General features: G+C 52.0%; 41 protein-coding genes and 7 pseudogenes. 21 read left to right on the top strand and 27 right to left on the bottom strand.

All coding sequences use genetic code 11. The features are described from left to right. Positions 1 to 99, top strand: a 99-nt coding sequence (locus D7S44_RS22180) for an IS1 family transposase (RefSeq protein WP_000641146.1), incomplete at its 5' end; no start/stop codon positions are given. Between the two features lie 27 nt (positions 100 to 126). Here D7S44_RS22180 and D7S44_RS22175 read toward each other — a convergent pair. From D7S44_RS22175 to D7S44_RS22150, 6 genes are all read right to left on the bottom strand, one after another. After that, the gene (locus D7S44_RS22175; RefSeq protein ID WP_120458379.1) at positions 127 to 495 is read right to left on the bottom strand and encodes a hypothetical protein; all 369 of its coding nucleotides are present in this window, start codon (positions 493 to 495) and stop codon (positions 127 to 129) included. Continuing rightward, a complete protein-coding gene (locus D7S44_RS23600) occupies positions 492 to 641 on the bottom strand; it encodes a hypothetical protein (protein WP_158591302.1) in 150 nt (49 codons plus the stop codon). Before D7S44_RS23600 ends, D7S44_RS22175 begins: the two co-directional genes overlap by 4 nt. Positions 642 to 719: 78 nt before the next feature. Further along, a complete protein-coding gene (locus D7S44_RS22170) occupies positions 720 to 1,097 on the bottom strand; it encodes a DUF5983 family protein (protein WP_120458378.1) in 378 nt (125 codons plus the stop codon). A gap of 466 nt (positions 1,098 to 1,563) precedes the next feature. Next, complete coding sequence (locus D7S44_RS22165; RefSeq protein ID WP_120458377.1) at positions 1,564 to 2,331, bottom strand: reverse transcriptase domain-containing protein; 768 nt, start codon at positions 2,329 to 2,331, stop codon at positions 1,564 to 1,566. A gap of 1,079 nt (positions 2,332 to 3,410) precedes the next feature. Next, complete coding sequence (locus D7S44_RS22155) at positions 3,411 to 3,953, bottom strand: conjugation system SOS inhibitor PsiB family protein (protein ID WP_120458375.1); 543 nt, start codon at positions 3,951 to 3,953, stop codon at positions 3,411 to 3,413. A 149-nt stretch (positions 3,954 to 4,102) separates the two neighbouring features. Further along, complete coding sequence (locus D7S44_RS22150) at positions 4,103 to 4,651, bottom strand: single-stranded DNA-binding protein (RefSeq protein WP_120458374.1); 549 nt, start codon at positions 4,649 to 4,651, stop codon at positions 4,103 to 4,105. Between the two features lie 1,040 nt (positions 4,652 to 5,691). Here D7S44_RS22150 and umuD point away from each other — a divergent pair. The 7 genes and pseudogenes from umuD to arsC all read left to right on the top strand — a co-directional run bounded on the left by umuD (position 5,692) and on the right by arsC (position 11,914). Next, positions 5,692 to 6,132: a translesion error-prone DNA polymerase V autoproteolytic subunit gene (gene umuD / locus D7S44_RS22145; RefSeq protein ID WP_009093276.1), complete on the top strand. Its 441-nt coding sequence runs from the start codon at positions 5,692 to 5,694 to the stop codon at positions 6,130 to 6,132. A gap of 1 nt (position 6,133) precedes the next feature. After that, positions 6,134 to 6,358: pseudogene (locus D7S44_RS22140) on the top strand (Y-family DNA polymerase); the annotation flags it as partial. A 73-nt stretch (positions 6,359 to 6,431) separates the two neighbouring features. Beyond that, positions 6,432 to 7,415, top strand: coding sequence for a tyrosine-type recombinase/integrase (locus D7S44_RS22135; RefSeq protein ID WP_120458372.1), 984 nt, complete (start codon positions 6,432 to 6,434; stop codon positions 7,413 to 7,415). Position 7,416: 1 nt separating this feature from the next. After that, positions 7,417 to 9,538, top strand: a pseudogene (locus D7S44_RS22130) (tyrosine-type recombinase/integrase). A 193-nt stretch (positions 9,539 to 9,731) separates the two neighbouring features. After that, on the top strand, positions 9,732 to 10,085 hold the full coding sequence (locus D7S44_RS22125) for a metalloregulator ArsR/SmtB family transcription factor (RefSeq protein ID WP_120458371.1): 354 nt from the start codon (positions 9,732 to 9,734) through the stop codon (positions 10,083 to 10,085). Between the two features lie 68 nt (positions 10,086 to 10,153). Next, positions 10,154 to 11,437 carry an arsenic transporter gene (locus tag D7S44_RS22120; protein WP_120458370.1) on the top strand — a complete coding sequence of 428 codons (1,284 nt, stop codon included), beginning with the start codon at positions 10,154 to 10,156 and terminating at the stop codon, positions 11,435 to 11,437. A 48-nt stretch (positions 11,438 to 11,485) separates the two neighbouring features. After that, a complete protein-coding gene (gene arsC / locus D7S44_RS22115; protein WP_120458369.1) occupies positions 11,486 to 11,914 on the top strand; it encodes an arsenate reductase (glutaredoxin) in 429 nt (142 codons plus the stop codon). 53 nt (positions 11,915 to 11,967) lie between these two features. On the opposite strand, the gene D7S44_RS22110 is transcribed toward arsC, so the two are convergent. Both D7S44_RS22110 and D7S44_RS22105 read right to left on the bottom strand, forming a co-directional pair. After that, the gene (locus D7S44_RS22110) at positions 11,968 to 12,657 is read right to left on the bottom strand and encodes a VIT1/CCC1 transporter family protein (RefSeq protein ID WP_120458368.1); all 690 of its coding nucleotides are present in this window, start codon (positions 12,655 to 12,657) and stop codon (positions 11,968 to 11,970) included. 121 nt (positions 12,658 to 12,778) lie between these two features. Continuing rightward, positions 12,779 to 13,336, bottom strand: a complete 558-nt coding sequence (locus D7S44_RS22105) for a cytochrome b/b6 domain-containing protein (RefSeq protein ID WP_120458367.1) — start codon at positions 13,334 to 13,336, stop codon at positions 12,779 to 12,781. 313 nt (positions 13,337 to 13,649) lie between these two features. Between D7S44_RS22105 and umuC the strand changes: the two are divergent. Next, positions 13,650 to 14,665 (top strand): annotated as a pseudogene (gene umuC, locus D7S44_RS22100) (translesion error-prone DNA polymerase V subunit UmuC); the annotation flags it as partial. A gap of 757 nt (positions 14,666 to 15,422) precedes the next feature. On the opposite strand, the gene D7S44_RS22095 reads toward umuC, so the two are convergent. Together D7S44_RS22095 and sopA are read right to left on the bottom strand one after the other, a co-directional pair. Then, entirely contained in the window at positions 15,423 to 16,379 is a 957-nt protein-coding gene (locus tag D7S44_RS22095; RefSeq protein ID WP_120458366.1) for a ParB/RepB/Spo0J family plasmid partition protein, read from the bottom strand. Further along, positions 16,379 to 17,545: a plasmid-partitioning protein SopA gene (gene sopA / locus D7S44_RS22090; RefSeq protein ID WP_120458365.1), complete on the bottom strand. Its 1,167-nt coding sequence runs from the start codon at positions 17,543 to 17,545 to the stop codon at positions 16,379 to 16,381. The genes D7S44_RS22095 and sopA overlap by 1 nt, the downstream gene beginning before the upstream one ends. Positions 17,546 to 19,078: 1,533 nt before the next feature. Here sopA and D7S44_RS22080 point away from each other — a divergent pair. The 3 genes from D7S44_RS22080 to D7S44_RS22070 all read left to right on the top strand — a co-directional run bounded on the left by D7S44_RS22080 (position 19,079) and on the right by D7S44_RS22070 (position 22,338). Further along, positions 19,079 to 19,945, top strand: coding sequence for a RepB family plasmid replication initiator protein (locus tag D7S44_RS22080; protein WP_120458364.1), 867 nt, complete (start codon positions 19,079 to 19,081; stop codon positions 19,943 to 19,945). A gap of 485 nt (positions 19,946 to 20,430) precedes the next feature. Beyond that, the gene (locus D7S44_RS22075) at positions 20,431 to 20,772 is read left to right on the top strand and encodes a hypothetical protein (protein ID WP_120458363.1); all 342 of its coding nucleotides are present in this window, start codon (positions 20,431 to 20,433) and stop codon (positions 20,770 to 20,772) included. A gap of 600 nt (positions 20,773 to 21,372) precedes the next feature. Next, a complete protein-coding gene (locus tag D7S44_RS22070) occupies positions 21,373 to 22,338 on the top strand; it encodes an Rpn family recombination-promoting nuclease/putative transposase (RefSeq protein WP_120458362.1) in 966 nt (321 codons plus the stop codon). A gap of 635 nt (positions 22,339 to 22,973) precedes the next feature. On the opposite strand, the gene D7S44_RS22065 is transcribed toward D7S44_RS22070, so the two are convergent. The 10 genes from D7S44_RS22065 to D7S44_RS22020 form a co-directional block, all read right to left on the bottom strand. Beyond that, positions 22,974 to 24,142, bottom strand: a protein-coding gene (locus D7S44_RS22065; RefSeq protein ID WP_120458361.1) for an IS3 family transposase whose coding sequence is annotated in 2 segments (ribosomal slippage) — positions 22,974 to 23,893 and positions 23,893 to 24,142 — 1,170 coding nt in all. Because the reading frame shifts where the segments join, the coding sequence is not laid out codon by codon here. Positions 24,143 to 24,365: 223 nt separating this feature from the next. Beyond that, the gene (locus D7S44_RS22060) at positions 24,366 to 26,003 is read right to left on the bottom strand and encodes a GTPase (RefSeq protein ID WP_120458360.1); all 1,638 of its coding nucleotides are present in this window, start codon (positions 26,001 to 26,003) and stop codon (positions 24,366 to 24,368) included. Beyond that, positions 25,990 to 27,828: a dynamin family protein gene (locus D7S44_RS22055; RefSeq protein ID WP_120458359.1), complete on the bottom strand. Its 1,839-nt coding sequence runs from the start codon at positions 27,826 to 27,828 to the stop codon at positions 25,990 to 25,992. The genes D7S44_RS22060 and D7S44_RS22055 overlap by 14 nt, the downstream gene beginning before the upstream one ends. After that, positions 27,825 to 28,283 carry a hypothetical protein gene (locus D7S44_RS22050; RefSeq protein WP_120458358.1) on the bottom strand — a complete coding sequence of 153 codons (459 nt, stop codon included), beginning with the start codon at positions 28,281 to 28,283 and terminating at the stop codon, positions 27,825 to 27,827. The genes D7S44_RS22055 and D7S44_RS22050 overlap by 4 nt, the downstream gene beginning before the upstream one ends. A gap of 10 nt (positions 28,284 to 28,293) precedes the next feature. Then, entirely contained in the window at positions 28,294 to 29,130 is an 837-nt protein-coding gene (locus D7S44_RS22045) for a GTPase (protein WP_240629526.1), read from the bottom strand. An 81-nt stretch (positions 29,131 to 29,211) separates the two neighbouring features. After that, positions 29,212 to 31,767, bottom strand: coding sequence for a helicase-related protein (locus D7S44_RS22040; protein ID WP_120458356.1), 2,556 nt, complete (start codon positions 31,765 to 31,767; stop codon positions 29,212 to 29,214). Continuing rightward, on the bottom strand, positions 31,760 to 33,733 hold the full coding sequence (locus D7S44_RS22035; protein ID WP_240629525.1) for a phospholipase D-like domain-containing protein: 1,974 nt from the start codon (positions 33,731 to 33,733) through the stop codon (positions 31,760 to 31,762). Before D7S44_RS22035 ends, D7S44_RS22040 begins: the two co-directional genes overlap by 8 nt. After that, positions 33,726 to 34,973 (bottom strand): hypothetical protein, encoded by a 1,248-nt coding sequence (locus D7S44_RS22030; RefSeq protein ID WP_218834661.1) that lies wholly within the window; start codon positions 34,971 to 34,973, stop codon positions 33,726 to 33,728. Before D7S44_RS22030 ends, D7S44_RS22035 begins: the two co-directional genes overlap by 8 nt. Beyond that, complete coding sequence (locus tag D7S44_RS22025; protein ID WP_120458355.1) at positions 34,970 to 35,944, bottom strand: helix-turn-helix transcriptional regulator; 975 nt, start codon at positions 35,942 to 35,944, stop codon at positions 34,970 to 34,972. Before D7S44_RS22025 ends, D7S44_RS22030 begins: the two co-directional genes overlap by 4 nt. A gap of 33 nt (positions 35,945 to 35,977) precedes the next feature. Continuing rightward, a complete protein-coding gene (locus tag D7S44_RS22020) occupies positions 35,978 to 38,056 on the bottom strand; it encodes an AAA family ATPase (RefSeq protein ID WP_120458354.1) in 2,079 nt (692 codons plus the stop codon). Positions 38,057 to 38,713: 657 nt separating this feature from the next. Here D7S44_RS22020 and D7S44_RS22015 point away from each other — a divergent pair. The 6 genes and pseudogenes from D7S44_RS22015 to D7S44_RS23595 all read left to right on the top strand — a co-directional run bounded on the left by D7S44_RS22015 (position 38,714) and on the right by D7S44_RS23595 (position 44,824). Next, complete coding sequence (locus tag D7S44_RS22015) at positions 38,714 to 38,992, top strand: type II toxin-antitoxin system RelE/ParE family toxin (RefSeq protein WP_120458353.1); 279 nt, start codon at positions 38,714 to 38,716, stop codon at positions 38,990 to 38,992. Further along, positions 38,992 to 39,297, top strand: coding sequence for a HigA family addiction module antitoxin (locus D7S44_RS22010; protein ID WP_120458352.1), 306 nt, complete (start codon positions 38,992 to 38,994; stop codon positions 39,295 to 39,297). The genes D7S44_RS22015 and D7S44_RS22010 overlap by 1 nt, the downstream gene beginning before the upstream one ends. Positions 39,298 to 39,609: 312 nt before the next feature. Next, positions 39,610 to 41,310 (top strand): ATP-dependent nuclease, encoded by a 1,701-nt coding sequence (locus tag D7S44_RS22005; protein ID WP_120458351.1) that lies wholly within the window; start codon positions 39,610 to 39,612, stop codon positions 41,308 to 41,310. Between the two features lies 1 nt (position 41,311). Continuing rightward, positions 41,312 to 42,940, top strand: coding sequence for a UvrD-helicase domain-containing protein (locus D7S44_RS22000; RefSeq protein WP_120458350.1), 1,629 nt, complete (start codon positions 41,312 to 41,314; stop codon positions 42,938 to 42,940). A 561-nt stretch (positions 42,941 to 43,501) separates the two neighbouring features. Then, positions 43,502 to 44,512: pseudogene (locus tag D7S44_RS21995) on the top strand (tyrosine-type recombinase/integrase). 147 nt (positions 44,513 to 44,659) lie between these two features. Next, entirely contained in the window at positions 44,660 to 44,824 is a 165-nt protein-coding gene (locus D7S44_RS23595; RefSeq protein ID WP_158591300.1) for a hypothetical protein, read from the top strand. 156 nt (positions 44,825 to 44,980) lie between these two features. Here D7S44_RS23595 and D7S44_RS21990 read toward each other — a convergent pair whose 3' ends face one another. The 3 genes and pseudogenes from D7S44_RS21990 to D7S44_RS21980 all read right to left on the bottom strand — a co-directional run bounded on the left by D7S44_RS21990 (position 44,981) and on the right by D7S44_RS21980 (position 47,417). Further along, a complete protein-coding gene (locus D7S44_RS21990; protein ID WP_120458349.1) occupies positions 44,981 to 45,235 on the bottom strand; it encodes a hypothetical protein in 255 nt (84 codons plus the stop codon). A gap of 129 nt (positions 45,236 to 45,364) precedes the next feature. Next, a pseudogene (locus D7S44_RS21985) lies at positions 45,365 to 46,512 on the bottom strand (IS3 family transposase). Positions 46,513 to 46,676: 164 nt separating this feature from the next. Continuing rightward, positions 46,677 to 47,417: an SDR family oxidoreductase gene (locus D7S44_RS21980; RefSeq protein ID WP_120458348.1), complete on the bottom strand. Its 741-nt coding sequence runs from the start codon at positions 47,415 to 47,417 to the stop codon at positions 46,677 to 46,679. Positions 47,418 to 47,553: 136 nt separating this feature from the next. On the opposite strand from D7S44_RS21980, the gene D7S44_RS21975 reads away from it, so the two are divergent. Further along, entirely contained in the window at positions 47,554 to 48,453 is a 900-nt protein-coding gene (locus tag D7S44_RS21975; RefSeq protein ID WP_120458347.1) for a LysR family transcriptional regulator, read from the top strand. Between the two features lie 22 nt (positions 48,454 to 48,475). Here the strand turns inward: D7S44_RS21975 and D7S44_RS21970 are convergent, their stop codons facing one another. Both D7S44_RS21970 and D7S44_RS21965 read right to left on the bottom strand, forming a co-directional pair. Then, a complete protein-coding gene (locus tag D7S44_RS21970; protein WP_120458346.1) occupies positions 48,476 to 49,495 on the bottom strand; it encodes a zinc-dependent alcohol dehydrogenase family protein in 1,020 nt (339 codons plus the stop codon). Beyond that, on the bottom strand, positions 49,485 to 50,480 hold the full coding sequence (locus D7S44_RS21965) for a zinc-dependent alcohol dehydrogenase family protein (protein ID WP_120458345.1): 996 nt from the start codon (positions 50,478 to 50,480) through the stop codon (positions 49,485 to 49,487). The genes D7S44_RS21970 and D7S44_RS21965 overlap by 11 nt, the downstream gene beginning before the upstream one ends. A gap of 298 nt (positions 50,481 to 50,778) precedes the next feature. Here D7S44_RS21965 and D7S44_RS21960 point away from each other — a divergent pair. Further along, positions 50,779 to 50,946: pseudogene (locus D7S44_RS21960) on the top strand (family 1 glycosylhydrolase); the annotation flags it as partial. A 78-nt stretch (positions 50,947 to 51,024) separates the two neighbouring features. Here D7S44_RS21960 and D7S44_RS21955 read toward each other — a convergent pair. Next, on the bottom strand, positions 51,025 to 52,011 hold the full coding sequence (locus D7S44_RS21955) for a GlxA family transcriptional regulator (RefSeq protein WP_120458344.1): 987 nt from the start codon (positions 52,009 to 52,011) through the stop codon (positions 51,025 to 51,027). Positions 52,012 to 52,136: 125 nt separating this feature from the next. Here D7S44_RS21955 and D7S44_RS21950 point away from each other — a divergent pair, with 125 nt between their 5' ends. After that, complete coding sequence (locus tag D7S44_RS21950) at positions 52,137 to 52,442, top strand: putative quinol monooxygenase (RefSeq protein ID WP_023328886.1); 306 nt, start codon at positions 52,137 to 52,139, stop codon at positions 52,440 to 52,442. Between the two features lie 151 nt (positions 52,443 to 52,593). Here D7S44_RS21950 and D7S44_RS21945 read toward each other — a convergent pair. Further along, positions 52,594 to 53,667: pseudogene (locus D7S44_RS21945) on the bottom strand (IS5 family transposase). Positions 53,668 to 53,752 lie beyond the last annotated feature (85 nt).

Genomic DNA, 53,752 nt, shown 5'->3' with positions numbered 1-53,752 from the left:
CTGGCAAGGCTGGGACGGAAGTCGCTGTCGTTCTCAAAATCGGTGGAGCTGCATGATAAAGTCATCGGGCATTATCTGAACATAAAACACTATCAATAATTTGGAGTCATTACCCCTGATTTTTTCTTACTGGCGTAAATTCAGTAATCGTACTATAAGTCCTCGCGGATCAGCCGGACTCACGGGTGTAAACAATGGTGCGGGATTCATGCGGGCGCGTATCGCCAGCTGATCGACAACGTCATTCCATGCCCACTCTTCGTCTTCAGGCTCTGATACCACATAGCAGCGCAGCGTATGGCCAGAGGCCGCTGCAATTCTGCGCGCGAGGTTCAGCAACCGGGGTGCTCCTTCGCCCGGGTAAGCATCAGTGATGAACTGCCCGTTAATGTAAAATGCCTCGGCGCCCGTGTTCAGCGTTATGTGACAGCACGGGCCCAGCACACGCACAATCTCATCCTGCGATACCGGAAATGCATTACTCATCCCTTTCATGCCTGACCTCCCTGTAATTTTCTGACCGTGGCCATAAAGCATGGCCAGTCACTGAAACGCATCGCCGACATGCTGGCAGGTCTGCCCTCGCGGTAAGCCTGCGCAAAACGCTGCGCCTGCACTTCTGTTTTCTTACTGTAACGCATCAGTTAACTCCTTCGCTTCTGCTTTAACCGGCGCGTTTGCTGCCGCGCCGGTGATTCTGACGGCATGACTGCCGTGTTTTACCAGTCGTAAGTTACAAAACCTGGCTGGATGTCTGCATCGCGGTCGAAATGGAACATGCGCGTGCCGGAAAGCCGTAAGACCGTCTCCAGCAGGTAACAGAGGCTTTCTGAAATACCCTGATTACGCAGCCACCGGAGCCTGTCCCCCTCGGTGTCGAGACAGACAAGGTGCCCATAGCCGGTATCGTGTATCCACATCCACGCCCCGTCCCCTTTCTCTGAACGACGTGAGAGCCAGTAAATCCGATCGCTGTCTTCCAGGGTCATGTGCGCGGTGCTCAATATCAGGCATTTTTCGATGCTGGTGGCTGCCTGCCCTGCCCCCCATCTTTCCGAGGGTTCCTGAGCGGCGGTGTTGACGTTCTGTGTGTTCATTCCGGTTCTCCTTTAGTTTGTTAACTCATCTCTCGTCGGGACCTTTCGCGGCAAAGGGCGTGCGCGCGACGGCGATCGGACAAAGCAGGGCCGGCGAAGCCGTACACTTCAGCCTTGCTTTTTCCGGACGACGGTGCGAAACCCGGCCCTCCGCGAGAGAGCCGGTGAGAGATGACCAACGGTAAGACAGGGAATGAACACACCCGGCGCGCCGTTAAGGCGTGACGACATGAAAGCGTCGGCGGACGTATGCCGGCGCGGTGAAGGCGCGGCCGCAGGCCCGCTGCAGCAGTTATCTGTTAAAGCCATCAGACCCTAGCCGGGAGGCCCGGAACGCCACGCGGTCCGGCGGAGCTTACCGGCTCTGCCGGTTAGCGCAGTGGGGGTGACGACCCGGCAGCGCCGGGGAGCCGGAGGGGGGCATACTTCTCATTTTATGGCTTTACGACTTCACTGAATAAAGGTGTCACTTGAATAACCGGGCTTGTTCTTTGTTAACACTACCAACGTATGAAGCTATACCTTTTTTTTCAGGCGGGTGCGAACTGGATATATAGGTTTGCAAAAAATCAACAATCCTTTTAGCTGATATACGCAGTGAGTTTTGGCTAAGCTCTAAATTAAATACATTCACAATTGTTGATGGAAGCTGAGTTTTAGACCGGTTTACCGTATAACCTGACTTAACCAACGCTTCATTGACAGCTTTAAAAGTATCTTCCAGCCTTCCTAAATCATTACCTGACAGAAGGATGTCATCCATATAGATACTTACAGATATATCACCTGATTTACTGATGTTTTTAATAAGATCCCCACAAAAGGATTGATGGAAGCAAAAACTTGCCAGAATTGGTGACTGTGGATAGCCATATGGAATCACATGCTTTAATCCATTGCCGTTTTGGTTTTTCACGGTTGATAACTTAGCGATTTTTCTCGCTTTGTCATAGGGGATGAAATTCCCTAGCGCTCTTGTTATGCGACTTTGGCTGGTGGCGCCAAAAAAATCCTGTATATCGATCAATGCAAAGTATTTTTTTTGAACATGATGATTTGCAGCCGCAACATGACCACCTTCTCTCAGGTGAAACATATAGAGGGGGGATTTCCATTTTGACCTGATATAAGCGTGTATTAGCTTTCCTTGCTTTAACGTAGCCTCATTGGGTATATAAACCCAGCGGCCCGGCTTTATCTCAAATTTATGAAGCCATTCATTTTCTGTATTCATAAAAAAACAAGTAGTTAGGGACTATGTTGAAGAGGCTCAACACCTTCTCAACGAAAGTCCACGACTCGTTGATAAAGGCCAGGACTGCTGTAGCAATCCCGAGCACTTCAACTAAGCCGATTTTATGTTGTTTAGACATAGATCGTTCTCTCTATACAATCCTGACGATTCTTAGCGCAAGCGCATAGCCCAAACTAATAACGCTACGCCCCCTTAAGAGGCGATAAGAAACCTTTGGCAACCCCAAGTAGCGAGAAGCAGCGTATAGCCGCCCGCCGCGACGAACGGTAGCCGTCGGTATGTCGAATAACGACGAGTACAGAGAGGCCGGATAACCGGCTAACGTCAGGAGTGTACAGGTTACACCTTGAGTAAAAGATAAGGAACTGTTTAGCGTTTGCGATCTACATAAGCAACACGCCCTCACTATACATCCCCTATCACCCGTCAACATTAGGATGTAATCCACTGAATCATAAATAGTCCGATTCTTTTGTACATCCTCAAAAAAAAGACGATGCCGTGAAGCATCGTCAAAACGGATTTGCCATCAATGTGTATCCCTGGTGAAGGATTTGAACACTATCGGCGCCAGAGCCTCAAACATTAACAGGTCTGACCGGTCGAGATATTCTGTCTTCATGCAGGCGCAGACAGTTGACTGACAGATGCTCTTTATTCTCAATTAGTCCGGGCGCGCTGGCGCCACACCCACGTCATATCCAGCAGATCGTTCACCCGTACGCCACGACGCCGCCAGTGCGAGTACCATTGCCGGTATGTGCGAACTGACTGGCTGGCCAGCGCCGTTTCGGCCTCACAGATAAGTCTTTCCTGCACTTCAGCCTGGTGCATCAATGCCAGTGAAGTTCGTCGTTCTGACGCTACAGAAGCGGGCCGCCCGATATTCTCAGGCAGGCTCAGCAACGTGATTACAGGGGGGCATGCGTTATCCTTTTTAGCTGCCATACTCGCCTGGGCTACAGACTGCGCAGGGCGTGAAAATACATTTAGCAGCCTGCAGACCCTGTGCCGCTGAGGATAAAGGGGAGGCGCCGCAGGTACTATCATGACGGTATTCATACGTGCGCTCCTTTTCTTCCCAGTACCGCCACGATTTCCGCTGGCGTAATGCCCGCTGAGACCATCTCTTCAATGCGCGTCAGCAGCCGGCCGATGCTTTCCGGCTCAAACTGTTCGGTGTTCAGAACGTACAGCCCTGTGTGATCGGGATTTATCCAGATAAGCCCGTGCCAGAACGGCGACTCGCTGCCCGGGCTCAGGATGTCGAGCGTGACGAGCGGATTTTTGCGGTGCGTCAGACGGAGATGAACCGGGAACACCCCGCCCCACTCTCCCCGGCATTCGCAGTCGGTAAGCCAGGCATTGCTGAGCTGCAGGGCGTTCAGTACAGTCCCGCACAGCCGCCGGCGAAACTCCTCACCGCGCGCGCTGTAGGCCTCAAAGTCGCCCGGCGTGAATGCCTTAAGACGTTGCAGTGTCACGCTCTCATCGCGTGTCAGTTCGCTACCGCAGCAGCTGCGGTAGCCGCCGCGCTGGCGGCCGTAATACGCGGAGGTCTTGCCGTTACGAATTTTTTCTTTAGACTGAGTCGCTGACATATCGAGTTCCTCATAATTTGATTGTCATGCCCTGCGCGGAGTGACAGCTCCGCCAGGGCAACCATCCCGGCCGTTCCGGCCGTATTTCTGCTTCGTTTACCTGCTGTTTTCACCTGATTCGCTGCCTCGCGTGAGCAAAGCCGCGTCATTCAGAACGGGATGTCGTCGTCAAAATCTGCCGGCGGATAATTACCCTGCGGCGGTGCCTGGGGTTCCGGTTGCGGCTGAGCCGCGCTGCGACCGCCCTTACCGCCTTTGCCGCCGTTACCTTTTGCTGCAGGCGGCTGCTGAGGCTGAGCGTTTTGCTGCCCGCTGAACTGCTGTCCGGTTTGCCCGCCAGCGCCATTGCCCCGTCCGCCCAGCATCTGCATGGTGCCGCCAACGTTCACCACGACTTCCGTGGTGTATTTGTCCTGCCCGTCCGAGCCCTGCCATTTACGCGTGCGCAGCTGGCCCTCGATGTAGACCTGCGAGCCCTTGCGCAGGTATTCCCCCGCCACCTCTGCGAGCTTTCCGAACAGCACCACGCGGTGCCACTCCGTGATCTCTTTGCTCTCGCCGGTCTGCTTGTCGCGCCAGCTTTCAGACGTGGCCAGCGTGATGTTTGCGACCGCGCCGCCGTTCGGCATGTAGCGCACCTCCGGGTCCTGTCCCAGATTGCCGACCAGGATGACCTTGTTGACGCCTCGTGAAGCCATGTTCGTTTTCCTCATGCAGTAGGTTTTTAACCACGTCACCCGTTGAGTTTCGGGAGCCGCGGTGTTGACGTTTTGTGGAAATCGGCTGGTTTTTTACTCCGGTATTCACTTCACCCGTTTGAGATCCTTCGCCGCGAGGGCGTAAACCAGCGCGGGTGACGGCAGGCGTCCAGGGCGACGGGGACATTTATTTCTGGTCTAACGCAGTGGCCGGAAATAAATTTTCACGGCGTTCACTTCACCCTGGACGACCACGGCGCCTGTGCTTGTCTCAGCCCCGGCGAAAGGACTTAAACCGGTGAAGCCCGGCGGAAAAGCACAGCACGATGCAGCGGCAACGGCGGCTGAGCGGCAGCGAAACGGCGTTGCGCCTCAGAGCGACGGCGGATTCAGGCCGTCGCGGTTCGCGCCAGCCTGTGGGCTGGCTGCAGCCCCTGCCCTGCCGTGTATGTGTCTGGTCCGGGTTTTATGCGGTACTGCCGGCAGCAGTTCAGCCGGCAGCCTCCCGGCGCACGCGCGTCGGGCAAATACAGATGAGAATGAGAAAGGCGGGTTGAAAGGGTTTCAAGACATACTCCTTATGCGACAGCTCCCTGAAAATGAACATTAATCATACACAACAGGCTTCGCTTAAAAACCCTGCAATGGTCTTTTCAGATGACCGCCAGCACGCTTTGCCTTCAGCCCTCAGACCCCAGCCGGCAGGCCCGGAACGCGTCGCGCGGTCCGGTGAAGCTTACCGGCTCTGCCGGTTAGCTGAATGGGGCTGACGACCCGATCAGGGGAGCCGAAGGGGGCCCTTATCCACATCTTCCCTGCACATCCCGCGCGTAAAGCTGTGGATAAACATCTGCAGCCCTTTCCCGATGGTGCATGCAAACAAACGGTTAATTTATGAGCTGTCGTTTCGCTGTAAATCTTTATAAATCAATGGCTGTATTTTCTTCCCGACGGTGAGGATCAAGCGACTTCTTGCGCGTATCAGGAAGCCAGCTAATAATACTGTAAATACATACAGCGCTTTAACAGGGATTTTAGCTATGTTTAACGCCTTTGAGTTGATGCACCCGGCGGACAATCCGCCGCCCAGCTTCAGGCCTCTTTTCCTGGAACGTGTTCCCTGCGGGTTTCCCTCACCCTGTCAGGACTACGCGGAGCAGGAGCTCGATCTCAACGAATATCTTATAGCCCACCGGGCAAGCACCTTTTTCCTGCGCGCGCAGGGCAACAGCATGCAGGACGTCGGCCTGTATGACGGCGACCTGCTTATTGTCGATCGCTCCCTGACGCCGGAGCACAACGACGTGGTTATCGCCGAGCTTTACGGCGAATTCACGGTAAAGCGCCTTTTGCTTACGCCGAAGGGGCCCGTTCTGCAGCCCATGAATCCCGCCTATCCCGTCATTATTCCGGACCCGGACACGCTTGAGATCTTCGGCGTAGTGGTGCATTTCGTGCATACCCCCCGCAAAAGGAACTGACATGTTTGGCCTGATTGATGTGAACAGCTTTTATGCCAGCGCGGAGAAGGTATTTCGGCCCGACCTGAAAAATGCACCGGTGGCCATCCTGTCGAACAACGACGGCTGCGTTATCGCGCGCAGTAAGGAAGCCAAAAAGTACGTGAAAATGGGCGATCCGTGGTTCAAGATAAAGAATCAGCACTTCCCGGAAAAAATACACGTATTTTCAAGCAACTATGCGCTGTAGTAAGTTAAGTGGAATGCAACATTGAGTGAGTAAACTTTGAGCAGCAAAACTGCTGTCAGGGGTAAACACAATGCTGATTTCACCGAATGAACACAGCCTGTTGCTGGCTGAGCGCTGGCTGAAACTGTTATCCGATCTGGGCCGGGCGCAGGCTACGCTCACCGCCTACCGCAATGCCCTTCGCCATTATTTTGCGTTCTGCAGCCAGAACAGCATTGAACCTGAAAAAGCCCGGTTTGAAGATCTGGCCGCCTACATCAGCCCGCAGTTACCCGGTATGCCCTCTCCCGTGGCCAGCGCCACGCTCCAGCTGCGCCTGTCGGCGATCCGCCTCTGGTATGACTTTCTGATGTATCAGGATCTCTGTCTGGTGAATCCGCTGCCCCGCTCCGGCACGCCTGGCATGCTGAGTTCCGGCAGAGGGCTGGTTCCCCGCGTCGTAAAGCTGCCACGGATCCCTGACGATGCGCAGTGGCAGGCTTTTCTTTTTCATGCTGCCTCATCCCCGCTTCGTGACCGCCTGATGCTGGCATTAACCTATTACGGTGCGCTGCGGCGATCTGAAATTACCTCCTTGCGTGTCGACGACCTCGACTTTGCGCACCGGCTTATCCGTATCCGGGCAGAAACCACCAAGAGCCGGCGTGAACGCATCGTCTGCTACAGCCCGGCCGTGGCGCCCGTGCTGGCGGCCCATCTTATGCAGATGAAGCGGGAAGGGATCGCCAGAGGTGCCCTGTTCCGTTCTGAGTCCGATCGTAACCATGGCGCGCCGCTTTCCTTCTGGACCTGGAGCAAAACGGTACGGAACTGGGCGCTGGTTTCTGGGCTGCCGGACATTTCAACACATACCTTCCGGCACCTTCGCCTCACGCATCTGGCCCGCGCAGGCTGGAAGCTGCACGAGTTGGCGACCTATGCGGGACACCGCGATCCAGGTACTACCCAGATTTACATCCACCTGTCGGGCCGGGATCTCGCCGCCAGGATGGCGGGCGCGATAGAAACGGCAGATATCAGAATGGCGAACCTCATTTTCAGCCAGGAGAGTTAACATGAGCACAAGCACACCGACCGGAATCAGCTGGCGTGCCTTCAGCATTGATGAATACCGGCTTGAGCCGTCACTGACTCCCGATGAACGGACGGCGCTGGCCAGCTCTCACAGCCGGTCCGGCATGTTACGTATGAATCCCGTACCTGATTTTATCAGGCCGCTGAAAGATATTGCCGCCGCAAGCGGATGCAGCAGCAAAATCGTCGGCCTGGTGATAGCGAGACTGCTGCGCGAAATGCAGTTATCCGGCGTTCCCTGCTGGTGCTGGCCACGGGAAAGCTGGCAGACGCTCTGCCGGGAAGTCAGGGAGGGTCGTCCCTTGATGGCCGCTTTTGCCTGGCACCTGGGAGGTCTGCATGACACGCTCAGCCTCCCTGATATCCGGAAACCCGCCCTCTATGCCTGCGCCATCTTCGGTCAGGCTTTTTATTATCAGGAGCTGCACCGGCTGACCGATACGCTGACGTCACTGGGTTATGCCGCGGGAAGCCAGAAACAGCACACATCCGGCGTACTGGCAATCCTAATGATAATGAACAGGGATCCCCGGCTTGAGACGTTTACGACCGAACTGCTCTGGCAGGCACAGAACAGCATCGATAACGCTACATCCCGTTACGTCGGCCGGGTCTCACACGGGCTTGCCGCGCTGGGCATCATCAGCGCCCCGGTGAGGATGCGAAACTACACGAAGTGGTATGAAAAGCCGGTCGAAGGAATCGATCCCGCCTGGGTGTATTGGTGCCGACGCTGGCGGGAAACGTCAGTGCTGCGACCGCGTACCCGGGAAAGCCAGTACAGCTTTATTCTGCGCTGCGGCCTCTGGCTGGCAAGGGAGCATCCGCAGGTGCGGGAACCGGCAGACTGGACGATGGAAATCTGCGCCAGCTTTATTGCGGCGGTGGGCCGGATGAACGTGGATGAGCTTCAGCTGGGCACGGAAAGAGGCACCCGCAAATCGATGCGATCCGGCGAACCCATGATGCCCCACTCCCGCGCGGGTGTGATCTACTCGCTTCGCCGTTTCATGATCGACTATGAAAACTGGGGCTGGGGCCGGCTTCGCTTCAGCCCTGCCCGTCATCTTTCCACACCGGACACGCCCCTGTTCCGTCGCGGCGTCAATCCACGGGTTATCGACGATCCGGTCTGGCTGAAGCTCATCTGGGCCAGCCTGAATCTGCGCCAGGAAGACCTGCTCACTGAAATCCATTATCCGCTGGCCATGCTGCAGGCGATGGCCGTTATCTGGACCCATGCGGGGCTGCGGAAGAACGAGTTGCTCCGCCTGACAACTGGCTGCATAGCGTCGCAGGCAGATGAAATAGTAAAAGATGACGGGAGCGTCATTCCTGCCGGGACCCTGTGCTACCTGCATATCCCCGCCGGGAAGACTTCAAAAGCCTATGTTAAACCCGTGGCGGCCGTGGTGAAAAAATATGTCGACATCTGGCTGGCCGAGCGCCCGACAGAACAGGCCATGCTGTCTGATGAGCGGACCGGTGAGAAAGTCCGGCTTCTGTTTCAATACCGGGGGAAGCCCGCGGGCAGCGCAATTATGAACCGCACGCTGATACCGATGCTGTGTGCAAGAGCCGGCGTCCCCACAGAAGACAGCGGTGGCACAATTACCAGTCACCGCGGGCGGGCCTCCGCAGTGACCGCGCTGGCGAGCGTACCGCAGGGGATGTCGCTGTATGAACTGATGCAGTGGACCGGGCACTCAACGCCACAGTCAACCATGCATTATCTCCGCATCCGCCCGACTCAGCTGGCAGCCTCATTTGTCAAAGCAGACAGGGTCGCACATATGATAAGCGTACTGATTGACCACGATCCGGAAGCCGCCAGCCTGACCGGCCCCGCGACCTACTATGATTTGGGCGATTCCTACTGCACAAATCCGTTCTGAAGTAGCTGTCAGCACCGGATGGCCTGCATCGGCTGTGATTTTAACCTGCTCAAAGACAGCGCGCGGGCTGATACTGGAAAGTAAAGCCTCAGTAAAACGCTACCTTGAAGAAGTCCCTCTCACCGTCGATGAAAAAGCGATTGTAGAGAATGATGCCGAAAAAATAGATCAGGCCCTTAAAAGACTGGCCGTTAAGCCTGGAGGGTGATCCGGGCTGCAACAGGCCAGACGCGGTGATGGCTGACTTGCCTGTGCCTGAATCGGAGCGGAGCGGAGCGGAGCAGGCCAGATTTCCAATTCAGTAAAAATAGCTCCAGAGTGAGTCACATGCCTTTTATCGAATATGTTTTTAGACTATGCTCTTTCAACTAACCCTGGAGCATCCTGGATCAGGAATCAACATGTTATCTCTGACGCCACTACAACTGTTCAAAAACCTTTCGGATGAAACCCGCCTGACGCTGGTGCTGTTGCTGAAAGAGAAGGGAGAGCTTTGCGTGTGTGAACTCACCGGCGCACTGAAACTTCCACAGCCAAAAATTTCCCGTCACCTCGCAATGTTGCGTTCCAGTGGATTACTCAGCGATCGACGCGACGGCAAGTGGATCCACTATCGGCTCTCCCCACACATGCCTGCCTGGGCGGCCTCAGTCATTGAACAGGCATGGCTGAGTCAGCGTGACGAAATCCAAGACCTGGCGGGTCATTCACGGCTCGATCATGCAACCACTAACGGCAGGGCTGTCTGCCTGTAAAAAATTTTAGCCATACATATTCGTTTATCCGAATATATCTGGCGTTAGCTAATTAAAAAGGAGGCAGCATGCTGCTGGCAGGCGCAATTTTTATACTCACCCTGTTGTTCGTCATCTGGCAGCCGCGCGGGCTCAGCATCGGATGGAGCGCGGTGGCCGGAGCCGCGCTGGCGTTGATGACGGGCGTGGTACATATGGGGGATATTCCCGTGGTCTGGCAGATAGTCTGGAACGCCACGGCCACGTTCATTGCGGTGATCATTATCAGCCTGCTGCTGGATGAGTCAGGATTTTTTGAGTGGGCAGCACTGCACGTAGCGCGCTGGGGTGGCGGCAGAGGAAAGCTGCTGTTCACGTATATCGTGCTGCTAGGCGCGGCGGTGGCAGCGCTGTTTGCGAATGATGGTGCGGCGCTGATACTGACGCCGATAGTGATTGCCATGCTACTGGCGCTCGGATTCAGCCGGGGTGCGACGCTGGCGTTCGTTATGGCGGCGGGTTTTATCGCAGATACGTCCAGCCTGCCGCTTATCATGTCCAACCTGGTCAATATTGTTTCGGCGGACTTTTTCCATCTGGGATTCAGTGATTACGCGTCTGTTATGGTACCGGTCAACGTTGCTTCAGTGCTGGCGACGCTCATTATGCTGCACCTGTTCTTCCGTAAGGAAATCCCGGCAAAGTATGACGAGGCGAAGCTCAAAGCGCCACGTGACGCCATCCGCGATATCAGCACGTTTCGTACCGGATGGGTGGTGCTTATTTTGCTGCTGGCTGGCTTCTTTGCGCTGGAACCGCTCGGTGTGCCGGTGAGCCTGGTCGCGGCTGTTGGCGCACTGATCCTCTGGCTGGTCGCGCGGCGCGGCCACGTGATTGATACCCGCAAGGTGCTGCGCAATGCGCCCTGGCAGATAGTGGTGTTTTCACTGGGCATGTACCTGGTGGTCTATGGGCTGCGTAATGCAGGTCTGACGGAGTATCTGACCACGCTGCTCAACGATTTCTCCGCTTCGGGCGTCTGGGGGGCGGCGATGGGAACCGGGTATCTCACGGCCCTCCTCTCATCCGTCATGAACAACATGCCCACGGTGCTGATTGGCGCGCTTTCCATTGATGCCAGTTCGGCACAGGGTATCGTGCGTGAGGCCATGATCTACGCCAACATTATCGGCTGCGATCTTGGGCCAAAAATCACGCCAATTGGCAGCCTGGCAACGCTGCTGTGGCTGCACGTGCTGTCACAGAAAAACATCCGTATCAGCTGGGGTTACTACTTCCGGGGCGGCATCGTTATGACGCTGCCGGTGCTGACCGTTACGCTTGCCGCGCTCGCGCTGCGGCTGTCGATCTGACGATAATCCGGGGCGGCGCATACGGCCCCCCTTACACGAGGTTTTAACATGTTTGACATTACCATTTATCACAATCCCGCCTGCGGCACTTCGCGTAATACGCTGGCGCTGATCCGCAACAGCGGTGCAGAACCCGTCGTGATCCATTACCTGGAAACCCCGCCGACGCGTGAAACGCTCGAGGCGCTGATTGAAGCGATGGGTACCGGCGTACGGGCGCTACTGCGTAAAAATACTGACCCGTATGAACAGCTGGGCCTCGCCAGCGACAGTTTCTCTGATGAACAGCTGCTGGATGCCATGCTGGCTCACCCGATCCTGATTAATCGCCCGATAGTGGTCACGCCGCTGGGAACGAAGCTTTGCCGCCCTTCAGAGGTAGTCCTGGACATCCTGCCAGACCCGCAACAGAGCCCGTTCACAAAAGAGGATGGTGAAGTGATAATCGATACGTTGGGCGGTCGTGTGATTAAATGACATACACTGTCGTCTTCCATGACAACGTTTAGTTTCAGCTGAAGCTGCCATCCTCATGTAAAATGGCTGAACAGACTCCCCGTTAAACCAGATGCAGCCATCGCCAGGCTGCTCCAGAAACTCACACGGATCACACTGCGAAAAACAGGTGCCCCACCCGCTTTCGCAGACAGGGCTCCCAGTAATACAAGAGAAAGCATTGCTGTAATGACAATACGCATAATGCTTACTGGACCAGAAATAAGTATGACGGAACTCAGTGGCAGAAGCGCGCCGGCCATAAAACTTCCCGCAGAAAACAGTGCCGCCATTAAAGGTCTGGCGGTGCTGAATTCAGTTATTCCAAGTTCATCGCGGGCATGAGCATTGAGCGCATCGTGTTTCATCAATGCCACCGCTACCTGCCGGGCAAGAGCCGGATTGAGACCCCTGTGAACATAAATGGCCGTGAGTTCGTGCATTTCACCCGTGAAGTTTTGATCCAGTTCCCTCTGCTCCTCAGCAAGCGCAGCCCTTTCGGTATCGGCCTGGGACGAAACTGAAACATACTCACCTGTAGCCATTGACATCGCACCGGCCACAACACCTGCAATACCAGCCAGTAAAACACTATTGTGGCTGCCACCGCCCGCGACGACGCCAGTCAGAATGCTGGAAGTCGATACAATACCGTCGTTAGCCCCCATAACAGCAGCACGGAGAACACTGGAACGGGAAATCTTATGAGATTCATCATGGCCCATAACTGGCTCTTCATAAAGGGTTACACTGACAGGAATTCAGCACTTTATCTTTATTTCTCAGTATCGTTAATCATCTGATATGTAATGATAAAAAGTCAGATTAACAACTAGAAAACTTGAATTAATCCTCCCAACTGAGAAGCATATGTAGCAGTCCCATGGCTCCATGTGCGTAAAAATAAATTTCAATAAACGTTGTCAGAAATTTGTGCCAGTGGAGATAGTATCTGGCCGTCTCGGCGGGCAACCCCAGTAGACTATTGGTCATGAACCACATGCCGCCAGAGACAGCAACCAGAAGCAGAGAGATAACACCAAGGCCCTGAATTGTCGCAGCGATCCCCCCTTTGGCGGCTTCGGGCAGTTTCAACCGGGCCAGCTGTAACAGATCGATTTTAATACCGCTTAAATCTAAAGTAACCCAGGCAAAGTACCATCTGAAACCACGTTGCGTCAGCATCCATACCAGCAAAGTTACACCGAGAACAATCAACAAAAAACCAGAAATGATATGGAACCAGGTGACCAGTGAGACAAAGCTGTGCTCACTCACCGCCTCACGTTCAGTCAGGTTGGAATTGACAATCTGGGACAGAATCAGCAGGGCTACAGTAATGTGAAGAGCTCGAAAAAAGGGCGCATAGTCATGCGGGAGTAATGCCAAAATTTTGTTTTTCATGATTTCACCATGAGCAAAGGAATTAAGGCTATTTTTTTCCTTCAAGATTAAAACAACCTTAGCTCATTCATAATTTCATATAAAACATGATGATAATGAGTTCCATTATTATTTAATGCGCCGTTTAAGAAATTATCCGTTGATGATCAATATTAAATATCTGGTTCGACACTTCTGCATTTTATCGTACAAGCGCCCTTGTCTTTCCCCTTCCAACCCTCTGTACGTTCACTACACCAGATAAGCATGTTAATGCTGCATGAGAACGTCATATCACACACAGTCATACAGCTAAGTTACGCTAGAATTTCCATTCCACATAAACCATTCTATGAGCACGCGCGTAATGTCCTGCATTGAGGAGATGGTGCCGCGTCTGGAGGTGTATTCGGTTGACGAAGGATTCTGTGACTGCTCAGGTATGCTGATGGCTATGCCGTATGAGGACTTTGGCCGCATGATTCGGGCGCACGTCAGGACCTGCACAGGGCTGACGGTCGGCGTCGGGCTTGGCCCGACGAAGACCCTGGCGAAGTCGGCACAGTGGGCCGGTAAGGAATGGCCTCAGTTCGGCGGGGTGCTGGCGCTCACGCCGGGAAACCCGAGGCGGACAGAAACCCTGCTGTCGCGCCAGCCTGTGGGGGAACTCTGGGGCGTGGGCTCCCGGCTTGAAAAACGCCTGCAGCTGCTCGGCGTAACAACGGCACTTGACCTGGCACGCACCTCCCCTTCTCTCATTCGTAAGAATTTTGGCGTTGTGCTGGAGCGTACTGTGCGCGAGCTTAACGGCGAAAGCTGCATCCCGATGGAGGACGCACCACCGCCAAAGCAGCAGATAGTCGTGAGCCGCAGCTTCGGCGAACGTATCACAGAATACGACGCTATGCGACAATCCGTCTGCGCGTATGCCGAACGCGTGGCGGAAAAGCTTCGCGAAGATCGCCAGTTCTGCTACCACATCTCCGTTTTTATCCGCACCTCCCCTTTCGACACAGGGCAGCCTGGCTACAGAAACATGGCGTTCGTAAAATTACGCGTGGGCACGCAGGACACGCGCAACATCATTGAGGCGGCGATGAAATCCTTGGATGCGATCTGGTGCCCAGGTTTCGCTATGCAAAAGCAGGCATTATGCTGAGCGAGCTGCATCCGAACGGCGTGGCGCAGCTCAACCTGTTTAACGATTTAGTACCGCGCGCCGGCAGTGAAGCTCTGATAAATTAGATGAACCGGTCCGGTCGCTACAGTATCGGCTTTGCAGGCAAAGGCATTGATCCTGACTGGCAGATGAAGCGGGAGATGCTAAGTAAAGCATGGACGACGAACTAGAAAGAAATTCCGGTAGCAAAGGTCTATTAGCGCAGCATGAAAATGATTTTGTTCTTATAGACAGAATTGTATATCAAGAATGTGTTCTCTTTAGTTCGGCTTTAATAGTGAATTTAACGCTGTTTATTTAACAGCGTTTGAAGCGCATTGTAGTCCTTTTCCTCTACAACTTTCAGGCTACCCCGGCTCAGCTGATGGCTTAGCCTGATGTACACATTGCGATATACAAACAGCTGGGACCACGGTCCCAATGAGCAGTTTGATGAACTCTCGTAAGCTGCAATCATCTCAGCGAAAAGCTCATCGCAAACCAGATGATAATGAGATTAGACAATGTGATTTTCTGTTGGGACTGCGGTCCCAACATATACCTAAGCTATCTGCATTAATCTGAAAGCAGGGTCCCCACGTAAAACTTCTAGCTCAGATTTCGTATAAATCAGTGAGGGTTCAATTGCTAGTATGAAGCTCTAATCTCAGGAAAAAACTTAATCGATTATTATAAACTGGGACCGCGGACCCAGCTTGCCGAATGAGCCGCAGGCTTGGTCATAGCTAATAATCTATGCAGGCCTGGGACCATGGTCACAACCAGCAGTTTGATGAGCCCTTGTAAGCTGGAGCTATCCCAGAGAAGAGCTCACCGCATACTAGATAATGATGAAATTAGACAATTTGGTTTTCCGTTGGGACCATGGTCCCAACAGACAATTCAGATAGCTGCGTTCAACTGGGACCATGGTCCCAGTGCAAAACATTAAGGATGTCGTTTTGAAAGAAGCTCTTCGAGTTGACTAATAAGAGACTGAGGGATTTTGGTTCTGTCCAGGCTGAACAGCACTTTATTCCCCTTATACTGTACCGTCGCGCCCGGGCCAAAATCTTTCTTCGTTGCCCGTTCACGAGTTGGAGCCTCAAATTTGGTTAATGCCGTATTCAGTTTCTGAATGATGACGTCTGGCTCATACAACAAGCCTTTTTTACGGTCTTCCGCAAGGGACTGAGCTTTTTCAGCTAGTAATGCTTCCTTTCCGTTAAATGCCTTGAAAAGCTGTTCGCCCGCTCTGGCCGAGAGTTCACCCGGATGTGAAAAGAGAGATATAACATTATGAGGTAGCTTTGATGTATTAACGCATCGAGTGATGATCTTCCGGGAAATACCCTCAGCGTCGGCCAATGCAGAGATGTTGTTCGCAAACTCATTTTCCAGCCTTAGCGCGTATCGTCTGCCACGTTCGTAAGCGCTGGTCGGTCGGTAATCATTGCCGAGCTTACATAGCGCATCCATCTGCTCATCATCAAGATCGCCCACTAAAACTCGATAATCTGAAGATGTCAGGATAGCCGTCATACGACGGCGGCTGCCATCGGCCACTTCAATACCGTCTTTAAGCTGGCGACCAAAAGCAGGTGTCTGCTGGCCGTTCAGAAGAAAAGAAGGGATCAAATCATCCAGTGAATTTTCCGTCAGGAATTCCTGGACGCGTTCATTGCCTGACCAGACACTTGTGGTTTTTTCTACGCGTTCCGCAGACACGGTTTCAAGTGTGAATTTAACGTCCCGGCCGCACACGGGTAAGACGATGGTATTCCCTTTTGCCATGGCTCCCACGCGTGAAATCAGAGAGTCCACCATCGGCGCGGCAGGCGCAGTAGAAGGAGCAATAGCAGGGGAGGAAGGAGACGATTTTGGAATGATCGGAGCACGTTTCATTAGCGGATCTCCCAGCGGGGCTTAATCAGGCGGTCGAAAATTTCGCTACAAACGGGTTCCCAGATAGACAACGCATTACGCCATGCACCGGTCGAAGAACGCTGATCAATAGCTTGTTCGAATACGGTTCGCATCCTTATCTGGCCTTTCCCCACTTCATCTGTTTCGCGGACAACATTTTTAAGAACCATACCGCCCCATGCGTCGCGGATCTGTTCTTCCATCCATGGAGATTGCGAACCGTTATTATTGCTGTATTTAGTAAGCAGGATCCTTACATCGGGTTCAAATCCCTGAAGATCGACGTTCTTCAACAGGTCACGGAGCATATCAAAGAACTGAAGGGCAGAGGTGTAGTCAAACAGCTCCGCCGGCGTTGGCACAATCAGCACGTCTGCCGCACACACAACATTGATAGTGCCGATACCCAGATTCGGCGCACTGTCGATGACAACCACGTCGTAGTCCTGCGCCACAGATTCAATAGCGAGTCTAAGCATCATATGTGGCTCGGTTGGCAGTTTGCCCTCGTCGTAGCGTCCCATGAGTTCGGTTTCAATACGATGTAAAGCCAGACAGGAAGGAATGATATCGAGGCCAGGCCAGCAAGTCTTTCTAATGGCATAAAATGCGTCATCTCGCTCGCCGAGGTAGAAGGGTAGCAGCGTATCATCGGCGTGAATATGCAGGTCAGGTACCCATCCGTGATACATGGAAGCAGTTCCCTGTGGATCGTTCCCTTCGACCAGTAGCACCCGCAAGCCTTTAAGCGCGAGATCTTGCGCCAGATGTACTGAGACGGAGGTTTTGTATACGCCCCCTTTGTGAGCGGCAATGCCAATCACGGGAGGGATACTTTCATCGGGCCTACGCAGGCGGGTCCCGAAAACATCCCTCATGTGATTAATCTGTTCAATGGTATAGCCCACTCGTTGCTCTACCCGACCACGCATCTCCAGATCGGGATAGGGCAGTCGTCCTGCTTTTTCCGCATCCCGGATTGCCTGAGGAGAGACGCCGATAAGATCGGCCGCTTCGCCAACACGCCATCTGCGAGTAATTTTCCGTGCCTCGGGGCTATCGTCATTAAACTGTGCCACGGCAATAGCTCGGGTCATTTCATGTCCAGCGGCGATACACTGATCAAGCGTATTCATCAGTCCCACAAACCTTCTCCTTTATCAACTTTGCATGGAAACATTAAATCTTGATATTTAGCGCAAAGCAACACCAAATTTGCAAATGGCGCTTATTATTGCAAAGTTTAAAATGAAACCTACTTGCCGTGTGGAGTGAACCACATCCTTAAAAAGCACAGTGTCACTGCTGGCTATCACGTTGAATGACCGCTTGGTCTTTGAAGCATGGTGCCGGTATTAGGGGTGAACTGCATCTGCCGTCAGCGATCATGGTCAGTACGAATACTTTTTATACACCTCGGTGACTCGTTATTTTCGTGGCCCGGCAGCGACTGAAGCGTAGTGGGGTGCGGATGATAGTAAAACATGCACATAGCCGAGCTATAGCGGAAGGTGTGCAGTGGAATTTCGATGCTGAACCTGTCGTCGTCATCCACCCGTGCCAGTCAGGTGAGCATCGCGTAATTGCCTGCGGTCGAGAAGGGTAGGGCACGGCGTTTGCTAGTGTTTTTGTCCATCTCAACTCTTGCCTGGTGAGCGTAAACATTCGTCTTATCTCGTTAATGCAGGGCAGGTTTTGACTGAGTTGACAATGACGTAGCCGTATTGTTTGACACTATATTAAGGGATTTCTTGCGTAGATTGGGTCGAAACACAGTTTCGCATGACGCCTAGAAGTTACCGGCGTCAGCGAGTGCAAACATATTTCATCTTCGGCTCAGTTCTGCTCATTACAGCTTATACACACTACAGTTTATCTGGGGAGGCGATTCAGTTATTGAGTGGAAGAGTGAAACCCAGCGTAACTATGTCGGTCAGCACCATAGGCTACTGCGACCCAGAGGGACATATCCTGACTTCTGGAGTAGGGATCTGTTTACTTACCCCGAAGCTTCTGAAGTGCCGGAACGGGATTAATCAGCAATCTTTGCAGCACCTTGTTAATCTTAGTCACGACATATGCCTGTGTTGAGGTGTAAGCGCGATCAATAGCCCCGACGAAATACTGCATAATGCTGTTTTCGGGACACTTACTATGCCGTATACAAGAAAGGTAGAGTAAGGCGAAAGCCTGACCAGATCGTTCTGGCCAAGCGGCTATTTGTAAAATTCTGCGCCGAGCTTTGAAATGCCTTTTACTGATCTGGCGGTAAACAATGTTGAAATGATGACGTGGTTCTTTGATAACGGTTCAGGGATCCGCAAGTATTTTGTGGATCCCTGAACCGTTGAACAAGCCGCAGGCGCGTTAGCTACTGCAAGGAGCCTTGGGCTGGCTGTATTTGCAGTTATCCACAAATCCACAAGCCCGATCCAATATATTATCCACATAGATCCTTATAGTACCAGAAAGATCCCCGCAGCTTGCAGGCCGCGCCACGTCTGGGCTAAGGCCTGATCCAGATGTGCGCTGGCGGGAAGATAATGTGCGCTGGTGGGAAAATGATGTGTGCTGGCGGGGTGGTAATGTGTGCTGAAGGGATGTATTGTGTGTGCTGACGGGATCAGGATCCATTTAATCCACATTTCAGATCGATGGCTCAAAAGTGAGATAAACTCATGACGGATAAGTCATTTATCGCTGATGCGCTTTACAGCGATATGATCACTAAAGAAAAACAACTCACCGTTAATTCTAATAATACCGTTCAGCCAGTTGCGCTAATGCGACTCGGCGTATTTGTTCCGAAGCCTACAAAGTCTCAGGGCGAGAATAATATTGTCGATGCGTCAGAGCTGTTTTCTCAGCTGGAGATAGCGAAAGCCGAAGGGTATGACAATATCAACATCTCCGGGCCGCGGCTTGATATGGACTGCGACTTCAAAGTCTGGATTGGCGTCATCTATGCATTCAGCAAATATGGGTTAAATTCCAATAAAATAGAGCTCAAATTTACAGAGTTCGCTAAAGGCTGCGGCTTTGCTTCCAAACGTATTGATGCCCGCCTGCGCAGCTCTATCCATGAGTCTCTGGGCAAACTGCGCAACAAGTCTGTTTCGTTTAAGCGCGGTGCTGATGTCCGCGGCAGCTATCAGACGGGCCTGCTTAAAACCGGCTATTTTGATGCTGATAAAGATATTGTCCAGCTTGAAGCTGATGAAAAGCTGTGGGAGCTTTTTCAGCTGGACTATCGTGTGCTGCTGCAGCAGCATGCGATTAAAGCCCTACCCAAGAAGGAAGCCGCTCAGGCTATATATACCTTCATCGAAAGCCTGCCTGCCAATCCCGTTCCTGTTGGATTTTCACGCCTGCGCGAGCGTCTTTCCCTGACCAGTTCAGTAAGCGAACAAAACCGCACTATCAAAAAAGCGCTGGAGCAGCTGCAGAAAATTGGTTATCTGGAATTTTCTCTGGTAAGAAAAGAGCGCGAGAACTATCTGATTATTCACAAGAGAAACCCCAAGCTTAAGCCTCCGGGTTTATAAAAATGTGTGCTGGCAGGATGTCAGATGCAGGCAACATGTGCGCTGACAGGCTACAGGCCAAATCTGCTGCAAAAGCCACCGCCATAATTGCTGGTCTGGCTCTTCAAGTTCTCGTGGAATGTGCGCTGTGAGGGAATCACTCTCTTTTTGCCCACCAGTACACATGCTAATGCCGTTATTCCCCGCCAGCACCCACCGAAGGTGTCTGAACTTCAGCCTTATCCTGCCAGCACATATATATATGCTGCTCCGAATTCTCTGTGTTCCCGACAGCACACATGCAGATGTTGTTCTGAGTTCTCTTTTCCCCGTCAGCACACATCAGCCAGTCTTTGCCAGTGACCCAACCGGCAGTATACAGACGCAGGCTGGATTCATCTGTTGTTCCCGTCAGCACACATGTTTTATACCGTAGGCCTTTAAGGCGCATTGTTTCTGTAGCAGGGAAAGCGACTTGTAACGCCTCGTTCCAGGATCAGGCTGAAGTGATCAGGGTCGCCCAAGAGAAGATCAACAAACTTCCCAATGAAAAGAACAAAGTGCTGATTGAACAATTCAAAACTAACCGCCGGCGCGTTACCACGTTGAAGCAAAGCGTCATTGCCAGGTACGTTTTCATAAGAGAAGCAATCTCCCTTAATCTCCGACTGAACGAGATGAAACCGATTACTGCAGGTGTGGTTCATGTGTCTCTGCCGGATCCGTCAGAATTGGAAGCGAAAGTTACTGTCTATATGGGGGCGCTGCAGACGCAGTTGACGCAAACAGCTGGGGACAATCTCCAGATCAGCGGTGAATTCGGAAACAAGGTATTGAGCAGAGAATAACGGACGTGCTCGCAAAATCCCTGGCTATCAGCGGGAAATGCAGCAGGCGCAGCTTACGGGGAGCTAAATTCAGCACCGCATTAAGTGGTATGCCAGTGACGTCCGCCAGCGGGGAAGCCTATCGAAGGCTTATGTCCGTTAGCTTCTGAAGCAGAAAACGCCGATTGGTATCTGATTTGCCGCACATGCTGAAAAACCGCATCTCACGCCTGATCAATAAGAGCTATAAAGGAAGTTGTGATCAGGATCCGCATTTACAGACAGCCTCACCTCGACACCACGGTTTTTATAACGGAACATTTGAGCGGCTCGGCCACCGATGATTTCGTAACGCAGGCGAGCTGTCCGGCATAAAAAAGCTCACTCAAGTTCTTGATGTTAAAGATACGCCGCGCATTTCCAGTTCCATATAAGGTCCTTTGCGGCTGGTTTTTAGATAATACAATTCACGTTTCCAGGACTAACGCAGCCAGATGAACATTCGGTCTGTCCTTTTTCGGATCCGTATTAAGGATGGAGGTATTCCAGCAATACGTTTGTCTCGTACAACTCTTTGACTGTCGTGATAGTATGTTCGTGTCATTTAGAGAGTAAGCACGGATGAAGAAGAAAAATAGCACCCCGACCCCTCATGATGCCACCTTCCGGCAGTTTCTCATGCAGCCTGAGATTGCCCGGGACTTTATGGAACTTCATCTTCCGGCAGAGCTACGCGCGCTGTGCGACCTCACAACCCTTAAGCTGGAGTCCGGATCCTTTGTCGAGGACGACCTCCGCCAGTACTTCAGCGACGTCCTTTACAGCCTGAAGACCACCGCCGGGGCCGGCTACGTTCACGTGCTGATTGAGCACCAGTCGTCTTCGGACCGGCATATGGCCTTTCGCCTGCTGCGTTACGCCGTGGCGGCTATGCAGCGCCATCTTGAGGCCGGTCACAAAAAGTTGCCGCTGGTGATACCCGTGCTGTTCTATACCGGAAAACGCAGCCCTTACCCGTATTCTACGCGCTGGCTGGATGAATTCGACGACCCGGCAGTGGCAGAGAAACTCTACGGCGGCGCCTTTCCTCTGACAGACATCACCGTTATCCCAGACGATGACATCATGAATCATCGCAGCATGGCAGCGCTGACCTTACTGCAGAAGCACATACACCAGCGCGATATGGCCACGCTGACCGACCGGCTGGCCACCCTATTGATGGCAGACTATCTTTCTTCACCACAGGTGACGGCACTGATACACTATTTATTACAGGCGGGAGAGTCGGCCGACTCCGAAGCCTTTGTTCGCGAACTGGCACAGCGTGTGCCGCAACACGGAGACGCACTCATGACTATCGCACAGCAGCTTGAACAGAAGGGCATTGAGAAAGGACGTATGGAAGGTCGCATGGAAGGACGCCAGGAGGGGATCCAGCTTGGAGAGCAGCGAGGAATTGAAAAGGGCGAGCGTGAAGCGACCCTGAAAATTGCGCGTACCATGCTGCAGAATGGCCTTGACCAGAATATTGTCATGCAGATGACCGGCCTGACGGAAGATGAACTGGCGCAAATTCACCACTGAGTTGCCCGACCATTTTCTCGGGCGCTCTTCCAGATGTCCAGATACGCCTTCTGATGCACCCGGTTCCTTTTCGGGGGCGGGGTGTCCGCAGTGAAGCCTGCAAATACAGTTCTTCGGGATGCGTCCTCAGCATTTTGACCGAATAATTCGTCAGCACATCTCTGTGTAAGAAAACTGCAATTTTTCCCGCCAGCACACATCTATCATCGGTGTCAGTATGCTTCCGTCCGGCACCTGTGTTTATACCTAACTGAAGAAAAGGTTCGTAGTTTATGGAGCAAAATTCTTTCTGTGCCTTATCCGGAAAGTTGCCGGAAACAGGCGAGGGCACGCTCTTTAACCAAACACCACCAGCTATACTCATAATTTGATCAAGAGGCATTTGATTCGTTCAGGCGGGGTGGCATGATGAGAACCGCAGCGAGATGCTCCTCATTTTTTGTGCACTGTCGAAAGCATTTTCATTGAGCGACAGGGATCCAGACTTGCCAGAGGTTCAGCCAGCAGAGAGTGACCCGACCTGGGTTTCCGGCTGCTTGATTCAGGGAAGAAACAATGCCCGTCGTAACGCACCTGACGCTCAAAAATTTCAGAAAGTTTTCTTCGCTGTCTCTTTCTTTCCAGACTTGTAGTGGTCAACTAAAACTGGCCGCCGCTTTAGAGTTTTTCCAGTATCGGTTTTCCGATTCGTTTGGGGGTAACCCACCGTTATAGTCATGCGGTCTTAGCGAGCTGTAATATCCGACGATATAGTCTGTGATCGCATGAGCAGCTTCGCTAAAGTTTATATAACCTGTCAGTGGCACCCACTCGTTTTTCAGACTTCTGAAGAAGCGTTCCATCGGGCTGTTGTCCCAACAGTCTCCACGTCGGCTCATACTCTGTTTGATTCGGTTCCGCCACAGTAACGGCCGGAACTGCCTGCTTGTATAATGACTGCCCTGATCGCTGTGGAACATTACTCCGACAGGCTTGCCGCGCGCTTCCCACGCCATTTCCAGCGCTTTGATGGTTAGTTTGCTGTCCGGTGAAAATGACATTGCCCAGCCAACAGGTTTCCTGGCGAACAGATCGAGAACAACGGCGAGGTAAGCCCAGCGCCTGCCTGTCCAGATATACGTTACATCGCCGCACCACACCTGATTAGGCTCTGTCACTGCGAACTGTCGCTCAAGGTGATTTGGGATAGCGATGTGTTCATGGCCACCACGTTTATACCGGTGGGTGGGTTGCTGACAACTCACCAGTCCTGGTTCTTTCATGAGCCTGCCGGCAAGCCAGCGTCCCATTCTGAAGCCTCTCAGGGTTGCCATAATCGCGATACTTCTCGCGCCAGCAGAGCCATGGCTAATGTTATGTAGCTCCAGAACCTGACTACGTAATACAGCCCGCTTGCCGTCTGGCTTTTCGGGGCTTTTCACCCAGTATTTGTAGCTGCTGCGATGAACCCCGAACACGTGGCAGAGTGTGACCACAGGATACTGCGCTCTGAGTTTCCCGATTAACGAGCACTGTTCAGGGAGTCTGACATCAAGAGCGCGGTAGCCTTTTTTAATATGTCGTTTTCCATTTCAATACGTTGTAGCTTTTTCTTCAGCTCGCGTATTTCAATCTGTTCCGGGGTTATCGGGGAGGCTTTAGATATTTTGCCCTGTCGTTCATCCCGCAACTGCTTTACCCATCGCGTCATGGTAGAAAGCCCCACATCCATAGCACTGGCCGCAGCTGCAACGGTATAGTTCTGATCAAGGACCAGTTGAGCGGATTCGCGTTTAAATTCTGCGCTGAAATTTCTTTTTTTCATTGGGACACCTGTAATGTTCTGAGGTGAGCATATCACCTCTGTTCAGGTGGCCAGTTTTTGTTGACCACTACAGGTATTTTGAGGAGTAATCTTTCACTCTGCCCGGCAGACTTTTGCCGGGCGTGAATTATCGGGTAACGTACAGAAACGTCTCCTCTTCTTCATTATCGATAAACTCGCATTAATGTCTGGCAGCTAACCCGCTAACCCGTCATATTCCCACTCACCCCACCCTGAAATCCCTCAACGCACGTTTTGCTGTTTCTAATTCCTCTATACGTTTTGCGGTGAGATCGCTCTGCTGCTGATGCTCGTTTTTACGCTGTTTCAGAAACGCGTCTACCGGTTCAAAAATCTCATTCACCACCTCGCGAATCACCCCCTGCCATGCGTGTTTCAGCCCCTCCATCAGCGTGGCGGCGGTGTCTTCTGCGGCTTCACGACGGCGACGTCTTGCCTGCTTTAATTTTTCATTTTCATTCACGGCCTGATAAATATTCCAGGCTCCCACGCCCAGAGCAATGGCGGGGCCTGCTAAGCGTCCTGCCGTGGCGGCCCAGCGTTCGATGGTTTTCTTACCAATTCCTTTAAACAGGTTTGGCAACAGATCTTTGGCAATCACTAACCCTTTTTTGGCACCGGCCTCGGCAAGGGCATTCACGTCCAGTTTGTCGCTGTGGCCCATCACCTGCTTCATGCCCTGTTTCCAGGCAGATTCCTCTTCTTCACTCTGGAACGCCTTTACGTCCGGACTCTCTGCCTGAGCCTGCCGCATCTCGGCGACCTGTAAGGTTTCGCCAATGTCCTCCAGCTTGCGCTGCGTTTTGGGCAGTTCACTTTCCAGTAACGCCTGCTGTTGCTGGAAAATCTTATCTGAGACCACTTCCAGTTCGCGGCTGAGGTCCGCTTCAAAGACGTGCTTAGAGCGGCAGTTTTCCAGCAGGTCATCAATGGTGCCTGCCAGGACGTGCTGATGCTTCTGAATGTTTTTCTCTAACTGATCATGGAGTTGCAGGCTCAGGCGCTCGCGCTCACTCTCCACGCGCAGTTTGGCGTCCTGCAGGGCCTCGCTTTCCGGGCTGGCATCGATTTTGGCGAGCGAGAGCAGGGCGGTATCAATGGCCTGACGCAGGTCGCTGTAACAGGTATCGAGCACGCTGTATTGATCGGTTTCCTGCAAGAACTGCGACAGTTGCTCTTCCAGCAACGCGATCCCGCTGGAATTGATCAGTCCTCTCTTCTGCTCAAGCCTTCCCTTGAGCGCTGAACGGGCATTCACCAGATGGATACTGACTTTGCTGAGGATATCGCCGATCTGCGCCTCGTCGGCGGCATCTTGGAGGCGCTGTCTGAGTTGATCGACGATATGAAGATATTCAGGGGATTCGGGTTTAAGGCCGGTTTTATTGTTAACGATCAGCATGACGCGACGCTCTTTTTCGACCAGCGAAATCAGCGCCTGCCAGGTCGATTGCTCCTCGACCGCGCCGCCGGTGGCGACGACGAATAACACCACATCAGATTCACGCAAATGCGCTTCCGTCACCTGCTGATGTTCCTGCGGAGCGTCGATGCCCGGCGTGTCATACAGCGTATAGCCGCGCCACTGATAGCCCGTCACCTGATCGGTCATGGGCCTGTCCGCCATTTCTGCATCAGCCCGGCCCATCAGTGCGTTAAGCAAGGTGCTTTTCCCGGCGTTATAGACGCCGTACACCATAATCACCGGCTGCAATTGCTCGCTTTTCGTCATCAGGCGTTTGCCCAGCAAGGCGGCTTCACCCGCTGGTAAGGCCACGTCGAGCGTCTCCTGGCAGTGGTGATAAACATCAAAAACGTGTTGATAATCAGGCAGGTTCATTGTTAAGCAACTCCTCTTTCAGGGCCAGATGCTGGCTAAGTAATTCCTGTTGTAAGGCAGTCAGGGCGGTATGGATCTCTGTCACCCAGACTTTGATATCGCCATAGAAGGCGTTCTCCAGCATGATCGTGACCGCGCCCAGTTCGCGTTCAGCCCGATGGCTTAACACTTTGCGGGTTTTTAACGCCACCTCCACGCGGTTATCGCCGACTTCGATATCTTCATATTCGGTTGAATTGAAATTTTCCCCAATTTTGCCGCCGCCGTAGCCGCCCATCATGCCGCCGAGCAGGCCGCCGACGGTGGCACCAATGGCGGTTCCTATACCCGGAATGATGCTTCCCGCGACTGCGCCGATCGCCGTGCCTACCGCCGCGCCACCGGCTTTCCCGACGTTTTCCCCCAGTCGTGAGTGAAAGGCGATGCGCTCTGTGCGCTTTTCAAAACCGGGTATCGCCTCGTCAATGACATCCAGTTGGTTGAGGTTAAGTGTCAACTGATCAAAGCCCTGCTGAACCTGAGTAAGCAGCGCCGCTTTGCTGGTCGCAATCTCCTCTTCCCACACGCTGGCGCAGTGCGACAGGTACTGGCGGTTATCCATCGCGTAGCGATCGATCAGACGTTCGATTTTCGGTTGAAGCCGCTGCTCCAGCTCAAGACAGAGGCGTTCACACTCCTGATGCAGTTTGTGCGCGGCGTCGTCCAGCCCGGCGGCCACGTCATTCAACAGCGTGATGATGTCATCGCCACTGTTGATCAGATAATCGCAAACATTTTTGTGGTTAATCAGCGGTGTGCGCTGTTTGATTTTGATACCGTCGGACTGCGCGATCCGCGCAACGGTTTCGGCAAACGTCTTTAAGCCGCTCTCCTGCCAGCGTGCGTTGCGCTCTGTGTCTGCGCCTTGTCGCGCATACTCGACCGAGATGGATTGCACCGTAACGCCCGCTTGATGGCTGTCCACCAGCGCAGAAAGCGACTCGCTGACATAGTTTTCCTGATCGGCGCGATCGGCATCTGACTTCATGATCAGTTGAGAAACGGGATTACCTTCGTCATCTTCATCTTCGTCGATAATGTCGCTGGCCGGGATCAGCACCATCATCGGCTTGTTCTTCTCAACCACTTCGCGCATTACCTCCAGATCGCTTTTGCGACCGGGGCTGCTGGAACTGGTCAGATAGATGATAAGGTCGGCGGCATCGCTGTACTCCTGCGCCAGTCGGCCATTTTCAGCGGTTACGGAGTGAATACCGGGCGAATCAATCCAGGTCAGCCCAGGCAGGGTGAACCCCTGAATAGCGCTGGTGGTCTCTGAGACGCCAACGGAAAAATGTTGCTGTTGCGCCATTTTCTCTGCCGACATCTTCTCCGTTGTGCCGCTATCCACTTCACAAAAGAAGGCGGGTTTCGGTTCAGCCTGGCTTTTCAGCGCCGCATCTGGGCAGGGGTGGCCCCAAGCAATGTAATTCCCGAACGAGGATTTACCGGCTTTGACTTTGCCGTAAACGTAGACCATTAGTGCATCATCGAACTTCTGGCGAAAACGGTTTTTCCGCTGATAGCTGAGTATCTCCCCGACCTGGAGGCGCAGCATCTCTCGCAGCCGTGCGGTGTGGTCTTCAACAAATCGCAAAAAAGGATGGTCACGCCGGAGTGCGCTGGTGGCCCAGGGATCACGCTGTTGTGTGTCGGTGAGTGCTGCCAGCAATGGACTAATGCGCGCTTCGTACTGTGTAATCCTGTTGCCCGTGGAGCTAAATCCCTCTGCCACCTGCGAAAACACGGCGAGCAGTTCATTACGGTTGGCTGGAGAGGTGATCATTGATCCTCCTCCTCAGAAATACGCTGACTGAGCGCGAGCAGCTCCGCGATCTCACCCTGCAACTGGTGAATACGCGTCTGCACCTCACTGGCGTTGCCGACATATTCCAGGTCCGGTAACAGCGCCCGCAGTTTTGCAAAGCTGTTATTTACCGTCGCCGGAGTGCTTAACGCAGTTTCGAGATTAACCGCCGTGAGTGTGTGCCAGTTATTGGGCTGGGTGCGTTTCAGAAACGCAGCATGATCGGCCAGCAGTCTCTCCAGGCCTTTGCGGGCATCCTGAACCAGTGCCGCCCGGTTCAATTCCCGGTTACGCATTTGCTCTTTTTCCAGCGCGTCGCGCGCCGCCGTCTCACGGCTGTTGCTGCTATCAGATGAAGAAGATGAACTGCTGCTGTCTGAGGAGGCGACGGCTGTAATCACTGCGCCTACAACAGGAATAAGTAACCACCACATCGTTTTTTCCTTAAATGTCAGATTTTTTCTCATCAGGGATACGTTGACGCAGGGCGTTGAGCAGTTGCTTCGCTGCCTTGCGAAACGCTCTGTCCTCATCTTTATGTTGCTGAAGCAGCGCGTTCATCTGCTCTTCGCGCCGGGCAAGCGCCTCAGTGATGGCACCCTTGAGCATGATGTCGAGATGTACTTTTTCCAGCGCCCGCCCGGAAACGAGCGAAGCGTTGGCCTCACTGACGCGGGTAGTGATGGCTGCCAGCAGCTGCGGAATGCCGCTGCGCTGAACCAGCCCAGGCTTATTCGTCAGCGTGCCTTTAATAAAACGCGGGCTTGAGGTGACAAACAGCGGCAACGGCTTAGCAAAACGCGTGGAGAGAATCCGGGTAATGGAATCAATGCTCTCTTGCTGGTGGGCTTCTACGCTATCGGCGTGGGTAAGCACCACGATCAATCGTTGCGGCAGATCGGGGATATGGCGCATCAGCGTATCAAGAAAATCGAGTTCCACCTGCTCAAGCGTGCCGGTGCGCAGGGTGTGGGCAAAAAGAACCGAATCCGCTCGCAAAATGCCGCGCCAGGCGGTGTGATCATCACTGTCACTGGCATCAATGCCTGGCGTATCGAGCCAGTCAATGTTGTCCATCGTTATCGACTGCACGTCTGCCGTGGTGCGACTCGCGCCGGTGGCGAAATACTCCCGTTCCAGGTGTCCGGTCAGCATATTCAGTAATGCGCTTTTCCCAGCATTCATCAGGCCGCAAATGGCCACCTGATGGGGTGCTGTGGCCTGCCTGATACTTTCCCAACGCAGGTAATGCTCAGCGAATGCAGGATCTTCTCTCTGCATCAGCGTCAGTCCGTCAATATTCCCCATCGTGATTCCTTATGGTTGACTCAACCTTTTATCTGTAAGTAACAAGCGTGCAAACTACCCTTTTGACTGCGCTCTCTTTAACGGAGAGAAGTTCGGCGCACTGTCCAGCACCGACTGAATAAGTTCTCTGTGCAGAGCATGATCCTGTAGCGCGCTGGCGGAGAAGGGGTTGCCATGCAACTGCGCTCGCAGGTCGTCCCAGCGCTGACTCAGCACCTGCCAGTTTTGTTCGTCATAGGTGCCTTTGAAAATTACCGGGCAGAAATCGATTGTGGGCAGCTGATCGCCGCGCTGACCGGCCGCCAGTGCCTCATCCAGTTTTTTCTGCCACAGGCTGTTGAGCCGGTCGACGCGGCCAATCTGTTGTTCCGCGACGCCGGGATTCCATTCAGGATGCATCATCACCACCGTGCGGCAGGCTAAGTGGAGGTTCAGCCCCTCTCTGGCGACCAGGGATTGCGCCACCAGAACCGAAGGGTGGCAGTGTGGCCGGTTGAAGGCAAAATTGAGCAACTGGCGGGTAGGCGGCGCAGTATTGCCATCCATCAGACGGGCAAAATGGCTTTCGCGCGGGCCGTACTCCTGATCGAGCCGCTCCAGCACGGCTTGCCAGCGCAGTTCTGTGCTCTGCGCCTCTTCGATCGCTTCTGTCTGGCCGTCGGCATGATCGCGGTCGCGGGCCGCATTGATCAGGTCGGTAAACACACCAGCCAGATGCAGAGGGGAGTGGCGTTCAGCGTCCGTGTTAGTCAACAGGTACAGCGCATGGGCCACACTCACCAAATCCCGATGCGGCGAACCGCTCTCGCTGCGTTGCGCGAACAGCGTGAACAGGGCGTTGACCTGATCATTTTCACAGGATTCAAGTCCCTGTTGCAGCAGAGGCAGCAGACGATGTCGAAACGCCTCACGATCGCGACTGAGCAAACGGTACTGGCGTTTCAGCTGGCGGGTGAGGGCGGCCTGGTCGGCATCCCGGTTATACAGCTGGCGACTGGCGCATTGAATGGCGGGCCACTCATCCTCACGAATATACTCCTGCGGCCAGGGCTCTTTCTTGTCCAGCGCTTTTAACAGAGCGCGGGCATTGATGAGTTTGACCAGCGCTCGCATCGGCTGGGTAAAGCGGCCAAACACCAGCACTTTTTCTCCGCTGTCACAGACGGCTTCCACGGCATTGACGGTGGCCAGAATGGCGGGATGATTAAACAGCGCAAATTCGTCATCGGCTTTCATCACCGCGTTGAGCTTACGCTGCCACCAGCGGGCGCGCTGCTGACGTTTGTCAGCCGGGGCGGTGTCGTCAGCCACGGCGATGATTTCACTCAGCTGCGCATCGGGGGTTTCATCGTGCTGATTATTCATTACCGTGGCGATACCGTGCCCGTTGCCAAAGGTCAGGCGCAGCCGTTTTGCTGCGCTGTCTTCGTGCATCCGGCTGACAAAAGAGAGTGCTTCTGCGGCGCAAACCGCCTGTTTCCACGCCATCGACAAGGCAAAGGTATCCACAACGATCGCTTTCTCTCGTCGATAGGGACGGGTGGTGTGCTGATAATATTTCTGTACAGACTCATCTTCCCGCTTGTCACGGCGCAGCAGATACGGCGAGAGCGCCTGCTGGAAAGCCGCGGAAGCGGCGCGATAACGTTGCTGCACGCGCGGGTCGGTATAATTCTGACGCAGATCGTCAACGGCAGACTGATAGTGTTCGATGGCTTCGATCGCCGGCGGAGCATGGACGTTGATACGTTGCAGCATCTGCTTCCACTGATCTCTGTGCAACTCAACCGGCGTGGCGCTCACCGCCAGTCGGCGGGCATGACGGGCGGGCTGGATGACATTCTCCAGTACGCGATTCAGGCTGCTGCTCGCACCACGGCTTTTGTGCGCTTCGTCCACAATGATGAGATCAAACGTTCCCAGCCCCAGCCCGACGCTGGTTTCCAGCTGGCGGCGCTCATTGCTCTCTACGGTATAGTGTTCATCGCGCCGCGCTCGTTTCATCACCACCTCTGCCGCCAGCGCGTCAAGGGTTTTTCGCGCCGGATGAGCCTTCGGTAGATTGTGCGTGAACGCATAGATCTCTTGTGCCGCCCGCTTGAGCCAGGGCTCAGACAGGGTTCTTTCGTGCCGCTGGTGTAACCATTGCTGACAGAGCTCGGGCAGCAATCCCCAACGCCAGGGATAGCTGCCTGCACCCAGTCGCCAGTTTGCCATCGCATGGGAGATGATCAGGCACTGTTCCGCAAACCATGGACGGGAAGGGGCATCGGGGGCCCAGACACGCATATATTGTTTCAGCGAGAGCAGCGGTGCTGACGGGATGACGCCGACGGTTTTCAGCTCTTCTTGCCAGTTAGCCGCAAGCCCACCCGGAATTAACACCGCCACTCGGCCACCCGCCTGAATGACGCAGCGGGCAAGGGTGGCAGCAATGCGGGTTTTCCCCATACCCACTTCATCCGCCAGAATCATACCTTGCTGCTCAATGCGTTCGGCAATTGCTGACAGGGTCGCTTTTTGTCCCGCATTCAGTTGAGCGGGTGACTCGCTGACCTGCTGGCGCAGTAAATCGGCGACCCGCGACCAGCCCTGAAAACGCTTATACATCGGCAACCTCCGTTAACGAGCAGAGCGCTGATACGCCCCAGGCGTGTTCCACGCGATCCAGCATTTGCAGGTAATTCTGTCCTGCTTCACTCGCATCGTTTTCGGCGAATACCGGGCGAAACGCGGCTTCCCGTAATGCGCTGAGCGGATTAATCCCGGTATCGCGAAAACGGACAATGTCATCGTGATGACTGGCCTGAATCAACGCCTGCTCCAGGCTGCAGCACCAGAGACGCCAGTCACTTTCCGCCAGTTGCGTCTGGCTATCGGCAATACCCTCGATCAGTGCCATCATCTGGCGAATGGGATGAACGTCAACGCGCTGCCCGCCGCTTAACGCTTCGTCAGCAGGCATTGCCGACAGGTTGAGCTCTTCCTCCTCATCGGACGGTTCGACGTCGGGTGCGACCGGGAAGTGCGCCAGCTGCCACAACGCCTCGTCCAGACTGAGCGGCCTTAATGGTGTCGCCGCGATGCGGCCCAGTTCATCAATGACCGGAATGCTGGCGCAGTGTTCGTCGTGATCGCCCCGCCAGCGGAGAGTCACCGAGCGTGGCATGTCGCCCTGCCACTCAAAGCCTTCATGCGTCTGGCGGCAGGCCATGCCATCGCGGTTCAGTAGCGTGATGCCTTGCGGTGGCAGGTCAGGCGCAGTTAGCAGGTGATTACCCTCATCCCGCGTTTGCCACCGCAGCCATGCCACGGGCGGTGCATAATGCGACGGGCGCTCCGCCATCTCTTCACCGGCGGCTAGCGGCTCCTGGAGATCGTCGCAGTCGTGTTCGCTCTGCACCGGCAGTAACCAGGTCAGCGTCTGTTCGGGTGGCAGTTTGCCCTTCTGACTTTTTGCCAGCCGACCGGGCGTAAAAAAGATGCCCGCTTCCAGGTTTCCCGTTCCCTGTTTCATTCGTTGCATAAAGCCAGGCTCGGTGAGATTTCCTGAACCCATATAGAGCCAGGTACGGTTCAGCATCTCGCTTCCCGCGCGCTGGTTAGCACTAAAAATAAACTTGGCGTGCAGAAAACGTGCGGGCTGCGTCGGTTGGGCGGGTGGTCTGATGGTGAAACGCTGGTTCTGCAGCGCTTCCAGACTGTGTGCCACGGCCTGACAGGCCAGCGGATTAACAAACAGGTCAACATCCGCTGACTGAGTTAACTGATTCGACGCCTGCAATTGCTGAACAATCTTCTGCGGCACCAGAACGTCCTGACGACCTGCTTCAAAGAAACCGGATCCCATCGCCAGATAATTCCGTTTCCCGGTAAAAGAAGGCTGCGCCAGCCAGGATTGCAGCTGGCTGAACAAAGATCTTTTGCGGTTATCGACCAGCCGGGGTTTACCGTGTGCACGCTTGCGGCAGGCCGCGAGCCAGCTCTCAACCTCTTCACGCGCCAGGGTGCCGGAGGCAGGCTGATTGTTGACAACCAGCGACAACAGGCTGGTTTCACACCAGGCGGCAATGTCGCTGAGCAGGCTTTGCGCGGCTTTGAAATCGGCACAGCTCTGCTGAACCGCAACAGTGTCAGTCAGGAGCGCCTCGCGTGAAAGGTCGAGGCACCAGACCAGATCCAGGCTGCGCTGTAATGTCATTTCTGTCCAGTTACCGCTGCTGACCAGCAGACGAAGACGCCAGCCCGCTTCAGGATCCTCAGCCTTGAACCCCAGAAGGGCGACCTTCGCATGAAGTAATTTGAGCGGCGGTGCGGCCTGCAACAGACAATGGGCAACGCCGGGCACGTCTACCGGCGAAATAGCGCGGTTTCCGGCGTCAAGAAACAGCGCTAACTGGCACTGTCCCTGATGGGAGCGGGTCGCGTGATTCAGTCCGCTAAAGCGCTCCATCGCGCTGTTCAGGAACGGTTTATCGGCAGAGAAGCCACAAGCCCAGCCAAAATGTCCGCGATATCCTTCAGGGGCATCAAAGTAGTCAGCCAGTGATGGCGGCAGTGGGCGCCGGTCAGCCATTTGACACCGCCTTGCTGAGCCAGGCATTCAGTTCGCCGTGCAGATCTAGGTTGAGCAAAAACAGGTTTGGGATACGCCCGGAGATATCCGCAGGCCAGAATCCGTCGGCGACAGGCGGGAGATCATCCTGCTCCTCCGGTTGCCGCCCGGCGGGTAAGCCCGTCGCTTTGAACGCCGCGCCTGGCTCAATGTGCTCGCCATTAAGCTGGAGAATGTGGCCATCCCGGCTGACCAGCGCACGGAGCACCGCAACCGCTTCGCCACTGCATTCGCTGCAAAACTGGTTAGCGTCATTGTCGCCGTGTTGCAGATCCAGAAACCCCCGCGCGTTGCGCTTGAGCGTTTTCAGCGCCTGTTGCACGACCGTTGAAAACGTCTGATTGAGCGCAAACTGCGGGCCGCTGCTGCGCTGTGCCATCTCCTGTTCAATGGTCTCCAGCAGTGCGATCGCGCTGTGACGTGTGCGCGTAAAAAAGGCACCAGCCTGCAGATCGTGCCAGTGATCCGCCGAGATCTCGCCTGGGCGATCCTGCCAGCTGAGCGACGCGGGAGGGTGCTGGCGCAGCCGTTCGACCCACTGTAGCGCCGCACTGCGGCGCTGTCGGCTCTGTTCATTACCCGCATACTGCAACTGAGTGCGAATCAGCCGACGGGCCGTTCGGGGTAACGGCGTCAGCGGCGAAACCAGCGACGCGGGCGGGGCACCACCGGATTTCACCCAGTGCGTCAGCAGGTCACGCTGTTTGGGTTCAACCCTGGCAAGCTGCTCGCCCAGCGGCGTGCACTGAAAGGCATTGAAACTACGCTGTGGCTGCACCAGTCCCAGCGCGGGCAGGGCTTCCAGAGTCGCCATCCGCATCGGGATAGTGACATAAAACGCTTTTTTTCGGGCGGCGCGAAAGATAATGCTTTCGGCCTCCAGCGATTTTATTTTGCGGATCCCGCGCAGACGGCGATCGCCATTGCGCGCTGAGGGCTGTTTAAATCCTTTCCAGCAGGAGAGCGCCTCAATAGCGTTGGCCACCTCAATATTGCTGAACCGCTCGCCGGTTTCCGTGGCAATCGCCACCCCCTGTAACGCCATGATGAGCTGACGACCAAACCACACGCCGCCCAGACCCGGCACAGCGAGCTGGTTGAAGCGAGCAACGGTTTCGCTGATTTTCAGGGTGCGTCTTCGACGCACGGAGATCACCGCGCCCGGCGCGCAGAGTCCCCAGCTCAGGGTGTTCACGCTCATTCGGCAATTTCCAAAATGGGACGACGTTCCACGTTGCTGACCGCCTCGCCAAACGCGGCCAAAAACCAGTTCAGCATGGCGCTGTCAACCACGGTGGCGGAAAATTCGAGGCGGTCATCGCTCAGTTCGCGGTGGGTCTGATCAAGCGAGAGCGGGGATTCGATCAGGTGAAGTCCGGCGCTACGTTCGATTTCGAACGTCAGGAAAATTTGATGGCCTTCGCCAAAACCAAAGCGTCCATCATCATCGTATTTTTTCAGGCTGAATTCGGCAGGGCGCTCAAAGGTAAAGGTGCTGACATGGGCCGCCAGAATTCGGTTCATCGCCAGACTGCGCTCATTGTTATAGCCATCGAAGCGACAAACCAGATAGAGGCGCGGCCCCTGCTGCGCCAGTCCGAGCGGCATCACCGAATTTTCGCTCTCTTTACCGCCCGCATTACGGTAAGTGATCTTCAGCCAGCGGTTCAGATAGAGCGCCTCGCTCACCGACTCAAATACGCCCTCTGCAATGGGAGGCGGCAATAAAGGCTGGCTGGTGGCGACGATTCGCACTTTATCGGGCCACTCTGCCTCCAGCCGACTCTGGCCACTTCCCTGCAGATTACGTTGTGCCTGAGTAAAAAAGCCTGTCATGGATTTAACCAGTCGGGCGGGCAGAATGGGTTTAAGATGCGCTTCTGCCATCGCCAGCAACAGAGATTCCTGCGGCGTCAATACCGGCAACGACACCCCTTTCGCGTTTTCTGACCAGCAGTAACCGTATGGCCGATTACGGGTATCACACTCAATGGCAAAGTGATGAGAGAGCATCTCCAGCTGGCGCTGAATAGTGCGTAATTCCCGTTCAATGCCCGCATTCAATAGCTGTTCGTGCAAGGCTTTTGCAGTGATTTTTCTGCCACGAGGAATACGCCGCAACAGCTCAATTGCCAGCAATGTTGTTTCAATTGTTTCGGGTCTTCTAGCCACGTTTTACTCCCTGTTTTCGTCACGCACAGTGGATTAATGCAAAAATCCAATAGCGGGCTTATCGCTTTTTTTTAACCAGCATTCCGCTTTCAGTGCGGCAACGAAGGCACTGGCGGAGGTCAGCGGCCTGAATGTGTGTTGCCGCGAAACCGCGGCAAAATCGCCCGGTGTTAATGAGGTTAACTTCGTCAGGTTCAGCACTGTCTGGGTAGATGGGCGGTCAAGTTGCAACTGCTCGCAATAGAGATTAAGCAGCGCGACAGCCTGGTAATCACACAGGTAGCTGAAGCGAATTTTAAGATCGAAACGGCGCAAAGCCGCAGCATCCAGAACCTCAAATCGGTTAGTGGTGGTAATTAAAATGCCGTTGTAATGCTCTATCTGGCTGAGCATCTCGTTCACGCAACTCAGCTCCCAGCGCTGCTGGCACGCTTCACGGTCTGCCAGAAAGGTGTCAGTTTCGTCTATCAGCAGCATCGCACCTTCACGTCGCGCCTGCGCAAAGATGGCTGCAATGTTTTGTTCGCTTTCACCGACATATGGACTCATCAGTTGAGAAGCCTTGATTTCCACCACCGGCATTTTCAGTTGCTGCGCCAGCCAGTGCGCCCAGGCCGTTTTACCGGTTCCGGAAGGGCCATACAGACAGAGGCGGGCCGAATGTTCTGCTGAAAGCGCGGCAGCAATGTCGGTAACCGGGCTGTCGCTGCTAATGAATGACGGATCGTATACCGTCGCTGACGCAGAGCTATTTTTCTGTTTTATCGGCGTATGACCTTGCGCCTTTAGTGTGTTATTGATTAAAAACATTAAAGATTGAGCGCGTTTTTGACCATCCTTCCGGTCAGTCATGGAACGGGTAACGTTGGCGGCGCGTTCAATTATGGCGGGCGTTACCGCGCGGTGGCTGACCAGTTGCGCGAGATCGCCGGGTGCCAGCGTTGCGTCACAGGCCTGTTTTAACAGCGCCTCGCGTTGCTGGCGCGGCGGCACATCCAGTTCGAGAACAATATCAAAACGGCGAATAAAAGCGGGATCCATTGCGCTGATGTCGTTTGAGACCCACAGACCGGGAACACTGTTTTCTTCCAGCAGGCGATTAATCCACGCTTTAGACAGCGGGCTTGCGGGGGAGGAGAACGAACCTGCGCTGTCGCTGAACACGTCTTCAGCTTCATCCAGCAGGATCAGCGCGCTATCGCCCGCAAAAAAACGTTGAGCGGCCTGCCAGGCTCGCAGACGCCGACTACCGGTTATGAGTCGCGAAGATTCATTTTCGCTTGCGATTTCATACAATTCGCTTCCCAGTTCCTGCGCCAGCAGGCGACAAAGCTGACTTTTTCCGCTGCCAGGCTGACCATAAATCAAAATATTGACCCCAGGGCGGCGTGAACTTTGCGCGTAATACAGCCACTGCCGAATGATATTTATGGTTGGGAGATGGGCGAAATGGTCGAAAGTCAGATGAGACTTTTCACAGAGGGTAACGATTCCCTGTAGTAAACGGGCAGGATCGCTTTCGCCATCACTCAGGCGTTCAGCCAGCGTTAAGGAAAACGGCTCAAGTTTATTACGTAGCGAATGTAATCCACTGGTTTCCAGCGTGACCAGACCGGTCTGGCTCAGGAGACTGGTCGGGCCGAGTGCGTGGCGAATATCCGTCTGGGGTAGATCCAATAACGTCGCCAGAATGCCATACACTTTTGACGAACTGAGTAGACCAAGCCAGTCCGCCGCATCATCCAGCAAACGTTCATGATGCAGTTTTATCGTAAATTCAAAAATTAACTGCTCCGCTTTGCTCAGGCCAATACGACGCGCCAGCTGCCCGATAGCCTGTTGCGACGCTGACGGCGCAGCAGAAGCGGGCCGCCGCTCCAGCTCCCGGTAATGCTGTAGCAAGGTATCCAGTACGTTTTGTTGCTCTGCCGGTGTGAACGACTGATTTTCGTAGTGGGTCAAGCTGAAATAGTCGCTGAGCAGCGTATGGGTTAATCCGCCGGCAGTAATAAATTGCTTATGCGCTCCCAGCCGGAATAACAGGCGAAACAGCCATAACTGCAAATTAATGTCATCAGAATCTGGTTTCACGGCGTGCAGGACAGGAATCATTTTTCGTCTCCGGGCAAAAAACACTATTCTCCTGCCGAAGATGACAAGTTGTGTCGCAGAGCATTGCCGGAAAAAATTCTACTTTGAAACAGTTTGCTGCGTCACAATGTGTCGCAGAGTTATGCTCAGGGCGCATACGGTGACAACGGCGCGTTTTACCGCCGCTGTCTGGCGGAGGTGTCAATTCAGAAGAGAGGTTCGAAACAGTTATTCGTGCCCGTTTGATCATAACGTTCGTCCGTTGAACATCTCATAACGCTGTCAAAACCACTCACTGGTATGAGCAAACACGCATCAACGCCTACACTTATTCTTTCACTTGATTAAAACGAGACGGTTTATGGATTTATCAGTGCCACTTTTGCTGGTCATTATTGATTGAGGGAACAATGGCCGGTACTGATTTTTATCCCCCCGTCAAAACATCCGCATCTCCCCGTACGACATTAGCGCTTTGGAGTAACAAACCTAAGTTCGGGTAATCATAATTATGTTAAATAAAGTATCTCCGTGCTTCATTTTTGGCTACGATAGCCAGTGCCATCACTCTCGCTCTTTCCCCAAAATCCACATTATACAATACGCATACTACGGTCTGTTGCTTACCATGCAACATATGCTATAGTGTTCCGTGTCAAGCAACACTGAGACACACGGATGATTAAAACCTGGCTACATAAGGGGCTTGAAGAGTTCTACACAACCGGCTCTACCCGCAAGATTAACGCAGCTCATGAAAAGCGGCTACGTACGCGCCTGAGGGTGATTGACCTAGCTGAGAAGATTGAGGATATGAACCTTAGTGGCTACAGGTTGCATCCTCTCAAGGGTGACAGACAAGGTATCTGGTCTGTCACGGTTACAGGTAACTGGCGTATCACTTTTGAATTCAGAGACGGTGATGCCTACATTCTGAATTATGAGGATTACCACTGATGACTATGCATAACCCCCCGCACGCAGGTGAAATTATTTCCGATATCATGGAAGATCTCGACATCGGCATTAGAGAACTGGCGCGTGCTTTGGCTATAGCGCCCTCCACGGCTTCACGAATGGTGTCGGGAGCGACGGCGGTAACGCCAGAAATGGCGATTAAATTATCGGCCGTGATCGGCAGCACGCCTGCGATGTGGCTGCGTATTCAGGCAGCCTATGATTTAGACCGAGCAGCCAAGACCGTTGACCTGTCGGTACTGAATACCAGCTTCAAACCTGGTCCACTGCACGGCGTAAACTGAAGCCTGTGGATAACGTGAGCCGCCGGCGCGAAAATGGGGCAGTCGCTCAACGTTGTCACGTGTATCGTTTAACTGAAGGCAAAGCACTGAGCTAAAATATACAGAGTATTGCCGTCATTGCGCTAACTCTTGACTGCCCACTATCGATTGCCTATTTCGGCATATGCTATTTATGTTAAATTTACTACTGTTTAGTTCCTACAGGATGGGCCGCCCGCCCAACTTCAAGCATTATCAAAAAAATCAATGGTATAAATCTTAAAGGTTTGATTCAATGATTTCCTGAATGTAAACGAAGAGAATGTACTTTATATGCAAATTTCATCATTACGACTTAAGGGTTTTCGCAATTTTAAAGATGCACATATTAACTTCAACTCTAAAACTCTTATCATTGGTTCTAATGATATTGGCAAGAGTAACATGTTGCATGCTTTGAGGCTCTTACTTGATAAAACTTTGTCTGATTCTGATATTGAACCAAATGATTTAGACTTTCATGTTGAAAATGGTATCTCTCACGAAAGCCTTGAAATACTTATTCATTTCACCAAAGTTGAAGAAGATGCTGTGGTTTCAATTTTAAAAGGTAACGTCAGCGACGAAGGTGAAACTTATATCAGGTATACGGCGAAAAAATCTGATTTGAGCTATCAACTTTTAATTGGCCATGATCAAAGAACACTCAATCAAATACCATCTAGATTTTACCTAAAACACTTGAATCTAAAATACATACAATCCCAAAGGGATTTAGAGCGATTTATAAGTAGAGAGAAAAGGAAACTACTTAAAATCTCACAGCAATCATTAACTGATGAGCAAAGAAAAGAAGATGAAGACTTATTAGATGAAATTACTGGCGACTTAAAATTGGTTAACGATAAAGTATCACAATTGATTTATGTTGATAAAGCCACCAATGACATTAATAAAGAGTTGAAAAGGCTTGCCTACCAATATTCTGATTATTCTGTGCAATTGGATACTGGCGCTGTAGGAATCAACGACTTCATAGAAAGTTTAAAGCTTGGGGCTAGTACGAATGGAACAGATGTAATGTTAGGTGGGGATGGTAGAAACAATCAAATACTTTTAGCGTTATGGAAAGCAAAAAGTGTTAAAGAACATGATTTTGAAAATGAAGTAATATTCTATGTTATAGAAGAGCCAGAAGCTCATCTGCACCCCCATCAACAAAGAAAATTAGCCAATTATTTAATTTCCGAAATCCCTGGGCAAACCATTATATCGTCTCACTCTCCTCAGATAGCAGTTAATTTTAGTCCTGACTCATTGATTAGATTGTTAACTAAAGATTTTAGTACCGTTGCTGCAAGTAAGGGTTGTGCTATAAGTCTTTCGAAAAAATGGGAGGATATGAGTTACAGGATGAGTATCATACCGGCAGAAGCATTTTTTTCTAATGGGGTATTATTAGTCGAAGGCCCGTCTGAAGTTTTATTTTACAATGCATTAGCAGAAGCGTTAAATATCGATCTCGATTTCTATAACCTATCAATAATTTCAGTAGATGGTATTTCGTTTCGAGTTTACGCGGCCATACTTGATGCTTTGGAGATCTCGTGGGTTATGCGAACAGATAATGACATATCACGCCTTCCGGGTGATGAGATTTGGCAGTACTCCGGGATCAATCGTTGTCTAGCGCTTTCAGGCTTAGAAAAACTTGATCATAGCAAATCAAAAATATCCCCAGCTGATACATTGCAAAATGGAGTTTGGCAAGCTGTTTCAAGTCATACAAATGTTAAAGGAATTTATCTCTCAAGAGTTGACCTAGAAACTGATTTAATTGAAGAGCTAAGTGTTCCCATTCTTACAGCGCTTAATAAAACGAGTAATACAGCAGCTATATCATATCTTCAAAAGAAAAAAGCAGTGAGGATGTGCTCTTTACTAAAGATGGTCAAAAAAGATTTAGTGCTATTAAATTCGGGGGAATTGGTAAAGCCGTTATATCACTTAATTAATAATGCCAAAGGAGATTGACATGAAAACTTTAGAATGGACATCTGAACAGAAAGCAGCGATGGAATATCATAAAAGTATGGTGATTACTGCTTGCCCTGGAAGCGGTAAAACAACAGTTATGAAAGAGATTATAAGGAATGTTACTAAAGAGCTGCCAGAACATAAAGGTGTGATAGCTATAACTTTTACAAAAAAAGCCAGTAGTGAGTTGGAAGAAAAGAGTAAATTCAGTGCACACAATACAAAACAAAGCTTTTTTGGAACTATTGATAGCTTTTGCTTAAGAGAAATTATTATTCCATTTTTAAATAGAATTTGGGGTGGAAATCCTTCTAATTGTAAAGTTCTAAAAAAAATCGATCTACCATACTCAAATTTCATAAAGAAAAATTATGCTGGTAGTCCAACCCTATCCAACATAAATTCAGATTCCGGATACAAAAAATTATACGATGAAGGCTATTTATGGATGGGCTCATTTTCTTCTCTTGCACTGAAGATTCTAAACGAATCTAAATCAGCGCAGCGCTACGTTAAAGCAAGATATAGCCATATTTTCATTGATGAGTATCAAGACTGTTCTTTGTCTCAACACGAGTTATTTTTAAAAATAAATGAGCTGGGACTAACCTCTATTGTAGTTGGTGATGTTTGGCAATCGATTTATGAATTCAGAGGTGGCGATTCAAAACTTTTAAGTCAACTAATTGGCAACAAGGTCAAATTTGGCCATTTTGAATTGAACATAAACCATAGATGTCATCCATCAATAGTAAATTACGCATCAAGGTTAATAAATCATAACTGTAATTTGCTTGAGGCAGACAGCATAAATATCTTTCGCAAACGCCTTGACGGGAATTTAAGTGACGTAGCTGCAATTGTATCAAAATGGATTGATACTTGGTTAGATAAAAAAGAATGGGGAATTGAAAAATTAAACCAAATTGCAATTCTAGCTAGAAAGGATAAATCGCTCGAACTTTTCTGCTCTGGTTTCAAACATAATTATAGATTATATTGCGACACTCCGCTTGATAAAATTGACTCTCAATGTGCAGATGTTTATAAATACTCCCTACTTTATAAGTATGGGACAATTACTTCTATGCAAGAGGTTTTATTGAAGGTTGATGAAATAATTACTATCAATGATGTTATTAAGCCAGCTATGAGAAAAATACTAAAAAGGGTGAAGGTTATAAATGACTTACAAAGTATAATTAACGATTTAGCGAGTCTTGTGAAACTTTTAGGTGTTGAAAGGACTTTCGATGAAGATAAAGCGGTTTCACACACCTTATCTAGTGATATCTTTTTAAACCAATATAAACCTTTAGATGAAAGTGAGGTTCAGGTAATGAATTTGCATAAGTCTAAAGGCCTTGAGTTTAAAGTGGTTATACATCTTGATATGGATGAATGGTCCTTCCCGTATAGAATTCCCAATGATCAAGATAGAAATTCACCCCTCTACCCAAGTTTACAACAAGAATTAAATTTGCATTATGTCGGTATAACAAGAGCTGAAAAGTGTTGTGTGCTAATTAATGCTTCGCTTCGAATGAATAAAAGTGGGGGTTTTAGCACCTCTACAAAATCATATTTTATGTCACTCCCCCAACTGAATGAATTATATAGAGAATAATTGCAAAGGGGACAATTATTCCCCATTGCAGTTTTAAAGCCAAATTTTCATTTCCAAAATGTAAAAATAGTCTGCGTAATAAACCTTTATCATCTTAAATTATTACCGCTCTGTTTTAAATCTTGTTTCTATTACGATAGCTTTATCTAATTGGTATTTTATGAACCCTAACGGATAGGTTACTTATGTCGAAGATCAGGCGCTTATCAAACTATAACCTTATATATTTATGTTTATCAGTCCAGCCATCGCAGCCCTGCGCCTTGCCGCTATGAGCGCATTGACTAAGTCATAAAGTTCACCTAATCAAGCAATTATCAGCTTAAAATTTGTATATTTATGCTTTGCTACTATCGGGGTACAGTCTAGAGTCCTAACTTCATATAATTAGGGTTATACAAAGTCAGGATCTAATGCTGGATCCCTGCAGCAGATAGATCCTGCCCGGCCTGACGATTTCTGTGCAAAAAACGGGCAGCGCTACGTGAATTCTACAGAGGTAAGGCCCTGCTTTTTACTCAGAATTCACGTAGCGACGCCAGACGGATAATCGGCGGAAACATGACACATACGGCACTCCTGCCGTGCCTGACCGGCCCGGAGGACGGCGACATCACCTGGCGGCTGCGCGAATTCGTCAGCGATCGGGAAGCCTTTTCGGACAATACGTGGCAGCAGCTCCTCAGCGTGATGCGCATTGCCGGCCGCTGGGCCGCAGAGCACGGCCGGGCGCTGCTGCCGATGGCGCCGGCGGATCTGCGCGATTACCTGCTGTGGCTGCAGGCGTCCGGACGCGCCTCCTCCACCATCAGCACGCACGCCGCGCTCATTTTCATGTTACACCGTAACGCCGGACTGATACCGCCTAACGCATCGCCGCAGGTATTCCGGGCGGTGAAGAAGATCAACCGTACCGCTGTTACTGTCGGCGAGCGTGCCGGTCAGGCCATTCCCTTCCGCCTGCAGAACCTGCTCTCGCTCGACGCGTGCTGGTCAGTTTCCGCTCGCCTGCAGCAGCGGCGCGACCTGCTTTTCTGCACGTTGCTTACGCCACCCTGCTGCGTATCAGCGAGCTGGGCCGCCTGCGCGTGCGTGACATTTCGCGCGCGGCGGACGGCCGGATTATCCTGGACGTGGCGTGGACTAAAACCATTGTGATGACCGGGGGGCTTATTAAGGCCCTGGGCGACCACTCCTCGCAGCGCCTTACGGAATGGCTGACGCTTTCGGGACTGGCCGGTGAACCCGACGCCTTCATCTTCGGTCCGGTTCACCGCTCGAACCGGGCAATCGCTGCGACTGAAAAGCCGCTTTCCGCCCGGGCGCTGGAGGATATTTTTGTCCGCGCCTGGCTGGAAGCCGGCGATGCCGGCTGTGTGCGGCCAAACAAGAACCGCTACAGCGCCTAGTCCGGTCACAGTGCCCGCCATCGATATGGCCACGAAAAAATACAGTACCGCACAGATCATGCAGGAAGGAATCTGGAAAAAGCCGGAAACGGTGATGCGTTATATCCGCCACGTTGACGCGCATGCGGGGGCAATGATCGATCTGATGAAGCAGTTCGACTGATTTCCGGAATGGGTTACCGTTGAGCGGCTATTACTGGTTCCGGAAATACTGCAGGGGCAGAAAATTGCAGCACTGTAATATCGCTTTCAAGCGATACCGTGCCGACAGAGCCGTGATGAACCGCTTGCTTCTGTAAGGCAAGTAAAGATGGCTGATTTAGTAGTTACCGATCAGAAAACAGCAAATGGCATCTGGAAGCGTCAAAATCCCTTTGTAGTTAACCAGCCTCTTAATGCGGCGAAGCGGTATATAAGCTCTGCTGCTGTAATGAATATCAACACTGGTATGCGGCTTGAGATGGGTGAAAAATAACGGCGCAGTTTTTATCATGTAAGCGTTGCCTGTATGGCGGCTCAGTTGGCTCAGCTGCACTAGCAAGGGATTATTATTGAACTTTTAAGGTTAACCGTTTGTTACTCTCCGTAAGCGAGCGCTTTACATTGCGGGAAGGAAAAGAGCGTTAAGAGGTTACGTAAATAGAAACTTCAGTAGCAGAAGCACACATAAGGAAACCAACGCTGCCATCAGGAACTCCAGCATCACGCTAACGCTTGCAAAGCGTAGCCGCTTCGGCGACAGAACACCATCCGACCGGCGCATGCGGCGCAACGCGCAAAAGTCAGTAGCCATCTGCCACCATAAAGAGACCACCACGAGTGTGAGCACGCTGATCAGCAGTGCGTCAGTATAACTAATTGTCCATTGTCCGTATGAGTTCGTCATGTTGTCATCCTTTTCAGTAACTAAAGAGTGTTGCCCTATTATATCGGCCTGTCTGCAATCGCCGGAAAACTCAGTTCTTCAGCCACACTGCTTTTTCAGCATAGCGCCACCTGAATCGCCACGGATAATCTAGACACTTCCGAGCCGTTGATAATACTGGTTTTCATACTCTGTCGGTGACATCTGATTGCTCGAACCATGCCGACGCTTACTGTTATAAAACATTTCGATGTAATCAAAAATATCGCTGCGGGCTGCTTCTCGCGTTCCGTAGATCTTTTTCTTTATCCGTTCGCGTTTCAGCAACTGGAAAAAGCTTTCTGCAACCGCATTATCGTGACAGTTACCGCGACGGCTCATGCTGCCCTCCAGGCCGTGTGATTTCAGGAACGACTGCCACTCATGGCTTGTGTACTGACTGCCCTGGTCCGAGTGAACCAGCACCTGTTTTTGGGGATTACGCCACCATACAGCCATCAGCAGTGCGTTCAGGACAATATGCTTTGTCATCCGGGATTGCATAGACCAGCCGATAATTTTGCGTGAGAACAGATCAACAACCACCGCAAGATACAGCCAGCCTTCGTGGGTCCTGATGTAGGTTATGTCCGTTACCCAACGCTTATCCGGAGCATCCGGATTGAACTGTCGCTGGAGCCTGTTGGGCGATACGATACTGGCCTCGCCTTTGCGTGCCCGCGGGCTCCGGTACCCGACCTGAGCCTTTATCCCGGCACGATTCATCAGTCGCCAGACTCTGTTCACTCCGCACTGTTGCCCGCTATCCCGCAAGTCCAGATGGATCTTGCGATAACCATAAACGCAACCGGACTCCAGCCAGAACTGTTTGATCTGTCCCGTCAGTCTCAGATCTACCTGATGGCGCTGAGAATACGGTCGCTTAAACCAGGCGTAAAAGCCACTGGGATGAACATCCAGCACCCTGCAGAGCAGACGAACAGGCCAGCAACGGGAATTGTCACGAATAAAGGCGTACCTCAGTCGGACAGCATTGCGAAGTACGCCGCGGCTTTTTTTAATATGTACCGTTCGTCAGTAACCCGCTTCAGCTCCTTCTGGAGTCGGCGGATCCCGGCCTGAGCATCTGACTGTTCTTTATTAGTGGATGAGTCCGGACCGTACTTCTTTATCCAGGCTTAAAGGCTGTGGGTGGTGATATCGAGACGTGTTGCAACGCTGAAAACAGAATGACCGCGATCAATAACCTGTTTGACTGCTTCAATTTTAAACTCTTCGGGATAACGTTTACCGCTCACGGGCACCTCTCTTTAAGTCATCTTAAATGACTTCGAGGTGTCTGTTAAACCCGTGGCGATTCATGATGACATGCATACCAGACCACTTCCGCTCATCCACGGAAGTGGCTGGTATGACATAAATATTCAGGAAATGACCACTGAGTGGCTACAGATTTGGGGAATTAGAATTCCTGAGAGGTTGGGCGCAAAACAATTTCGTTGATATCAACATCGGCAGGTTGCTCGATGGCATAGGTAATCGCTCTTGCTACCGAATCGGCAGGAATAGCTTGTTTATAGAAGTCGATGACGAAGTTTGAACTATCCTGGTCAGAACTCCCCAGCTTCAGCTCACTGTCGATGGCTCCGGGACAGATAGTGGTCGTGCGAATATGCGCACCCACTTCATGACGCAGACCCTCAGAGATAGCCTTCACCGCGAATTTGGTCCCGCTATACACCGTGCCGCCAGGGCTGAATACCTTGATACCTGCAACCGACGCCAGATTAATGAAATGACCGGATTGCTGCTTTTCAAAAACAGGAAGGGCTGCCGCAATACCATAAAGAACGCCTTTGATGTTGATATCAATCATGCGATCCCACTCGTCGGTTTTGGCAAGACTGAGTGGAGCTATCGACATCAGACCCGCGTTATTCACCATCACGTCAACACGGCCAAAAGCTTCAATGGCTTTGTCGATAATATTCTGGACATCTGCTTTACGCGTCACATCAGCTTCAACAGCAATAGCCTGGCCACCATCAGCAATAATCCGGGCAGCCAGTTGGTCGAGACGCTCCTTGCGGCGAGCAGACAACACCAGAATAGCGCCTTTTTTTGCCAGGTTCAGGGCTGTAGCTTCACCCAGTCCACTGCTCGCACCTGTAATGATGACAACCTTTTTATCGATATTATTCATCGTATTAGCCTCTGAAATGAATTATTGCTTTCTGAACGGGGTTAAGTATCGCAGCGCAAAGTGGCATAATAAATGGAAATTAATACCTTTCAGAATTCCTAAATATGGAACCATGGAACTTCAAGGAGCTGCTACGATGCAAAACAAGCTGGAGATGCTGCGTATTTTTTGCATGGCTGCCGAATCACGAAATTTTAAGGAAGCGGCGATGCTACTGGGGATATCACCCCAGGCAGTCACCCGGGCAGTAAAGGAACTTGAAGAGCTGCGGGGAGAAATTTTATTTTACCGGAGTACCCGACAAATAAAGATAACTGCAGATGGAGAACGTCTTGCAAAACAGGCGCGCCAGGCGGTTGACTCTCTTGATTCGCTGTTAGTAAAAGGCGTTAAGGATAAAACTGATGAAATGGGGGGGACGGTGAGATTAACTGTGTCTTCGGTATTAGGCCGAAAACTGGTTGTTCCTGCACTGGCTGAATTTGCGCGTCAGTACCCGGATATCGTGGTGGACTGTGTGCTGACCGACTCGCACAGCGATGTTATCGATGAACGTATCGATATAGGTATCCGTTTTGGATTTTTGCATGACAACCGGTATGTGGCGCGCGAACTGGCAAAGATTCATTTTTACCCTGTCGGTACACCTGAGCTGATTGATAAGGTTGGAATGCCTGCCAGCATCGCTGAGCTGGATTCCTATCCTCTGACGGCATTGTTTGATCATAAGACGGGTCGCTATTGGCCCTGGACATTTACCGAAAGCCGCAGCTTCATCCCGTCGAAACCTCGCTTTATTGCCGATGATCTTGAGGCTGAGTTCCAGGCTATTCTGGCCGGTGTTGGATTTGGGCATATGCCGGGATTTTTAGTTCTGCCGTGGCTTAAAAGTGGCAAGCTTATTCAGATACTCACCGAGGAGACGTCACCCGTCTGGCGGTTGTACCTTTACCGCCCTCAGCGTGGGCCAACGCCATTGAGGATCAGAGCGCTGTTTGACTATCTTGTAGACGTGCTGGGTGAACTGGAAACCTGACCCGAAAAGGGGTCAGGTTTATTCAGACAGGATCAACCCTGACAATGATCTTTCCGATTTGTTGATTTGATTCGAGATACTGGTGTGCTTCCCGTAGCTCTTCAAATTTAAAGCATTTATCTATCTGTGGCTTCAGAAAACCGGCCCCCATGCAGCTCAGGATAAAACGCTTTGCTTTTTCCCGAATGGCTGGATCATTCAACACTTCCAAAAAAAGGAAGCCCCGCATAGTGAGACTCTTGCGTAATGCCAGTCGCAGAGGAAAAGGCGTTACATCAGGACTCAGCGCACCATGCATGACCATACGTCCTTTTGCGGACATGGCCTGTGCGATACGTTCAATCTGAGATCCACCAACAGCATCAAACACGATATCAAGATGTTCACCCCCTAACCGCGAAACAATCGCCTGATAGAGGTCAGGTTCATCTTCACTGGCAATGACATCTTTCACACCTAAGGCAAGCAGACGTTCCTTTTTCTCCACCGTCAGGGTGCTGGCAATCACTCTGGCCCCGCCAGCTTCTGCAATCTGAACTGCAGCCAGGCCAACACTGCTTGATGCAGCAGTGACCAGTACGGACGCACCCTTTGTCAATTCCCCGGCATGCATGATCCCACCCCAGGCGGTAAGGTATTGCATCCATACTGATGAGGCTTCTTCCCAGCTCAGACTGTCAGGTTTATGCACCAGATAGCTTTCAGGGATCAGCAGCTTATCTGCGCAAGTGCCAAAACGCGCCAAGCTGTCAGAAGGCAACACTGAAACATTATCTCCGGGAGAGAACTGCTTAACACCTTCGCCCGTAGCCAGCACCACGCCAGCACCTTCGTAACCAAGGCGAGAGGGAAATACGGCCTTCTCGATATAAGTACCCCGTCTGAACATAGTGTCTGCCCGGTTAAGACCGATAGCTTTCATCTGAATCAGCACCTCACCTGCTGCCGGTAAGGCAACAGGCAGGTTTTCGAGTTCAAGGACGTCGGCTTCTCCGGTGCAGTTAAAGCGCCAGGTTCTCGCCATCAGGCCGTTAAATGACATTAATCACAACCTTGATGGAAGCTGAACCATCCTGAACTGCGTGGTGGGCATCAATGGCCTGGTCTAGTGAGAAATGACGAGCATCAACGACCGGACGAATTTTGCCTTCTTCAACCAGACGGGTGGCGGTTTTCAGAACTTCACCGTGATGAGCACGACGTTCACCTGTGAGCATTGGCAGCAGAATAAATACACCCGACAGGGTTGCACAACGCAGCGATGACGTTGCCAGGTTATGGTCACCAAATGCAGCACAGCTGGTGATATGGCCGTAATAGCGCGTCATGGAAAGTGAGGCGTCGAGGACAGGGCCACCAACCGTATCGTAAACGATATCAAAGCCTTCACCATCGGTGCATTGCTCAATGATGTCCTGCGTGGAAACCTTTGTGTAATCCAGCGGGAATGCGCCCAGCGTTGTAATCAGCTCCTGATCTGCCGTACATGCGGTTGCAGCAACTTTTGCACCGAGTGCATTTGCCAGCTGGACAACCATGTTACCTACGCCACCGGCGCCACCCTGTACCAGCACATGTTGACCAGCCTGTACATTGGCATTATCAACAAGGCCAGACCATGCCGTGAGGAACGTTAACGGCAGAGCTGCGGCTTCACGCATGGAAAGGTTACGTGGTTTGATGGCAAGCAGGTCTGCATCTGCAGCAATGAACTCAGCCAGTGAACCCTGAAGGCCGCGAACGCCACCGGTCAGGCCGTAGACTTCATCTCCAACACGGAACTGGGTTACGCCTTCACCGACAGCAACCACTTCCCCTGCCATATCAGTACCCTGCACAGCAGGGAGCTGAGGCATGGCGTACGGAGCCTCTCCAAGACGAATTTTATAATCAATCGGGTTTACACCGCTGGCATGAACACGCACCAGAACCTGACCAGCCTGTGGTTGTGGCACCGGGAGTTCTTTACGGGCAAATTTATCATCACCGAAATTTTCGAGTACGAGAGCAGTCATTGTCTGGTTCATGCGTATTCCTGTTATGTAATTGAGGACGGACAGAAGATAACAGGAACCAGTCATCCATTTAATGGCACAGTGTGGATTTTATAATTCCAAAATTAACACCAATCAGATATGCCGTTGGGATAGCCTGGCGTGTTTTCAGTTAATGTGGGTTTGTGAAAATGGAATGCAGGTCGACAGGGATAAATGCAGGCTCATTTGCAGGTATTGTGGGTTTGAGAGCTGCGCTGGTTGCAGCTAATGTGGGCTGATAATCAGCGGTAAATGCAGGTCGTACCTATTTCAAATGCAGGTCGCTATACCTATAGACATGATCAGCGCAAGCACGTCTCAGATGTCCAAACGGTACGGATTTATATATGTTGACCAGAATGATATGGAGAACGGAACACTAAAACGCTCCCGTAAGAAAAGCTTCCACTGGTATAAAAAAGTCATCGCCACGAACGGAAAAGTCCTCAGTAGTTAACACAGCACAGTCCTGGCAGCACTGTGCTGTCAGGACGTCTCATAATTCCGCGCGGATACCTCCCGGCCCTACTGTGCATTATTCCCGGGTACGGTCTTTCACCCAACGGCGGTATAATGCCGGATTCATACCGGTCATCCGGCTGAAGACCCTCCTGAAACTGCCCTCATCCGCGTAACCTGCATCAGCTGCGATCTGCTTTATGGTTTTAGCGGATGTTTCAAGTGCCAGCCTTGCCATTTCACACCTGATCCTGTCGATAAACTGTTTCGGTGACTCGCCTGTTTCCGCCTTTATACGCCTGTGAAAGGTTCGCTCCGAAATGGCAAGGCGCCGGCACAGCTCTCTTGTGGTAAGCAGCGTTGATGCTTCCTGCCTTATAAAAAATTCTGCACCGGGCAGAATACTGTCCGGCCGGCTGAGGTGCGCGGTGGGCATATAAACAGCCCTTGCGAGAGGCGTTGTATCCACTACAGCAAATTCTGCTGCAATGCGCGCAGCCTCCGTCCCCTCAAGCTGACGCACAACGTGTAAGGCCACATCAATCCATGAAAGCGGCCCGCCAGCCGTAACTATACGGTTATCCTCAGTCAGAGCATTGCCCCAGATGGCGTTTGCCCGGGGGTAACGGCGCTTGAGCTCATCGTACAGCCACCAGGTTGTCGTACATTTTTTGCCGTTGAGCAGCCCCGCCTCGCCCAGCATAAACACTCCGCTGCACGAGCCACAAGCCAGCGCGCCATGCACGTACTGTTGCCGTATCCATGACGCTATGCTGCCCAGTTTACCGAGCTGTGGCGGCGTGTTTGATGCATCGGGTACAAACCCGGGGATCAGAACCGCATCGCATGATTTGATATCTGCCAGTGCCGCATCGGCGGTCAGTAACCGCCCGCTTCCGTCGGTCACAGGCTGCCCGTCCGGACTTGCTGTCATGATATTAAAGGGTGACGGCTCCTTGCGAGCAGCTGATATGGCTCTTCCGGCAAGAGAGAACATATCAGCCAGCCCGGTATAGCCTGAAGCAAGGCATCCCGGGGAAGCAATAATGACTATCTTTTTCATCTCAGTCCTGTAGCTGGCCGAAAAAGCCGGTTTAATGGCAGATTCGCCACAGTGCCATGTTGCCTAACCCTGATACAATAATTCTCGTAAGAAAGCCATGATTATTACAACAGGAGAAAGAAACAATGAGTACAACAGCAGGACTGATTTCATTTAAAGCGAGAGAAGGAAAAGGCGCTGAAGTAGCAGAGCGCATAGCCGCTGCTTTGCCTCATGTTAATGCAGAAGAGGGCACCACTCACTGGCTGGTGATCCGTTCAGAAACGAGTCCTGAAACGGTTTTCCTTGTGGATCTGTTCAGTAGTACAGACTCAAGAGAACTCCATATGTCCGGTGAAGCAGCTAAACAAATATTCGCTACCGTACCCGCTCTGCTGGCAGAAGAGCCACACATTCATCCTGCGGTTTTGATTGCGGCAAAAGGTATTTAATTCGGTACGTTATGAGTTCAGCTCACATCTCATAGTGCACACAGAAGGCTGTAAATTTTACATGTCCGCTTTTCGCGGACATTTTTGATGAAAATTGGCTTTGTTGAATAATTCAGATTTCGGGTAAGTCTCCCCGTAGCGGGTTGTGTTTTCAGGCAACACGCACGCTTTCAGCCATACCTGCTTTCGTCATTTTGTTCAGCGCTCGTACCAGGGCCATAGCCTCTGCAACCTGACCATCGTAGTCACGCAGCGTCAGTGAACCTCCGGACAGCTGTTTTACCCGGTACATCGCCGTTTCCGCTATTGAGCGACGGTTATAATCTGNCAACCTGACCATCGTAGTCACGCAGCGTCAGTGAACCTCCGGACAGCTGTTTTACCCGGTACATCGCCGTTTCCGCTATTGAGCGACGGTTATAATCTGTTGTCCACTTCCACCGCGCATTACTCCCGGTCAGTCGCTGACTGGCCACTGCACGGTTACGGTCTGCATATTCACCGGACCAGTAACCCGCGCCTTTTCGGGGAGGGATAGGCGCGCTGATTTTCTTACGCCGCAGTTCATCGTGACAGAGCCGGGTGTCGTAAGCGCCGTCTGCTGCTGCTACCCTGATTTTTCTGTAAGTCTGCCGGATAAGACCCGGGAAGGCTTCTGAGTCCGTCACGTTGTTCAGCGACAGGTCTGTACAGATGATTTCATGTGTTTTGCTGTCAACTGCCAGACGCAACTTTCGCCAGATACGACGGCGTTCTTTGCCGTGTTTTCTGACTTTCCGTTCGCCTTCACCAGAGACCTTCAGCCCGGTGGAGTCAATCACCAGATGCGCGATTTCACCCCGGGTGAACGTTTTGAAACTGACATTAACCGACTTTGCCCGCTTACTGACACGGGTGTAATCCGGGCAGCGCAACGGAACGTTCATCAGTGTAAAAATGGAATCAATAAAACCCTGTGCTGCCCGCAGGGTCAGCCCGAATACGCGTTTAATGACCAGACGGTGGTGATGGCGAGGGCGAGATCAGAATAGCGCTGAGGTCTTCCTCGTGATGAAGGCGTTGCCGACTCATACCAGGCCTGAATCGCTTCATCGTCCAGCCAGAAAGTTATGGAGCTACGGTTGATAAGGGCTTTGTTGTAGGTGGGCCAGCCGGTGATTTTGAACTTTTGCTTTGCCACGGAGCGGTCTGCGTTGTCGGGAAGATGCGTGATCCGATCCTTCAGCTCAGCAAAAGTTCGATTTATTCAACAAAACCGGGTTGATATTCAAGCGAAGCAGCGTTGAGGAGCCCAGCCTATTAAAAAGACT

This window comes from Pantoea piersonii, from assembly GCF_003612015.1.
Classification (GTDB): domain Bacteria; phylum Pseudomonadota; class Gammaproteobacteria; order Enterobacterales; family Enterobacteriaceae; genus Pantoea; species Pantoea piersonii.
Note: the sequence above shows the minus strand (reverse complement) of the source record. Positions and strands in the feature narration are given on the sequence as shown.

What these genes read in the sequence shown, in the direction of transcription:
- D7S44_RS22150 (WP_120458374.1), bottom strand. Translation starts at nt 4,651, where the DNA reads ATGGCTTCACGAGGCGTCAACAAGGTCATCCTGGTCGGCAATCTGGGA.
- D7S44_RS22000 (WP_120458350.1), top strand. Translation starts at nt 41,312, where the DNA reads ATGAAAACTTTAGAATGGACATCTGAACAGAAAGCAGCGATGGAATAT.
- D7S44_RS22055 (WP_120458359.1), bottom strand. Translation starts at nt 27,828, where the DNA reads ATGATCACCTCTCCAGCCAACCGTAATGAACTGCTCGCCGTGTTTTCG.
- D7S44_RS22015 (WP_120458353.1), top strand. Translation starts at nt 38,714, where the DNA reads ATGATTAAAACCTGGCTACATAAGGGGCTTGAAGAGTTCTACACAACC.
- D7S44_RS22060 (WP_120458360.1), bottom strand. Translation starts at nt 26,003, where the DNA reads ATGAACCTGCCTGATTATCAACACGTTTTTGATGTTTATCACCACTGC.
- D7S44_RS22035 (WP_240629525.1), bottom strand. Translation starts at nt 33,733, where the DNA reads ATGGCTGACCGGCGCCCACTGCCGCCATCACTGGCTGACTACTTTGAT.
- D7S44_RS23595 (WP_158591300.1), top strand. Translation starts at nt 44,660, where the DNA reads ATGGCTGATTTAGTAGTTACCGATCAGAAAACAGCAAATGGCATCTGG.
- D7S44_RS22175 (WP_120458379.1), bottom strand. Translation starts at nt 495, where the DNA reads ATGAAAGGGATGAGTAATGCATTTCCGGTATCGCAGGATGAGATTGTG.
- D7S44_RS21970 (WP_120458346.1), bottom strand. Translation starts at nt 49,495, where the DNA reads ATGTCATTTAACGGCCTGATGGCGAGAACCTGGCGCTTTAACTGCACC.
- D7S44_RS22040 (WP_120458356.1), bottom strand. Translation starts at nt 31,767, where the DNA reads ATGTATAAGCGTTTTCAGGGCTGGTCGCGGGTCGCCGATTTACTGCGC.
- D7S44_RS21990 (WP_120458349.1), bottom strand. Translation starts at nt 45,235, where the DNA reads ATGACGAACTCATACGGACAATGGACAATTAGTTATACTGACGCACTG.
- D7S44_RS22020 (WP_120458354.1), bottom strand. Translation starts at nt 38,056, where the DNA reads ATGATTCCTGTCCTGCACGCCGTGAAACCAGATTCTGATGACATTAAT.
- D7S44_RS22070 (WP_120458362.1), top strand. Translation starts at nt 21,373, where the DNA reads ATGAAGAAGAAAAATAGCACCCCGACCCCTCATGATGCCACCTTCCGG.
- umuD (WP_009093276.1), top strand. Translation starts at nt 5,692, where the DNA reads ATGTTTAACGCCTTTGAGTTGATGCACCCGGCGGACAATCCGCCGCCC.
- D7S44_RS22125 (WP_120458371.1), top strand. Translation starts at nt 9,732, where the DNA reads ATGTTATCTCTGACGCCACTACAACTGTTCAAAAACCTTTCGGATGAA.
- D7S44_RS22045 (WP_240629526.1), bottom strand. Translation starts at nt 29,130, where the DNA reads ATGCAGAGAGAAGATCCTGCATTCGCTGAGCATTACCTGCGTTGGGAA.
- D7S44_RS22050 (WP_120458358.1), bottom strand. Translation starts at nt 28,283, where the DNA reads ATGTGGTGGTTACTTATTCCTGTTGTAGGCGCAGTGATTACAGCCGTC.
- D7S44_RS22135 (WP_120458372.1), top strand. Translation starts at nt 6,432, where the DNA reads ATGCTGATTTCACCGAATGAACACAGCCTGTTGCTGGCTGAGCGCTGG.
- D7S44_RS22030 (WP_218834661.1), bottom strand. Translation starts at nt 34,973, where the DNA reads ATGAGCGTGAACACCCTGAGCTGGGGACTCTGCGCGCCGGGCGCGGTG.
- arsC (WP_120458369.1), top strand. Translation starts at nt 11,486, where the DNA reads ATGTTTGACATTACCATTTATCACAATCCCGCCTGCGGCACTTCGCGT.
- D7S44_RS22165 (WP_120458377.1), bottom strand. Translation starts at nt 2,331, where the DNA reads ATGAATACAGAAAATGAATGGCTTCATAAATTTGAGATAAAGCCGGGC.
- D7S44_RS21950 (WP_023328886.1), top strand. Translation starts at nt 52,137, where the DNA reads ATGAGTACAACAGCAGGACTGATTTCATTTAAAGCGAGAGAAGGAAAA.
- D7S44_RS21975 (WP_120458347.1), top strand. Translation starts at nt 47,554, where the DNA reads ATGCAAAACAAGCTGGAGATGCTGCGTATTTTTTGCATGGCTGCCGAA.
- D7S44_RS22105 (WP_120458367.1), bottom strand. Translation starts at nt 13,336, where the DNA reads ATGAAAAACAAAATTTTGGCATTACTCCCGCATGACTATGCGCCCTTT.
- D7S44_RS22110 (WP_120458368.1), bottom strand. Translation starts at nt 12,657, where the DNA reads ATGGGCCATGATGAATCTCATAAGATTTCCCGTTCCAGTGTTCTCCGT.
- D7S44_RS21955 (WP_120458344.1), bottom strand. Translation starts at nt 52,011, where the DNA reads ATGAAAAAGATAGTCATTATTGCTTCCCCGGGATGCCTTGCTTCAGGC.
- D7S44_RS22005 (WP_120458351.1), top strand. Translation starts at nt 39,610, where the DNA reads ATGCAAATTTCATCATTACGACTTAAGGGTTTTCGCAATTTTAAAGAT.
- D7S44_RS22155 (WP_120458375.1), bottom strand. Translation starts at nt 3,953, where the DNA reads ATGTCAGCGACTCAGTCTAAAGAAAAAATTCGTAACGGCAAGACCTCC.
- D7S44_RS21965 (WP_120458345.1), bottom strand. Translation starts at nt 50,480, where the DNA reads ATGAACCAGACAATGACTGCTCTCGTACTCGAAAATTTCGGTGATGAT.
- D7S44_RS22080 (WP_120458364.1), top strand. Translation starts at nt 19,079, where the DNA reads ATGACGGATAAGTCATTTATCGCTGATGCGCTTTACAGCGATATGATC.
- D7S44_RS22095 (WP_120458366.1), bottom strand. Translation starts at nt 16,379, where the DNA reads ATGAAACGTGCTCCGATCATTCCAAAATCGTCTCCTTCCTCCCCTGCT.
- D7S44_RS21980 (WP_120458348.1), bottom strand. Translation starts at nt 47,417, where the DNA reads ATGAATAATATCGATAAAAAGGTTGTCATCATTACAGGTGCGAGCAGT.
- D7S44_RS22010 (WP_120458352.1), top strand. Translation starts at nt 38,992, where the DNA reads ATGACTATGCATAACCCCCCGCACGCAGGTGAAATTATTTCCGATATC.
- D7S44_RS22170 (WP_120458378.1), bottom strand. Translation starts at nt 1,097, where the DNA reads ATGAACACACAGAACGTCAACACCGCCGCTCAGGAACCCTCGGAAAGA.
- D7S44_RS22120 (WP_120458370.1), top strand. Translation starts at nt 10,154, where the DNA reads ATGCTGCTGGCAGGCGCAATTTTTATACTCACCCTGTTGTTCGTCATC.
- D7S44_RS23600 (WP_158591302.1), bottom strand. Translation starts at nt 641, where the DNA reads ATGCGTTACAGTAAGAAAACAGAAGTGCAGGCGCAGCGTTTTGCGCAG.